The following is a 57,671-nucleotide window of genomic DNA, read 5'->3' on the forward strand; positions in this document are numbered from 1 at the left end:
CGGTCGCTGCCTGCGGTCTCGCCGGCCTGGCCGTCCGGTTCGCCCGCCGGCGCCGGCGCCGACGCCACCGTCGAGCGGGAGCGGTGACATGACGGCGAGGAGACGCCGCCGACGCGCGGTGCCCGACCCACCGCCCGCGCCACGGCGCTGGACACCCGCGCCGGCGGGCTTACGGCGCGCCCGGCCCGGGGTGCCGCGCGCCGGGTGCGGCTCGCGGTCCGGCTCGCGGTCCGCGCCGCCGGGCCGGACGCCCACCCGGCCGCCCGGCCCGCGGGGGCCGGTACGGCGCGGTGGCGCCCTCGTCGGGGTGCTGCTGGCGCTCCTGGCCACTCTGCTGGTGCCCGTCGAGCGGGCCCGCGCGGACGCCGGGCCGGTCGTGGAGGTGTCGGCGGACGAGGCGGGGGTGGGCGGGGCGGTGACCGTCCGGGGGACGGGCTGGCGGCCGGGTGCGCTGCTCACGCTGCTGATCTGCGGCCAGAACATGATCGGCGGCACCAACACCTGCGCCAACGCCGAGGGCCGCGCGGTCACCGTGGGCGCCGACGGCTCCTTCTCGCGCCGGTTGCCGGTGGCCGAGCCGCCCGCACCCTGCCCCTGTGTCGTCCACGCGGCGACCGTCACCGGGAAACAGGCCGGTGCCCAGGTGGCGTTCACGGTTGCCGGACATCCGGTGAAGCCGCTGCCCCAGGAGGCCGGGCGGGCCCGGCTGCGGGTGCTGGACGTGCGGCTCGACGGGTCGAGTGGGCTGCTGACCTGGTTCGGCGCCCCGGCCCGGCGCACCCTCGTGGTCACCGTCGGCAACCTCGGCACCGCGGCCGCCCGCGACCCGGTGTTCCAACTCGGCACCTCGCACGGCGTCTTCGCGCCCGAGTGGGAGGAGCGGCGTTGGCGCGGCACCATCCCGGCGGGTCGGAAGGCGCAGGTCAGGCTGAGTGTGGAGCTTGCGGCGGGGGCGCACGGCGACTATCTGGTGTCGCTGCGGTACGGGCGGCGGGTGCTGGCCGAACAGCCCTGGACGGTGGGCCGCCCCTGGGGCGTGACGCTCTTCTGGATCCTGTTGGGCTGCGTCGTCCCGGTCGCCGTCTTCCGCGCCGGGATGGCCGTCGTGGACCGCCTCCGGCCGCCGGCCGTCGCCCGCGCTTCCCGAACGGCCGCCGGGGGCACCCCCCGTACCACCGCCGGGGCCGGCGCGCCGGGGCGATCCGCGTTGTCGTGGCGCTCGGCGTGGTCGTGGCGCCGGGCCGCCACGCGCACCGCCGCCACCGACGAGGGAGTCGAGGGCGGCGCGGCGGCCCTGCCCTGGTTCGTCCAGGAACCGGCCCCGCACGCCGAGTCGGGGGACGACGAGCCTCGGAGCGTCGAGGCTCGGGCCACCGAGCCGCCTCGGGCCACCAGACCTCGGGCCGCCGGGTCCGGGCACACATCCGCACCGTCCGACGACCGACCGACCCCGAAGGGAACCACGTGAGTCACGTGAGCAGGGAACGGAGTGTGCGTACGGAACGGAGGACGGGCGCGGCGGCCGTCGCGCTGCTCCTGGGCGGCGCGAGCGTGCTGCTGGGCACGGCCCCCGCACGGGCGGCGCAGGTGTCGTACCAGACCGAGTGCCTCCCGCCGCCGATCTCCGGGCTGCCCCCGGTCCAGGGCACCACGACGGCCGACGTCCAGGCCCCGGCCACCGCCAAGGTCGGCGACGAGGTGGAGGTGGTGTGGAAGACGGTGACGGCCGCCTCGAAGAACCCCGACATCCTCGATCTGGACAAGGACACCGTGCTGCCGACCGGCAAGATCACGGTGGGTGGCGCGCAGAGCGGCGAACTGGCCGTGGAGGGGACCCGGCAGAACCCGCCGATCCCCAAGAACAGCGCGATGGTCCTCTCCGACATGAAGGCCAGGCTGAAGCTGACGGCGGCGGGCGAGGTGACGCTCACGCCGGGCTTCTACAACATCAACGTCAACAAGCCGATCTCCACGGACACCAGGTGCTCGGCGAAGGAGACGGTGCGGCCGGCCGCCACGATCAGGGTGACGGACGGGGGAGGGGGCACCGGCGGTAGCTCGGGCGGCTCCTCGGGCGGTTCCTCCGGGGGCTCGTCGGGCGGTAGCTCGGGTGGCTCGTCCGGTGGCTCGTCCGGTGGCTCCTCGGGCGGCTCGTCCGGCGGCAGCTCCGGTGGGTCCACGAGTGGAGGCGGCGACTCCGGCGGCTCGACGAGCGGCGGCTCCAGCGGCGGGTCGACCGGTGGCTCCTCCGGCGGCTCCACGGGCGGCGGCCAGGACCCCGGCGGCTCCCAGACCGGCAAGGTGATCCAGGTCGACTACGCCTGCAGGACCCCGATCGGCGACAAGCGGGCGATCTCCCCGGTCCGCATCGACGCCAAGAAGAACGGCGGCGCCTTCGACCTCACCGTGAACTTCGCCAAGTCCGTCATGGACAGCCCGGCGGACATCCCGGCCGGCGCCGTGAAGCCCTCGATGGCCGTCGCGGTCGGCGGCGCGGACAAGGGCACGGTCGCGGTGGCGGGCCCGCCGAACAAGGACCCGATCAAGGCCGGGGAGCCGATCGCGATCCCCGATCTGACCGGACCGTACAAGCCCGGTGCCAGCGGCAAGGCGACGCTGACCCCCGGCGTGCTGACGATCAAGGCGCTCGGCACCACCACGACCTGCACCCCGGCCAAGCCGCCGGGCGTCTCGCTGGAGCTGGACACCACGGCCCAGCCGGGCGGCACCACCGGCGGCGGCAGCTCCGGCGGGACCAGCGGCGGGACCGCGGGCGGCGGGACCAGCGGCGGCACCGGCGGTGGCACGGCCGGAGGCACGGCCGGCTCGGCATCCGGGAGCGGCGCCGCCGGCGGGCTCGCCGACACCGGCGCCGGCGACCACGGCGGCCTCAAGGCGCTCGGCCTGATCGCCGGCACCACCATCCTGCTCGGCGCCGCCGTGTTCACCTTCACGCCCTGGCGCCGGCTGCGCGGCCGAGGCTGACCCGTAGCCCCAGCCGTACTCGTAGCCCCAGAAATCCGTATCGACGGACACAGGTGACGAACACAGGCGAGGGAAACGCGAAGGGCCCAGCGCGATCGCTCGCGCCGGGCCCTTCGACTCGGGGTCACATCACTTGACGTCGCCCATGAGCTCGATGATCTTCCTGCGGTACATCCACACCGCGAAGCCGGCCAGTACCGCCAGCGCCGCCTCCGTCGCGACGACGCCCGTGCTGCTCAGGTCGACGTGCGCGATGCCGAGCAGGCCCGTGGTGCAGTCACCCGCGGTGACGGCGAGGAACCAGACACCCATCATCTGGCTGGAGTACTTCTGCGGCGCCATCTTGGTGGTCACCGAGAGGCCGACCGGGGAGAGGCACAGCTCACCCATGGTCTGGATCATGTAGATCGAGATCAGCCACAGCGGGCTCACCTTGTCGCCGTCCGACGCCATCAGCATGGGGATGACGAAGACGAAGAACGAGGCGCCGATGGCGAGCAGGGCCATGGCGAACTTGACCGTGGTGTTGGGCTCGCGGTTGCGGCGGGCCAGCGCCAGCCACATCCAGGCGAAGACCGGGGCCAGCGCCATCACCCAGAGCGGGTTGACCGACTGGAACCACGTCGACGGGAAGTGGATGCCGAAGACGTTGTCGACGGTCTTGGTGTCGGCGAAGGCGGCCATGGTCGAGCCACCCTGGTCGTAGATCATCCAGAAGATGGCCGCCGCCACGAAGAACCAGATGTAGCCGCTGACCTTGCTCTGCTCGACGTCGGTCAGCTCGCGGTCCCGCTTGATGCGGAACAGCACCGCGGCCGGGATGATCAGACCCGCGACGGTGATCGGGATCAGCGCCCAGTTCAGGTGCCAGTTGCCGGTGACACCGACCGTGGTGTAGACCACAGCGGCGATGCCCAGCCAGATCAGGCCCTTGCGCAGCCACGTCGCGCGCTCCTCGGCCGGCAGCGGGTTGGCGACCAGGCTGCTCTTGGGGTCGAGGTGGCGCGATCCGATCAGGAACTGGGCCAGACCCAGCGCCATGCCGAGCGCGGCGAGCGCGAAGCCCAGGTGCCAGTTGACCTTCTGGCCGACGGTGCCGATCACCAGCGGGGCGGCGAAGGCACCGATGTTGATGCCCATGTAGAAGATCGTGAAGCCGCCGTCACGGCGCGGGTCCTGCGGACCCTCGTAGAGCTGGCCGACCATCGTGGAGATGTTGGCCTTCAGCAGACCGGAGCCGATGGCGACCAGCGCCAGGCCGGCGAAGAACGACGCCTCGCCGGGGAGGGCGAGGGTCAGGTGGCCCACCATGATCACGGAGGCCGCGATGGCGACCGTCTTGCGCGGGCCCCAGACCCGGTCGCCGAACCAGCCGCCGGGCATGGCGAGCAGGTACACCATGGCCACGTAGACCGAGTAGATGGCGATGGCGTTGCCCTCGGGCATCGCCAACCCGCCGCCCTGGCTGCCTTCCTTGGCGTCCGGGCCGCCGGCCAGCAGATAGAGCACGAGCAGGGCGCGCATGCCGTAGTAGGAGAAGCGCTCCCACATCTCGGTCATGAACAGAGTGGCCAGTCCGCGGGGGTGGCCGAAGAAGGTCTTGGTGCCGGACGGCGGATTGCCCCGTCCCGCGCCGTCCTTCGTCAGGCTGGACGCCATCGTGATTCCTTTGGTCGTATCCCTCTGCTCGGGGCTGGTTGAGCGTGGGCCAGCCCGGGCATAAAGAGACCCTCGGCGCGTCGCGCGAGCCAAGGGCCGTGGGTGGTGCTACAGACGTCCCGTCACGATACGCCACACACCGGGCATCGCGGCGGCGCTTGAGAGAAAGATCACGGGCCTCCGGCGCAACTATTCGGCCCCGATCCGGCAACGGCCCGGCCATCCCGTCGGCTCCAAGGGGCCTCCCCGGGGCAGCCCGCGACCGCACGTCAGCGGACTACCATCACCCCATGACCCGAGTACTGCTCGCCGAGGATGACGCGTCCATCTCGGAGCCGCTCGCGCGCGCCCTGCGCCGCGAGGGATACGAGGTCGAGGTGCGGGAGGACGGACCCACAGCGCTCGACGCCGGGCTGCAAGGGGGTGTCGATCTCCTCGTCCTCGACCTGGGTCTGCCGGGCATGGACGGCCTGGAGGTGTGCCGCCGGCTGCGCACCGAGGGCCACACTTTCCCCGTGCTGGTGCTCACGGCTCGCGCCGACGAGGTTGACACCGTTGTCGGCCTCGACGCGGGCGCCGACGACTACGTCACCAAGCCCTTCCGGCTGGCCGAGCTGCTGGCCCGGGTGCGGGCCCTGCTGCGGCGCGGCGCGGTCGAGAACCCGCACCAGCCGCCGGCCACCCACGGCGTGCGGATCGACGTGGAGTCGCACCGCGCCTGGATGGGCGACGAGGAGCTGCAGCTCACCGCCAAGGAGTTCGACCTGCTGCGGGTGCTGGTGCGGGACGCGGGCCGGGTGGTCACCCGCGACCAGCTGATGCGCGAGGTCTGGGACACCACCTGGTGGTCCTCGACCAAGACGCTCGACATGCACATCTCCTGGCTGCGTAAGAAGCTCGGCGACGACGCCGCCAACCCGCGCTACATCGCCACCGTGCGGGGCGTCGGCTTCCGGTTCGAGAAGAGTTGAGACTTCCGGTTCCAGAGGCCGTTCCGGAAGAGTCGAGACAAGCCCACCCGAGAAGAGCCCACCCCTCGTGCGTCGCCGCCTGATCAACTCCACGCTCGCCGTGGTGCTCGTCGTCATCGCCGTCTTCGGCGTGTCCCTGGTGCTGGTGGAGACCCGCACCATCGAGGAGAGCGCTCGGGAGAGCGTCGACTCCGACGCCGTACGCCTGGTCAGCATCGTCGACAGCCGGCTGGTCGGCGGCGAGGGGCTGAGCCAGCGGGCGCTGCGGGAGCAGATCGAGACCGGCCGGTACGCCCGGATCGAGATCCCCGGCCGCAAGCCGATCGAGGTCGGGGAGCGGCCGAGCGGCAGCGTCATCCGGGCCTCCCGGGTCGGCGCGCAGCGGGAGCGGGTGACCGTGGAGGCCTCCCGCTCGACCGTGAGCAAGGAGGTCGGCCGCACCCTGCTGATCATTCTCTCGGTCGCGCTGCTGGCCGTGCTGGCCGCCGTCTTCCTGGCCATCCGGCAGGCGCGCCGGCTCTCCGCGCCGCTGACCGACCTCGCCGAGACCGCCGAGCGACTGGGCTCGGGCGACCCGCGGCCGCGGCACCGGCGCTACGGGGTGCCGGAGCTGGACCGGGTGGCCGATGTGCTGGACTCCAGCGCCGAGCGGATCGCCCGGATGCTCACCGCCGAGCGCCGGCTGGCCGCCGACGCCTCGCACCAGCTCCGCACGCCGCTGACCGCGCTGTCCATGCGGCTGGAGGAGATCACGCTCACCGACGACCTGGATACGGTCAAGGAGGAGGCGATGATCGCGCTCGCGCAGGTGGAGCGGCTCACGGACGTGGTGCAGCGGCTGCTGACGAACTCGCGCGACCCGCGCACCGGCTCCGCCATCGCCTTCGACCTCGACGAGATCGTCAAGCAGCAGATCGAGGAGTGGCGCCCCGCCTCGCGCAGCGAGGGCCGCGCCATCGTCCGCTCCGGCAAGCAGGGGCTGCGCGCGGTCGGCACCCCGGGAGCGGTGGCCCAGGTCCTGGCAACGTTGATCGAGAACTCGCTGATGCACGGCGACGGCACGGTCGCGCTGCGCACCCGGGTGGCCGGGAACCAGGCCGTGGTGGAGGTCTCCGACGAGGGCCCGGGGGTGCCGCCGGACCTCGGCTCACGGGTGTTCGAGCGGGCCGTCAGCGGCCGGAACTCCACCGGCCTCGGCCTCGCCGTCGCCCGTGACCTCGCCGAGGCGGACGGCGGTCGACTGGAGCTGCTCCAGCCGCACCCGCCGATCTTCGCGCTGTTCCTGAGCCGGGAGATGACGGAGGAGCCGGGGGACTAGGAGACCGCGGCGGCCGGTCTCGGCCGAGCCGCGGTGGAGGCCCCCGCCCGGCTGCTTCCCGTGACTACTTCCTGGCGCCCTGCGGCCGGTCCTCGGGCCGGGAGTCGGCGAGGAAGGACTCGGCGGTCTCCACGGCCTCGCGGGCCGGCATGGTCCGGAACACCCACGTCCGGTACGACCAGAACCGGAAGAGGGTGGCGATGCCGATGCCGACGAACTTGAAGACGTTGCTCTGTAGTCGGCTGTCCCAGCCGAAGCCGTACGTCGCGGCGTAGAGCACACCGTTCTCGATCACCAGGCCGACCGCGCTGAACAGCAGGAAGAGCGAGAGCTCCTTGGTGCGACCGCTCTTGTCCCGGTCGCGGTAGGCGAAGTAGCGGAAGCCCACGTAGTTGAAGACGATCGCGACCACGGTCGCGATGATGCTGGCCCGCACCACCTGCAGCTCGGTGTGGTTACGGATCAGGTTGAACGCGCCGAGGTTGACGAGGACGCCGACACCGCCGACGGCGCCGAACTTGGCGACCTCGCGAGCGAGCTGCTCCACCTGCGTGCGCAGAGAGCGCCGTTCACTCATGGTGATGGATCAGCCCCGTCCGATCGGCGTTGACAACACAGTCATGCTAACCAGCCCTCCGGGGGGCCGCCCGCGGGTGTCGGCAATACGGGTGTCCTTCAGCGCTCCTCGGCGCGGCCCGGACCACTTCTGTGCTGTGCCCGCACCGCGAGGATCACGGCGGCCGCCTCCAGCCAGCGGGCCACGGACTCGTCGGCTTCCGGCCCTCGGGCCACCGCCGAGGCGGTCGTCAGCCACTCCTGGGCGATGGCGGCCGCCTCCCCCGGCAGGGGCTCCGGCAGCTCGGTCGCCCGCGGCAGCCCCCCGCGCCGCACCACCTCGGCGAGGAAGTTCAGCGCCCGCGGCCACACCCCCAGCTCCTCCACGACCAGCGCGGCCGCCACCGCGCCGTCCCCGAAGAGGGCGACGCGATGCGCGCCGCCGAGGGTGAGGCCGTAGCGGAGCATCAGCGGGATGTCGAGGGCGCGCAGCTCCTCGTCGGTCATGGGGGGCTCGTCGGTCATGGGTTCTCTCTTCCCGGGGGTGGGTCAGCGGACGGTGACGTGGAAGGTGAGGTTTTCGGCGCCGTCGCCCTCGGGCTCCGCCGACGGGGTCCCGCACCGCATGCAGTGCAGCAGTTTGATCTCCGTCGAGCCGGCGTCCCTCGCCTGGAACCGCAGGCGCAGGGTGCCGCCGGCTCCGACGCGGTCGGAGGCGTCCCCCTCATAGTCCTCGCCGAGCGCCTTGACGACCCCGCGGGCGGGCGCCGGCTGGTCGATGATCCACTTGAAGCCGGTGGTGGGGTTGGCGTCCACCTTGATGGTGAAGGTCTCACCGGGGGAGACCTCGACGGCGGTGTCGCGCGCGCCGTAGACGCGCTCGGCGCGCTCGGCGTCGGTGCCCCAGAGAGTCCGAGCTCCGAAGTACCCCGCCACGGCGACGGCGACGGCGAGGAGGACGAGGCCGGCGGCGCGCGCTGGTCGAAGGTTCACCACTTCCACCACGGCTTCGGCTTGGGGTCTCCCGCGTTCGGCAGCTGCACGGCTTCGGCGTTCGGCAGGGTGTCGTCCGAGGCGCCCTGCATGTGGTTGTTGATGAAGTCGTCCTCGCTCACCCACGTGGTGTGGCCCCAGGGGTTGTAGACCTGGAGCTTGTCTCCTTCGTGGCCGATGATCACCAACTCGTGACCGTACTTCGGTCCCCGGACGATGATCGGGACCGGCTTCCCCTCGTCCACCGCCGAATGGATCGCGGGAAGGATGTTGCGGCGGTCCTCGGCGTTCTCGAGGTCGCGCGTCTCGTACGACCCGCCGATGTGGGGGCTGACCTCCTCCTTGGCCACCTGTCGGCTCTCGCTGTCGGTCATGCCCTCGCCGTCCCCTTCGCGCTTGTCGTACACACGCTCCTGCTCGTCGTGCAGTCGCTCGATGAACGCGTTGGGGTTGTCGTACTTGGGATCACCGGGGTGCCCGCCCGAGGTGATCTCCAGGGCGTAGAGCGGGTCGACCATGGCGCGTGCCGTGACGGTCGAGGACGCCACGCAGGTCGGGCCCTTCTGCTCCCACTCCTTGGCCTGGCCGCCGCCCCAGTTGAAAGCCACCTTCTGGCTGTCGTCGCCGTACTTCTTCGTGTCGCCGGGGCGGTTCACGACAGGCGTCAGGTGCTGCTGGAGCCAGTTGGGATCGTCGCCGAAGGGGTGGATCTTCTTGCCGAACTCCTGGACCTCCTTCAGGCTGTAGCCGGCGGCCAGGCTCTTCATCAGATAGGCCCGCTCCTCCGGGGACTTGGCCTGGGAGAGCAGCGTGTTGAAGGCGCGCTCGTCCTCCTTGTTCATCCGCTCCATGCGGTCGGAGGCGCGGCGCAGGTCGTTCGCGCTGAGGATCTCGTTCAGCTCGGGGTCGCCGCCGGGGACCGAGGCGTCGGCGAGGACGAGGCGGTCGGCGTCGGTGAGGTCTCCGGTACCGGCCTTGACCGCGCGGGCGTCGGAGGCCAACTTGTCGAGCTCGCGGACGGCCCGCCGGCTGGCCTCCTCGGCCTGGCCGGCCGCTCTGATCAGCTGCCCGAGGCCGTCGTTGGTCGCGGTGTGCGCCTCGGTGAGGGTCTCCTCGTCGGGGGCTTTGCCGCTCTTGCTCGCCAGCAGCTTGTGGGCGTGGTGCAGCGCGGTGACGCCGAACTCGTGGGTGGACTGGGCCTCCCTGATGCCCTCGGAGAGCAGCAGCAACTCCTTGCTCGCCGCGAGGAACTTGGGGCCGATCCGGCCGGCGAGGCGGTGGGCGGCGCCGATGACGTCCTGGGCCGCCTCGCTCGCCTTGCCGACCCAGACCTCCGGCAGCGCGCCGACGTAGACCGCCTCCACGTCCGTGGAGACCGTCTCCACCTCGTCCGCCGCGGTCCGGTAGGCCTTGGCCTTGCCCGCGACGAAGTCGGGGTTGCCGGAGGGCCCGGGGACCTCCAACGCCTTGCAGATGGCGGCGTTCAGCTTCAGATAGCCGAAGATGCCGAACGGGAGGGAGGAGATGTCCTTCTGTATGTCCTCGAACCGCTTCTTCGCGCTCTTGTCCGTCATCGCCGCCCGTCCCCCGAGATGCCGTCCAGGTACGCGTTCCGGGTGCCCCGCAGGTCGTCCGCGACACCCTTGTTGTGCGTTCCGAAGGCGTTGGCGCTGGTCCCGATCTTCGCGTGGAGCTCGCGCAGCGCCCCGGCGAGAGTGGCGCACTCGCCGTTCCAGGCGCCGGCGAAGGAGGTGAAGGAGAGGCCCGCCCCGTACTCGCCGAACTGGGTGGCGGTGAAGAGGTCGGCGGCGATGCCACCGAGTGGATCCCAGCCCCCGCCGCTTCCGCCCCCGAGCGACTTCGTGACCGCGTCGAGGTCGCCCGCTGCTCTGGTCAACCGGTCGCTCGCACTGAGCGTCTCGCCCTTCTGGATGCCGAAATCGGAGCCGTTCAGCGACACCAGATCCTCCCCCTGAGCCTTGAGTGACGATTTTCCGCCAAGATCACGCGGGCCCGCAGCCTACCGTCTGGCTGACCGGACGCCGTCAAGACGGAGCGGCGAGCGCCCGGGTGTGCGGGGGCCAGGTCATCGGCGTGAATATGGATGATCGTCCAAAGGTGGGCGGGCGCCGGTGCCGCGGGCGTTTACCCTGGGGTGGTGACTTTCCCGGTAGTCGGCATGGTCGGCGGCGGCCAGCTCGCGCGCATGACCCACGAGGCGGGCATCCCCCTCGGCATCAAGTTCAAGCTGCTCAGCGACACTCCGCAGGACTCGGCGGCGCAGGTGGTCAGCGAGGTCGTCATCGGCGACTACCGCGACCTGGAGACACTTCGTGCTTTCGCACAAGGCTGCGATGTGATCACCTTCGATCACGAGCACGTCCCGGCCGAGCACCTGCGGGCCCTGGAGGCGGACGGCGTCGTCATCCGCCCCGGCGTCGAGGCGCTGCTGCACGCCCAGGACAAGGGCGTCATGCGGGACCGGCTCAGCGAGATCGGCATCTCCTGCCCCCGCTACCGCATCGTGGCGGACCCCGCGGACGTCGTCCGGTTCGCGGAGGAGGGCGACGGGTTCCCCGTCGTCCTCAAGACCGTGCGCGGCGGCTACGACGGCAAGGGCGTCTGGGTCGTCCGGAATGTGGATGAGGCCGCCGAGCCCTTCCGCGCCGGCGTGCCCGTCCTCGCCGAGGAGAAGGTCGACTTCGTCCGCGAGCTGGCGGCCAACGTGGTGCGGTCCCCGCACGGGCAGGCCGTCGCCTACCCCGTCGTGGAGTCGATCCAGGTCGACGGCGTCTGCGACACGGTGATCGCCCCCGCCCCCGGGCTCTCCGAGGCCCGCTCCGCCGAGGCCCAGCGGATGGCGCTGCGCATCGCCAAGGAGCTGGGCGTCGTGGGCCACCTGGCCGTCGAGCTGTTCGAGACCCGAGACGGCCGGATCCTCGTCAACGAGCTGGCCATGCGCCCGCACAACTCCGGACACTGGACCCAGGACGGGGCCGTGACCTCGCAGTTCGCCAACCATGTGCGCGCGGTGCTGGACCTGCCGCTCGGCGACCCGCGCCCCCGCGCCCGGTGGACCGTGATGGCCAACGTCCTCGGCGGCGACTACCCCGACATGTACGCGGCCTACCTGCACTGCATGGCCCGCGACCCGGGACTCAAAATCCACATGTATGGCAAGGATGTGAAGCCGGGTCGTAAGGTCGGCCACGTCAATACCCACGGCGACGACCTGGCCGAGGTGCGCGAGCGCGCCCGGCACGCCGCCGACTACCTCCGAGGGACCATCACCGAATGACTCACTCCGCCACCGGCCCCGTCGTCGGCATCGTCATGGGCTCCGACTCCGACTGGCCCGTCATGGAGGCCGCGGCCAAGGCCCTCGAGGAGTTCGAGGTGGCGTACGAGGTCGACGTGGTCTCCGCGCACCGCATGCCGCGCGAGATGGTCGCGTACGGGGAGAACGCCGCCTCCCGTGGCCTGAAGGTGATCATCGCGGGCGCGGGTGGCGCGGCGCACCTCCCCGGCATGCTGGCCTCGGTCACCCCGCTGCCGGTGATCGGCGTGCCGGTCCCGCTGAAGTACCTGGACGGCATGGACTCGCTGCTGTCCATCGTCCAGATGCCGGCCGGGGTCCCGGTCGCCACGGTCTCCGTCGGCGGCGCCCGCAACGCCGGGCTGCTGGCAGCCCGCATCCTGGCGACGCACGACGCCGAACTGATGGAGCGGATGCGGCACTTCCAGGAGGAGCTCAACGAGCAGGCCACCGAGAAGGGCAAGCGGCTGCGCGCGAAGGTGGACGGCGCGGGGAAGTTCGGCTTCGGCAAGTAGCCACGGGCCGGCGGGCATCCGGGGCCGCGCCCCGGGCCCCCTTACCGGGCCGGGGCCTCGTCCCCGGGCCCCGTACCGGCCTCCGCCGGCCCTCGCGCCGGCCCGGTACCCCCGGCCCTTCGAGGCGTGACTTCGGCGGGGGCGCGTACGAGGATGGGGCGATGACCACCTCCCTCGCACAGGCCCGCGAACTGCTGGCCGCCCACCCCGTCGTCGACGGCCACAACGACCTCCCCTGGGCGCTGCGCCAGCAGGTCCGCTACGACCTGGATCGTTGCGACATCGCCGCCGATCAGCGGGGCCGGCTGCACACCGACATCCCCCGGCTGCGGGCCGGCGGCGTCGGGGGACAGTTCTGGTCGGTGTACGTCCGCGCCGACATGAGCGGGGACACGGCGGTCAGCGCCACCCTCGAACAGATCGACGTGGTCCGGAGGCTGGCCGAGCGCCACCCTGACGATCTGCGACTCGCGTACACCGCCGACGACATGGAGGCGGCCCGCGCGGACGGCAGGATCGCCTCCCTCATGGGCGCTGAGGGCGGTCACAGCATCAACTGTTCGCTGGCCACCCTGCGCGCCCTGTACCGGCTGGGCGTCCGCTATATGACGCTCACTCACAACGACAACGTCCCGTGGGCCGACTCGGCGACCGACGAGCCGCGGGCGAACGGCCTCACCCGCTTCGGCGAGGAGGTGGTCCGGGAGATGAACCGGATCGGGATGCTCGTCGACCTCTCCCACGTCTCCGCCGACACCATGCGAAACGCGCTGCGGGTGACCGAGGCCCCGGTGGTCTTCTCGCACTCCTCCGCCCGCGCCGTCTGCGACCACGTGCGCAACATCCCGGACGACGTGCTGGAGCTGCTGCCGGGCAACGGCGGCCTGGCGATGGCCACCTTCGTGCCGAAGTTCATCCTCCCGGAGGCCGTGGCCTGGACGCGGAACGCGGAGGAGAACATGCGCGCGCACGGGCTGCACCCGCTGGACACCACCCCCGCCGCCATGAAGGTCCACAGCGCCTACGAGTCGGCCAATCCGCGCCCGGTGGCCACCGCCGCCACGGTCGCCGACCATCTGGACCACATGCGCGAGGTGGCGGGCGTCGACCACATCGGCATCGGCGGCGACTTCGACGGCACCGCCTTCACCCCGGCCGGCCTGGACGACGTCGCCGGCTACCCCAACCTGATCGCGGAGCTGCTGGACCGCAGGTGGTCCACGACCGACCTGGCCAAGCTCACCTGGCAGAACGCCGTCCGCACGCTAAGGGCCGCCGAGGACGTGGCACGGGAGCTCCAGACCCGCCGCGGTCCGTCGATCGCGACGATCGAGGACCTGGACGGCTGATCGCCCGCCGCGGGCGCCTGTGGCTTGGTCCGTCCGGCGTCGGGCCCGCGGCTTGGTCCGTCCGGCGTCGGGGTCGCGGCCGGCCTGGCACCGCGAACCCCCGCCGCGATGGTCGTTCGCCCTCGCGGCGGGATGAGGGCCGTTGGCGGTCAGGCCGTCGGGCGGCCCAGGGCGCGGAAGTCCCAGCCGGCCTCGCGCCAGCGGGACGGGTCGAGCGCGTTGCGCCCGTCCAGGATGCGGCGCTCGGCCACGACCGCCCCCAGCGCCTCCGGGTCCAGCTCGCGGAACTCGCCCCACTCGGTCAGGTGCAGCACTACCTGGGCCCCGCGCGCGGCCTCCAGCGCGCTGGGCGCGTAGGCGAGGGTGGGGAAGACGGCGCGGGCGTTGTCCATGCCCTTGGGGTCGTAGACGGTGACCTGTCCGCCCTGGAGGTGTATCTGTCCGGCGACGTTGAGCGCGGGGGAGTCCCGTACGTCGTCCGAGTCCGGCTTGAAGGTGGCGCCGAGCACGGCGACCGTCGTGCCGAGGAAGGAGCCGCCGACGGCCTCGCGGGCCAGCTCGACCATCTGCCCGCGCCGCCGCATGTTGATCGAGTCGACCTCGCGCAGGAAGGTGAGCGCCTGGTCCACGCCGAGCTCGCCGGCGCGCGCCATGAAGGCCCGGATGTCCTTGGGGAGGCAGCCGCCGCCGAAGCCGATGCCGGCCCGCAGGAACTTGCGGCCGATCCGGTCGTCGTGCCCGATGGCCTCGGCGAGCTTGACCACGTCGCCGTCGGCCGCCTCGCAGACCTCCGCCATGGCGTTGATGAAGGAGATCTTGGTGGCGAGGAAGGAGTTGGCGGCGGTCTTCACCAGCTCGGCGGTCGGGTAGTCGGTGACCACGAAGGGCGTGCCCTCGCCGAGCGGCGTCGCGTACACCTCGCGCAGCAGCTTCTCGGCCCGGTCGCTGCCGACGCCCGCGACGATGCGGTCCGGGCGCAGGGTGTCCTGGACGGCGAACCCCTCGCGCAGGAACTCCGGGTTCCAGGCCAGCTCGGCGTCGGCGCCCGCCGGCGCCCGCTCGGCGAGCAGGGCCGCCAGCCGGGTCGCGCTGCCCACCGGCACGGTGGACTTGCCGACCACCAGGCAGGGGCGGCGCAGCTGCGGGGCGAGCGAGGCGAAGGCGGCGTCGACGTAGGACATGTCGCAGGCGTACTCGCCGTGCTTCTGCGGGGTGTTCACGCAGACGAAGTGGACGTCGCCGAACTCGCCGACCTCCTCCCAGGAGGTGGTGAACCGCAGCCGCCCGGTGGACCCCGGGATGCCCGCCACGTGCCGCTGGAGCAGCTCCTCCAGACCGGGCTCGTACATCGGCACCCGGCCGGCCGCCAGCATCTCGATCTTCTCCGGCACCACGTCCAGTCCCAGCACCTCGAAGCCGAGCTCAGCCATGGCCGCGGCGTGGGTGGCGCCGAGGTAGCCGGTGCCGATCACGGTGATCTTGAGGGCCATGCAGAGCTCCAGGTACGTGCGGGGTGGGACGGGGCGAGCATAGTCGGCACCCGGGCCGGGCAGGGCTGCCCCAGGGCCGGTACGGGCGGTGGCTGTCGGCAAGCTCACGTATGCCGGCCCGGGACGCCGCCCTAGACTCCGGTTGGCCCATTCGGCTACTTAACGGTAGTTAGCTCACAGGGGAGTGAGAAGCCTTGGCGGGATCCACGGAGTTCGACCTGTACCGGCCGTTGGAGGAGCACGAGATGCTCCGGGAGACGGTGCGTGCGCTGGCTGAGGCGAAGATCGCGCCGTTTGCGGCGGAGGTCGACGAGGAGGGTCGGTTCCCGCAGGAGGCGCTGGACGCGTTGGTCGCCAGTGAGCTGCACGCGGTGCATGTGCCGGAGTCGTACGGGGGTGCGGGGGCGGATGCGCTGGCGACGGTGATCGTGATCGAGGAGGTCGCGCGGGTGTGCGCGTCGTCCTCGTTGATTCCGGCGGTGAACAAGCTGGGGTCGCTGCCGGTGATCCTGTCGGGTTCGGAGGAGCTGAAGAAGCGGTATCTGGGTCCGTTGGCCAAGGGCGATGCGATGTTCTCGTACTGCCTGTCGGAGCCGGAGGCGGGTTCGGACGCGGCGGGGATGAAGACGCGTGCGGTGCGTGACGGTGATCATTGGGTGCTCAACGGTGTGAAGCGGTGGATCACCAATGCCGGGGTGTCGGAGTACTACACGGTGATGGCGGTCACCGACCCGGAGAAGCGGTCGAAGGGGATCTCCGCCTTCGTGGTGGAGAAGTCGGACGAGGGTGTGTCGTTCGGGGCGCCGGAGAAGAAGCTCGGGATCAAGGGTTCTCCGACGCGTGAGGTGTATCTGGACAATGTGCGGATTCCGGCGGATCGGATGATCGGTGCGGAGGGCACGGGGTTCGCGACGGCGATGAAGACGCTGGACCACACGCGGGTCACGATCGCGGCGCAGGCGTTGGGGATCGCGCAGGGGGCGCTGGACTACGCGAAGGGGTATGTCCAGGAGCGGAAGCAGTTCGGGAAGGCGATCGCGGACTTCCAGGGGATTCAGTTCATGTTGGCGGACATGGCGATGAAGCTGGAGGCGGCCCGGCAGCTGACGTACGCGGCCGCGGCGCGGTCGGAGCGGGTGGATGGCGATCTGACGTTCTACGGTGCGGCGGCGAAGTGTTTCGCGTCGGATGTGGCGATGGAGGTCACCACGGACGCGGTGCAGTTGCTGGGTGGGTACGGCTACACGCGGGACTACCCGGTGGAGCGGATGATGCGGGACGCGAAGATCACGCAAATCTACGAGGGGACCAACCAGGTCCAGCGCATCGTCATGGCCCGCAACCTCCCGTAGCTCCTCCCGCAGTTCCACGGCGGTCACCAGGCCCCGGCCCCCGCGGCCGGGGCCTCGTCGCGTCGTACGGGGACAAAATCGCTGGCCGGACCGGGTGTCCGGGCGGCACGCTGGGCGCCATGGAACCGCCCGTGCGCCAGATCCGCGCCCTGCACACCCCGGACACCGTCACCGTCTACCAGGCGTACGCCCCGCACCTCGGGCTGCCCGCGGCCCGCGACGGCCGCTTCCCGGCGGCCTGGAAGCGGGACCGGATGACGTGGATCAAGCCGTCGTTCCTGTGGATGATGTACCGCTGCGGCTGGGGTGCCAAGGAGGGCCAGGAGACCGTCCTGGCGATCGAGATCACCCGCGCGGGCTTCGAGTGGGCGCTGCGCAACGCCTGCCTCTCGCACTACGACAGCGCCGTCCACGCCGACCAGGCCGCCTGGAAGCGGGAGCTCCGGGAGGCGCCCGCGCGGGTGCAGTGGGACCCGGAGCGTGACCTGAGCCTGCGGCCGCTGTCGCACCGGTCGCTCCAGCTCGGCCTCGCGGGGGAGGCGGCGCGGCGGTACGCCGACGAGTGGACCGTCGGCATCACCGACGTCACCCCGCTCGCCCACGAGATCCACGCCCTGGTGCGGGCGGGGGAGACGGAGCGGGCCGCCTCGCTGTTGCCAGCGGAGCGGCCCTACACCCTCGCGGACGGGCCGTCGGCCCGGCTGCGGATGGTCGACTGATCGGTCGGCCCGGTCGGCCCGGTCGCCTCAGTCGCCGGTGACGGTGACCTTCTCGTCGTTCTTCAGCTGCTCGACCAGCTGCTTGACCTTCGCCTTGTCCCAGACCAGGTTGCCCCCGGAGGTGCCGGAGATCGGGATGTTCATCGACGTGCCGTCGCCGCCGGTGACGCCCTTCATGGCCCAGAACATGTCGGCCAGGTCGAACAGGCCCATGTCCTTGTCGACGATCACGGTGTCCAGGCCCGCCCCCATGGTCGGGTAGAGCTTGAAGGGGTTCAGGACGGTGGACGGGGTGGCCGCCTGGTTGGCCAGGGCGGAGAGGAACTTCTGCTGGTTCTTGGTGCGGTCCAGGTCGCTGCGCGCGAAGGCGTAGCGGGTGCGGACGAAGGCCAGCGCCTCCTCGCCGTCCAGGGTCTGCTTGCCGGCCTCGAAGTCGGCGCCGGACTTCTTGTCCTTGAACGCCTTGGGGATGTCCATCTCCACGCCGCCGACGGCGTCGACCAGGTTGGCGAAGCCGGCGAAGCCGATCTCGACGTAGTGGTCGATGCGCAGCCCGGTGTTGTACTCCACCGTGCGCACCAGCAGCTCCGGGCCGTCGGTGGCGTAGGTGGCGTTGAGCTTGGTGCGCTTGCCCTGCGCCGGGAAGAGCTTGCCGGAGTCGGAGCCGCGGAAGGACGGGATCTCCACGTCCGAGTCACGCGGCAGCGAGATCAGCGTCGAGCCGTTGTCCCCGGTGTGCAGGATCATCATCGAGTCGGTGCGCTTGCCCTCGGCCGAGCCGGTGTGCAGCTTCTTCTTCTCGTCGTCGGACATGCCCTCGCGGCTGTCCGACCCCACGATCAGGTAGTTGGTGCCCTTGCCGCCCTCCGGCCGCTCGATGACCTTGGAGAGGTCGACCTCGCGGCGGAGCTTGGAGTCGGCCCAGAAGTAGGTGCCGATGGAGACCACGAGCAGGAACACGACAAAGCTCAAGAGCCCGACCGTGATCCGCTTCTTCCAGTTCACCGGGGTGGTGCGGGCCGGCCGGCGCCGCGGGGCGCCGTTGCCGGTGCCGTTGCCGCCGCCGGCGGCGCCCTGGACGCCGCGGCCGTAGACCTGGCCCGTGTTGTAGCCGTCGTCGTCCGCCGGGTCGTCCTGGCCGGGGCCGTACCCGTACCCCTGGGACTGCTGGTAGCCCTGCTGCGGCGGAACGGTGCGGCGCGGCGACATCTCCGGCGGCAGCGGCGGCTCCCCGGCGGGGCGCCGGGCGCCGGGCGCGGAGGGGGCGCCGGGCCGGCGCACGTGCGGCATGGCGCGCGCGGACTCCGGCTCGGCGCTGCCACTGCCGCGTCCGTACCGCTGCCTGCCGTCGTCGGACCGTCCCTGGGGCCAATCATTCATGGGAGGAGTGTGCCCGTTCCGCGCGGTCGCCCTGTAGCCGGGTACGGGATCGGGCCGGGGATGTTGCAGAGCTGATGCAATCGGGACCGGGCCGGGGGTGTGCACCGGTTTGCGGATCTCTCCCCGCATACAGTGGACATATGATCGAGCATCCCTTGCCGGAGGCCCCGCCCGGGAAGCCCACCTCCGCCTCCCGCACCACGCTCAGCCACATCATGACCGCGAACGACACCAACCTCCTCGGCACGGTGCACGGCGGCGTGATCATGAAGCTGGTGGACGACGTCGCCGGCGCGGTGGCGGGCCGCCACTCCGGAGGCCCCGCGGTCACCGCCTCCATGGACGAGATGGCCTTCCTGGATCCGGTGCGGGTGGGCGACCTCGTCCACGTCAAGGCCCAGGTGAACTGGACCGGGCGCAGCTCGATGGAGGTCGGGGTGCGGGTGCTGGCCGAGCGGTGGAACGAGTCCACGCCCGCCGTCCAGGTCGGCAGCGCCTACCTCGTCTTCGCCGCCGTCGACGCCGAGGGCAAGCCCCGCGCCGTACCGCCGGTGCTTCCGGAGACCGAGCGGGACAAGCGGCGCTACCAGGAGGCCCAGATCCGGCGCACCCACCGGCTGGCCCGCCGCCGCGCGATCAAGGAGCTGCGCGACAAGCGCGCCGCCGAGGGCATCGAGGACTGATCCCCGCCGGGACCGACCCGGGCCGGACTGATCCCCGCCGGGACTGACCCCTGCACGGGAACGGACAGCGGCACGCACGCCCCGGTGCCGGCTACGGGCAGGCGACCTCGTCGCCCCGCACCGCCCCGTACCCGCCCTTGGTGGGCGCCCCGTCGTCCGCCCGCACCCGCCGCACCTCCCGGTAGTCCGCGCCCACCGTCACCCGCAGCACCGGCCCCTGCCCCGGGGCCTCCCGCAGCTCGGCGCCGGGCAGCGCGGCGGCCAGTGCGCGGGCGGAGCCGTCCCAGCGCGGGTCGTACGTGATCAGGGTGTGGGCCACGCCCGTGTCGGGGGCGTCGTGCGGGGTGCCCGTGGTGGCGAAGCCGGTGGCCCGCAGGGCACGGTCGGCGCGGGCCGCCAGACCGGCGGTGCGGGTCCCGTTGAGGACCTCGACCTGGACCTTCCCCGGGGCCACCGCCACCGGCGTCGGCGGGGCCGGACGCACCCCCGGGGACGGCCGTCGGTCGGCGTGCTCGGCCAGCGGGCGGTCCTCGCGCAGCGCCCGGAAGAGCCGGTCCGCCCGCTTCCGGTCCCAGGTGACCGTCGAGCCGATCTTCGGCACCAGGTGCCCGGCGTCGCTGACCGGCACCGAGGCGAACTCCGAGGAGGCCAGCGTGAAGCCGTGCAGCGCCCGGCCCAGCGCCACCAGGTCGCCGGTGCCGAAGCCCTGGTCCGCGCGGACCGCGCCGAGCAGGGTGGAGGCCACCTCGTTGAAGCGCACCGGATTCAGCAGCACCCCGCTGTCGGTCGCCTTGTGCAGCAGCGCGGCGAGGAAGCGCTGCTGGCGGACCATCCGGGCCAGGTCGGAGCCGCCGTCCAGGTGCCGGGCGCGCACGTACTGGAGCGCCTCCCCGCCCCCCAGCACCTTGCTGCCGGCCGGCAGGTCCAGCCCGGTGTAGGCGTCCTTCAGCGGCCGCGCGGTGCACACCGGCACCCCGCCCAGCACATCGACCGTCTTCATGAAGCTGATGAAGTCCACTTCCAGGTAGTGGTCGATGTGGACGCCGGTCATGTGCTCCACGGTGCGCACGGTCAGCCGTGGGCCGCCCTCCGCGTAGGCGGCGTTGATCTTCTGCCGGTGGGCGGGGCGCCGCTTGTGGGTGACCGGGTCGGTGTACGCGGGGATCTCCGCGTACGAGTCGCGCGGCAGGCTCACCACGCTGGCCCGGCCGTGGTCCGCCGAGAGGTGCACCAGCATGATCGTGTCGGTGCAGTGGCAGGGGGCGCCGCCGAGCTTGAAGCGCTCCTTCTCCTGCGGGGTGATCCGGTCCCGCCCGTCGGTGCCCACCAGCAGCAGATTGGTGCCGTCGCTGGTCTTGGGGCGGTCGCTGAGCCCGCGGAAGACGTCGACCCGCTCGATCCCCGACTCCAGCCCGGTCACCATCGCGTGCCCGATCCCACCGACGGCCAGCACCAGGGCGGAGGCGGTGGTGGCCAGCCGCAGCCCCCACCGCGGCCGGGTCCGGCGCCGCGGCGCGGGCCGGGAACGGCGGCCGCCGGGGGCCGGCCGCCGCGGCCGGGCCGGGCGCCCGGCGCTGCGGCGCGCCGCGCGCGTCGCCGCCGCTCCGCGCGCGTCGCCGCGCGCGCGCGCGGCCCCCGCGCTCCGGGTCCGGACGGCGCTGCGGGCGCGGGGGGCGGGCCGGTGGGGTCACGGGGTCACGGTAGGCCCATACGATCACCGCCGGGCCGGTCCCACGCCGAGGGCGGGGCCCACTGCCACTCGCCCGGGGAGATCCGCTATCCCCCGTTAGCGGTAACGTGGCCTTGATACTGCAGTCACCCGGGGGCGCGCTGCCGTCACCGACGGCTGCCGCCACGGGGCCCGTACCCCCCGAGGAACGATGTCTGAGCAGCAGCCTCCGGCCGTATCCGTGATCATGCCGGTGCTCAATGAGGAACGCCATCTGCGCAACTCCGTGCGGCACATCCTGGCGCAGGAGTACGCCGGCGAGATGGAGGTGGTGATCGCTCTCGGCCCGTCGACCGACCGGACCGACGAGATCGCCGCCGAGCTCGTGCGGGAGGACCCGCGGGTGCACACGGTGCCCAACCCCACCGGCCGCACCCCCGCCGCACTCAATGCCGCGATCAAGGCATCCCGGCACCCGATCGTGGTGCGCGTGGACGGCCACGGCATGCTCTCCCCGAACTACATCGCCACCGCCGTGCGCCTGCTGGAGGAGACCGGCGCGCAGAACGTCGGCGGGATCATGCACGCCGAGGGCGAGAACGACTGGGAGCGGGCCGTCGCCGCCGCCATGACCTCCAAGATCGGCGTCGGTAACGCGGCCTTCCACACCGGTGGCGACGCTGCCCCGGCGGAGACCGTCTACCTGGGCGTCTTCCGGCGCGAGGCGCTGGAGCGGCAGGGCGGCTACAACGAGGAGTTCATCCGCGCCCAGGACTGGGAGCTGAACTTCCGCATCCGTGAGGCGGGCGGGCTGATCTGGTTCTCGCCCGAGCTGAGGGTCTCCTACCGGCCGCGGCCCAGCGTGCGCGCGCTGGCCAAGCAGTACAAGGACTACGGCCGCTGGCGGCACGTGGTGGCCCGCTACCACCAGGGCTCGATCAACATGCGCTACCTGGCGCCGCCGACCGCCGTGCTGGCCATCGCCGCGGGCGCGGTGGTGGGCGTCGCGCTCACCCCCTGGGGCCTGGTGGTCCCGGGCGGCTATCTGGCGGCGATCGCGGCCGGCTCCATCCCGGCCGGCAAGGGCCAGCCGCTCAAGGCCCGGCTGCAGATCCCGGTCGCGCTGGCCACCATGCACATGTCCTGGGGCTGGGGCTTCCTCACCAGCCCGCGCTCGCTGGCGAAGAAGGTCATCGCCAGTCGGCGCCCGGCGGTCGTCACCCGCTAGCGCGTCCGCACGGCCGAGGGCCGGACCCCCGTCGGGGTCCGGCCCTCGTGCGTCTTCCGGCGCGGGCTCAGAAGCGGTGGCTCGGGTCGATGGGCATGCAGCCCTTCTCGCCGCCGTTGAGCAGGTCCGCGGTGTCCGGCGCCTTGTCGTCTTCCGTCTTCTCCTGCCCCGCGGGCGGCTTGGGGTAGCCGGTGCCCTCGCGCCAGTCGGAGCCGATGACCAGCGTCACCTGGCTGACGGAGGACGAGATGCGCACCGACTTCGCCGGCACCCCCAGCGCCTTGGCGACCGCCTGCGCGTCGGCCTGCTGGTCCGCCTTGGGGTAGGTGATGGTGGTGTCCGCCTGCGACTTGGGCGTGGCGTCGGCGGTCGCCTTGGCGAAGCCGAGCCTGCCGAGCTCCTCGGCGATGACCTTCGCGCGGCCGCTGACCGGCGCCAGGGTGGTGGTGCTGGTGCCGTTCTGCACCATGACCGGGATCTGGTCCTTCGGCGCCGCCTTGTCCTTGGGCTTCTCGCCCTTGCCCGGCTTGAGCTTCTTCTTCGCGTCCTTGCCGTCCAGCGCGACGTCGGCGCGGACCATGGAGAAGAGCTGCTCGGCGTCGGTCGGGTTGGGGACGACGTGCGCCTTCGGCTGCTCCGGGTCGGGGAGCCAGGGCATGGTCGTCATGGTGATCCGGTCCGAGGGCACCCTCTTGAGCTCGTCGCCCAGGTCGTACAGCTTCTTCACGGTGCCCAGGCCCGGGTCGACGACGAGCGCCTTGGTGGCCGCCTCGGCCAGGTCCATCAGCTTGCCGGGGTCGGTCAGCTTGGTGCCGGACTTCAACTCCCGCACCATCGATCCCATGTACATGTGCTGGGCCTTGGACCGGGCGATGTCGCTGCCGCCCTGCCAGCCGTGCCGGGTGCGCAGCCACTGCAGGGCCTGCTCACCCTTGACCTTCTTCTCGCCCTTCTCCAGGCGCAGGCCGGAGGACTTGTCGTAGACGTTCTCCTGGACGCAGACCGGCACGCCGCCGACCGCGTCGGCCATGTCCACCACGCCGGAGAACTCGATCATCATGAAGTGGTCGATGGGGACGCCGGTGAGCTCCTCCCAGGTGGCCACCGTGCACCCCGGACCGCCGTGCTGCATGCTGGCGTTGATGATCAACCGATCGGTCTCCGGATAGACCACGCCGTCCTCGTCCACGCACTCGGGGATCTTCACCCGGGTGTCGCGCGGGATGCTGATCACCGACATGTTGCTGCGGTCGGCGGAGACGTGCAGCAGCATCTGCACGTCCGCGCGGGGCTTGTCGCCCCGGGTGTCCTTGGCCCCGCCCAGTTCCACGTTCTCGTCGGAGTTACGGCTGTCCGAGCCCAGCAGCAGGATGTTCAGTGGGGTCTGGCCGTCCGCGTTCGGCGCGGCCTTGTCGAGCTTGTTCTTGCCGAGGTTGAGGTTCTCCTTGCGGATGTTGCTGTTCAGGTGCTGGTAGTAGAGGTAACCGGCACCGGCCGCGGCCAGGATCACGACGGCGAGACCCAGCGCGGACCAGCGAAGTATTCGCACGCCCTTGCTGCGCTTCTTGCGGCCGCTACGGCCCTTGCGGCGGTCGGCCCGACGGCCTCCGGCACCCGGACCGGCCGCGGCGGTACGGCCCTCTTCCGCACCGGCGCCGCCCTCGTGGTGCTGTGTCTGGGGCTGCGGCGCGCCGCGGCGCCTTCTCGCCCCCCGTACCTCACTGTCCTGCGGCAACGGGCCCTCCCCTTTGCTCGATGGTGCGTCCGACGCGATGGGTGGGCATGCTCCGGACCGTGGTGTCACGTGTGGTGGACACGTGTGTCGTCACTTGGCGCAGATGTTCTTGTCATCCGCGCCGACGCGCTGGATGTCCTTGGGCGCCTTGGTGGGGGCGGCGATGGGCGTGCCCGCGCCCTCGAAGTCCGCGCCCAGCGTCAGGGTCATCTCGGCCATCGGCTCGGCCTCGGCCGTGCCCTCCCTGAGCGCGGCGGCGGGCAGCCCCATGCTCGCGGCCAGCCGGCGGGCCTGGTCGGCCTGGTTGGGCGCGTACTCCAGGATGGTCTTCTTCAGCTCCGCGGGGGCGTTGCCGCCGTTGCTGGAGCGGGTGATGCCCTCGCTGTTCTGCATCCACTCGACGGTGTCCTGGGCGGCGCCGAACTCACCGCTGCCGTTGAGCACCTTGACCCGGACGTCCGCCGGCGCGGCCTGCGGCCCCTTGAGCCTGGCGGCCTGCTTGGCCTTGGCGGCCTTGTCCCGCTTCTTCACCTCGGTCAGCGAGACGTCCTGCTTGACCATGGCGAAGAGCTGGGACGCCTTGGCCTCGTCGACGACCACCGTCTTGTGGTTGGGGCCCTCGGCGGGGTTGTCGATGACCGGGAGGGTGGTGAAGGTGATGTTCTTGACGTTGACCTGGCTGAGGTCCTTGCCCAGGTCCATCAGCTTGTCGACACTCCCTATGCCGGTGTCGACGGTGAGCGCCTTGGTGGCGGCGTTCGCCAGCTTCCACATCTTCTTGGGGTTGGTGAAGGTGCCGCCGGACTTCATCTCGCGGATCATCGAGCTGAGGAACTGCTGCTGCATCTTGATCCGGTCCAGGTCGCTGCCGAAGCCGACGGCGTGCCGGGTGCGGACGAAGGCCAGCGCGTCGTCGCCCTCGATGGTGTGCCGCCCCTTGGACAGCTTCAGGTGCGACTTGGGGTCGTCGATGTCCTTGGCCACGCACACCTCGACGCCGCCGACCGCCGAGGAGAGCGTCTTGACCGCGTTGAAGTCGGCCATCATGAAGTGGCTGATCTCCAGGCCGGTGAGCTGCTCCACGGTGCGCCAGGTGCAACCCGGGTCGCGCCCGCCCTGACCCAGGCTGGTGTTGAAGCGCACCTTCTGCTCGCCGGCGATGGTCTTGGTGGAGCCGTCCTCCTGCTTGGTGGGGCAGTCCGGGATGTCGGTGATCAGGTCGCGCGGGATGGAGATCGCGGTGGCGTTGGTCCGGTCCTCGGACACATGGAAGAGGATCGTGGTGTCGGCGTGGCCGACGCTGCCCTCGTCGCCGTATCCGGTGTTGCCCTTGCCCTCGCGCTTGTCGGTGCCGATGACCAGGATGTTGACCGGGCCGTCGATGACCGCGGCGTTCTTCTCGCCGACGTCCACCTTCTTGATGTTGCCGTTGAGGTGTTGGTAGACGAGGTACGCCGCGACCGAGCCGCCGACGAGCAGGAAGGCCAGCGTGCCGCTGCCCCAGTACAGCGCCTTCTTGGCCTTGGACTTCTTGGGCTTCGGCTTGCGGCGGCTGGGGGGACCGACCGGTCCGGCCTTGCCGCCCCGGCCGCCGGTGGCGTCGGCCCGCTCCGGGGCGCCCTTGGGCGCGGCCCGGCGTCGCCCGCCGCGCTGCTCGGGCACCGTCCCGCGGCCGCGACCGGCGGATCTACTGGGCGTCCGGGCCTCGGAGGCGGGCGCCGGGTCCCCTTGGGGGTCCAGCCGCAGCTCATAGCTGCCGGTGTTCGGGTCGAACACCCACTGATCGGCGGGGTCGATGTCGCCCGCTCGCCCATGGCCTTGCGCGTCCACGGTCGCCTGTGTCCTCCGTCGGTGCCACGCGGCGCCTCCCCCTCAAGGCGCTCGGTTGGTCATCGTCTGCATCACGTCTGCATCAGTGCGCGGCCGCTGGTCGAGCGCACCGGAGCGCTCACACTATCCGCCCAGTTCAGCGTCAAGCGACGCCGGTGACAAATTCCACTCCCCTACAACTGGGCAATCTTCCCAATCTTTTCGAGATCCCTTCGAGACCCATTCGGAACGAAGGGTGCGACCTTTGGGCCTCTCATCTACACTTGTCCCGTTTATTTGGCCGTTTACTTGCACATTCCGTGCGCGGCCATGGCCCCCGCGTAGGCCGACGGCTTGGCGGCCGGCGCTCCCTTCTTCTCCTCGACCTTCTCCTCGGCCTCCTCCGCCCGCCTCTCCTTGACCCTCTCCCTGACCTTCTTCTCGACCTTCTTCCGGTCGTGCCCGGCCGGCGCCGCGGCGTTGCCGTCGTCCCGGATGGTCTCCGCCCGGGCCACCGTCACCGGCTGGTCCAGGCGCAGCTGCCGGAAGAGCTGGTCGGCGTCCGGCTGCACCAGCTCGTCCCGGTTGGGGTTGTACGTGTACGGCTGGCGCGGCACGGTCAGGAAGCGGACCCGCTCGTCGGGGATGTCGCGCATCGCGCGGATCAGGTCGTAGAGCCTACGCAGCGAGCCCAGGCCCGGATCGGTCGTCAGCGACTTGGTCGCCGCGTCCAGCACCGGATACAGCCGCCGCGGATTGAACAGCACCCCGTTGCTGTGCACCTTCTTCACCAGCGCGGCGAGGAACTGCTGCTGGCGGGCGATGCGGCCGGTGTCGCTGCCGTTGCCGATGCTGTAGCGGGCGCGGACGAACCCCAGGGCCTCCTCGCCGCGCAGCACCTGCCGGCCGGCCGGCAGCTCCAGCTTCGCCTCGTCGTCGTCGATGGGCTCCTTGAGGCACACCTCGACGCCGCCCACCGCGTTCACCATCTTCTTGAAGCCGCGGAAGTCCACGATGACGTGGTGGTCGACCCGGATGCCGGTCAGCTTCTCCACCGTACGGATGGTGCAGGCCGCGCCGCCGCCCTCGAAGGCCCAGTTGAACTGGGCGAACTGCGGCTTGCTGCGCTTCTTCTTCGCCACCGTGCAGCGCGGGATGTCCACCATCAGGTCGCGCGGGATGGAGACGGCGGTCGCGCTCTCGCGGTCCGCGGCCAGGTGCAGCAGGATGGTGGTGTCCGAGCGCTGGGTGCCGAAGTTGCGGCCGTACTGCGCGTTGCCCTTGCCGGTGCGCGTGTCCGAGCCGATGAGCAGGACGTTCTGCGCCCCGCGCACGACTGAGACCGGCCGTTCGGCCTCGTACAGCTCCAGCTCGTTGGCCGTGTCCGGGTCGGTCGTGATGTTGTCGTCCAGCCGGTCGTAGAGCCACCAGCAGATGCCGACCCCCGCCAGCACCAGCACCGCCGTGCCCAGTGCCAGCCGGCGGAGCCAGCGGCGGTGCGGGGTCGGCGGGGTCGGGGCGGGCGGGTCAGTGGTCACTCTTGCGTCCATCCCTCGCGGAGCCGGCGGCGTCGAACCGTGCGGGGCCAACCATGCGGGGGCTGTCGATCGGACGTACCCGCCCCCGCACAGGGGTGTAGGTATCCACGATCATCGCGCGGAGGGTCCGGCGAAGCGCGTGGGCTCGGCCCGTGCGTCCGCCGGACGGCTCACAGCGGGGGGATGAGCGGCGGGTGGTCGCGCCCCCGCGGCGGCACGCCGTGGAGGCGGCGGCGCGGGGGGCGGTCCGCCGCGGAGGGGCGTACAGCGTTCGCGGATCAGCGGGCGACCGCGGTCACGCGCTCGTCCTCCCGGCGCTTGGCGAGGCCGTCCTCGTCGAGCCGGTCGAGGTGGCGGCACAGGACCACGGAGCCGCCCGCGGCGAGCGGGGCGAACAGGCCGGCGGAGAGCCCCTCCCAGCTGTCCCAGGCGAGCCCGGACAGCAGCCGGGAGCCGGGCCCCAGACCCCGCTCGGCGGCGTCCGCGCGGGCCCGCTCGACCACCTGTGCGGCCGTCAGCTCCAGACCGCCCACGGTCAGTGCCGGCGCGTCGGGGTCCACCGGGGCGTACGGCGCGAACCGGTCGCCCTGACTCGGCACCTCCACCGCGTAGTCGGCGAAGCCCGGCGGCGGCTGCGGGAAGCGGCCACCGAGCGGGCGCAGCGCGAGCGCCATGCGCTCCCCGGAGCAGCCGCGCGCCTCCTCCAGCCGGTCCGGCCCGCTGACCACGAGATCGGCCGCGGCCGGGTCGCCCCCGACCTCGGCGACGACGCCGGTGGAGGAGCAGGCCAACAGCCACACCGCGGCCTGCCAGTGGGCGGGCAGCAGCAGCGCCAGCCGGTCTCCCGGCCCGGCGGCGAGATCGCCCTGGAGCAGATTGGCGGTCTTCGCCACCCAATTGGCGAAGGTGGCCACGGACAGTTCGACGCGCTCGCCGGTTGCGTCGTCGTAGAAGGTGACAAGCGGCCGGGCCGGGTCCGCGGCGAGCGCGGATCGCAGCAGGTCGGCGGGGGTGCGATCGGTGGCGTTCATCGTCGTCAGATTACGCGGCGTCGGACGGGGGCGGGTCGGGAACGGGCGGGGAGGGCCACCGGGTCGGCGGAGCATCGGGCGGAAAATGCAGAAAATTACGAATCGACATATTTACTGGGCTCTGCCCAGGATTCCCTACATGCGTGCACTACTGGCTACTTCGATCGGCGTCGCCTGCGCGACCGCCTTCGCCATCCCGTTCTCGCTCATGGCCCCCGCCGGAGCCACCGGGGCTGACAGAGCCGCGGTGCGCGACCCCGCGGGGTCGCCGGGCAGGACCCAGTCACTACCCCTCACCCCACCCGGCGGGCTGAGCCGGGCTCTTGCCGCGCCCACCGTCCAGCGGAGCCTGGTGGCCCCCGAGGTGCGACCGTTCTCGCTGCTCGGCGTCGCCTGGAGCGATCCGCAGGCCCCACCGCCCGGCCGGGTGCAGGTGAGCACGCGCGCGGGCGACACCGGCCGGTGGTCCGCCTGGCAGGACCTGGAGACCCACGTCGAGGACGCGCCCGACGCCGACTCGCCCGAGGGGTGGACGGCGCGGACCCGTGGTTCCACGGCTCCGCTCTGGGTCGGCGAATCCGACGGCGTCCAGGTGCGGATCAGCCCCGACGGCCACCGCGCGAACGCCACCCTCCCCGAGGGGCTGAGCCTGGAACTGGTCGACCCCGGCGATGACCCCTACGAGGAGGAGCGGCCGCCCGCGGACGACGAGTCGTACGACGAGCGCGACGACGAGCGTTTTGACGAGCCGTACGACGAGCGCGACGACGAGCGTGACGACGAGCGGGATGACGAGGACTTCGAGGACGACCCGTTCGAGGACGACGGCCGCGACGACGGGCGTTATGACGAGCGCGACGACGAGCGCGACGACGAGCGCGACGACGGGCGCTACGACGAGCGGGATGACGAGGACTTCGAGGACGAGCCCGACGCGGGCGTCGACGGGGACTACGGCGACGACTCCGGCTCGGGCTCCGTGCACGACGACGAGGACGACGAGGAGGACGGTCCCGGCGAGGGCTCCGACGCCTCCGAGCAGGAGGACGAGGGCGCCGACTTCCCGGAGCTCGAACCCCCGTACGTGATCCCCGATGCGCCCGCCGAGGGCAGCGCGGCGCGCCCCCACCGGGCCCCGCGGCCGCGCATCATCACCCGCGCCGGCTGGGGCGCCGACGAGAAGCTCCGGGACCGCGGCTTCGCCTACACCAAGACGATCAAGGTGGCCTTCGTGCACCACAGCGCCACCGGCAACGGCTACCGCTGCAAGCAGGCCCCCTCCGTCTTGCGCAGTATCTACCGATACCACGTGAAGAGCAGCGGCTGGCGCGACTTCGGCTACAACTTCGCCGTCGACAAGTGCGGGAACATCTACGAGGGGCGCGCCGGGGGCCCGGCCAAGCCGGTCCTGGGCGCCCACACGCTCGGTTTCAACAAGGACAGCATGGGCATCGCGGTCCTCGGAAGCTACAGCACGTCGAATCCGTCCCAAGCCGCGGTCAAGGCCGTGGCGAGGGTCGCCGCCTGGAAGCTCGGACTCCACGGCAGGAATCCGAGCGGCACCATCCAGGTGGTGTCCGGCGGCAGCAACAAGTTCACAAAGGGAACGAAGGTCAGGCTGAAGGTGATCTCCGGTCACCGGGACGGCTACAGCACCGAATGCCCCGGCGCCCGGCTCTACGGCAAGCTCGGCTCCGCCCGTAGCGCCGCGTCCGAACTCCAGGGCCGCTGAACGATCGGCGACGCCGCAGGCCGGCGACGCCGCAGGCCGGCGACGCCGGGGCGGCCGGGCCGGGCGCGGGCCGGACCTTCGCGGCTGCATACACTGGCCGCCGACCCGGCGAGCCCCAGCAGGAAGCAGAGACGAAACCTTGGCAGACGCGTCGAATTCGCCCGAAGCGATCCTCCTGGTCGGCGGCAAGGGGACCCGGTTGCGCCCGCTCACGGTGCACACGCCCAAGCCGATGGTCCCGGCGGCCGGCGTCCCGTTCCTCACCCACCAGCTCGCGCGCGCCCGCGCCGCCGGAGTCGAACACATCGTCCTCGCCACCTCGTACCTCGCCGAGGTCTTCGAGCCGTACTTCGGCGACGGCTCGGCGTTCGGCCTGCACCTGGAGTACGTCACCGAGGAGGAGCCGCTGGGCACCGGCGGGGCGATCCGCAACGTCGCCTCCCGGCTGCACTCCGGCCCCGACGACCCGGTGCTGATCTTCAACGGGGACATCCTCACCGGCCTCGACATCCCGGCCCTGGTCCGCACCCACCGCGACAGCGGCGCCGATGTCTCGCTGCACCTGACGCGCGTCACCGACCCGCGCGCCTACGGCCTGGTGCCGACCGACCCCGACGGCCGCGTCACGGCGTTCCTGGAGAAGCCGCAGACGCCCGAGGAGATCGTCACCGACCAGATCAACGCGGGCTGCTACGTCTTCAACCGCTCGGTCATCGACACCATCCCGGCCGGCCGCCCCGTCTCCGTCGAACGCGAGACCTTCCCCGGCCTGCTGGCCGCCGGCGCCCACCTCCAGGGCATGGTCGACTCCACGTACTGGCTCGACCTCGGCACCCCCCAGGCGTTCGTCCGCGGCTCCGCCGACCTGGTGCTGGGCCGCGCCCCGTCCCCGGCCGTCCCCGGCCGCTGCGGCGAGCGACTGGTCCTGGACAGCGCCCGCGTCGCCCGCGACGCCAAGCTGACCGGCGGCACCGTCATCGGCGCCGGCGCCCATGTGGGCGCCGGGGCGCGCATCGACGGCAGCACGGTGCTGGACGGCGCCGTCGTCGAGGAGGGCGCCCAGGTCCACGACTCCCTCATCGGGGCCCACGCCCGGATCGGCGCGCGCACCGTCCTGCACGGGGCCGTGGTCGGGGACGGCGCCCTGGTCGGCTCCGACAACGAGCTGCGCGACGGGGTACGGGTGTGGTGCGGCGCCGACATCCCGGCCGGTGCGGTGCGTTTCTCCTCGGACCAGTAACGCGACCCCGGTGCGGTCCGTTTCTCTTCGGACCGGTAACGCGACTGGTACGGCCGGGGTGTGGTGTGGCGCCGAGGTTCCGGCCGGTGCGGTGCGGTTTTCCTCGGACCGGTAGCCCGACCGGTACGGCCGACGGCTACATCGCGCGGAAGTCGCGCACCGAGAAGCGCGGCGCGCGGCGCGGCGGCGTCCGCCCGGAGAGCAGGATCAGCCGGGTCGCGCGGTGCCGCTGCCCCGCGTACGGGGCCAGCAGCTCCAGCATCGTGGCGTCGTCCGCGCCCCGCTCGCCGGTGAGCGCGTAGCCGACGATGCGCGGCAGGTGCAGATCACCCACGGTCACGGCGTCCGGGCTGCCGTTGCTGCGCTGGAGCGTCTCGGCGGCGGTCCACGGCCCGATGCCGGGGATCGCCTGGAGCCGCGCGGCGGCCTCCTCCGGCGTCATGCCGGCCGCCTCCTCCAGCCGCGCCGCCACGCGCGCCGCCCGGACGACCGCCGCCGCCCGCTTGGCGTCGACGCCCGCCCGGTGCCACTCCCAGGACGGCACCATCGCCCAGCCGCGCGGATCCGGCATCACCCGCATCCGCTCCGCCTCGCCCGGCCCCGGCGCGGGCTCGCCGAACCGCCACAGCAGCAGCCGCCAACCGCGGTACGCCTCGTCGCTGGTGACCTTCTGCTCCAGGACCGAGGGGATCAGCGACTCCAGCACCAGTCCGGTGCGGCCCAGGCGCAGCCCCGGGTTGCGCCGGTGCGCCTCGTGCACCAGCCGGTGCCGCGGCACGAACGCGGACGGGTCGTCCTCCGCCCCCAGCAGCGCTGGCAGCCCGTCCAGCAGCCACTGCGCCCCGGGCCCCCACGCCTCGCCCAGCACCGCGTCACCGTCGCGGGCGATCCGGAGCGTGCCGGGCCCGTACGGGGTGCGGCTGGCCCGCCAGACCGCGCCGTCCGCCGCGACCCGGAACGCCGGGTCGCCGGGCCCGCGCCGCAGCGGCCCCAGCGTCACTCCCAGGTCCAGCGGGCCTGCCGGCGTCCACCGTCGCCGTGTCCCGGCGCCGACGACGGCGTGACCACGCGTCCCGGGCACGACGAGCTTGCCACCGCGCACGGTGGTCCGCGTCATCCGTTCGCCCGACATGGTCCCGTCTCCTCAGCCCTGCCCTATGAGCCTAGGCCCCTCCCCGGGCTGGCGGTTTCTAGGGGTCGTTGCAACACGTGGTCGTGTTGATCAGGCCGCGAGCAGTTTATGCAGGCGCTCGGCTGGGGTTTCCCAGCCGAGCGTTTTGCGTGGGCGGCCGTTGAGTTCGGCGGCGACGGCGTCGAGGTGCTCGCGGCTGTGGGTGGACAGGTCGGTGCCCTTGGGGAAGTACTGCCGCAGCAGGCCGTTCGTGTTCTCGTTCGAGCCGCGCTGCCAGGGACTGGCCGGGTCGCAGAAGTAGACCGGGATGTCGGTGGCGAGGGTGAACGCGCCGTGGGCGGCCATCTCCGAGCCCTGGTCCCAGGTCAGCGAGCGCACCAGGTGTGCAGGGAGGGTCTTCACGGTTGTCACGAGGGCGTCGCGGACGAGTTCCGCGCTGCGGCCCTCGGGCAGGTGCAGGAGCATCACGTAGCGGGTCGCGCGTTCGACCAGGGTGCCGATCGCGGAGCCGTTGTCCTTGCCGATGATCAGGTCGCCCTCCCAGTGGCCGGGCACCGCCCGGTCCTCTGCCTCGGCCGGACGCTCGCTGATCATGACCATCGGGGTGGAGAAACGAGGCTGCCGCTGCTGGGCCTGGCGGCGTGGCATGCGCCGGGCGCGTCCCGAACGCAGGGCTCGGGCCAGCTCGCGGCGTAGTTCGCCGCGGCCCTGGACGTAGAAGGCCTGGTAGATCGTTTCGTGGACCACGTGCATCTCCGGCCGGTCAGGGAACGTCCGGCGCAGACTCTCGCAGATCTGCTCCGGACTCCACTTCAGGTCCAGAGCGTCCTGGATGAAGTCCCGCAGTGCGGTGTTCCGGCCGATCTTCCCCGGCTTGGGGCGGGGCCGGCGGGCATCGGCCCGGGCCTGGGCCGCGTGCGGCCGGTACTGGCCGCCCACCGGGTGCCGGTTGCGGCGGATCTCCCGGCTGACCGTGGACGGGCTGCGGCCCAGCTCGGCCGCGATCGTGCGGACGGTGGCCTTCTCCCGCAACCGGTCGGCGATGTGGATCCGGTCGGCCTCCGAGAGGTACCGGGATGGCGCGGAGGCCGCCCGCACCAGATGCGCGGGCGGCCTCGGCCGCTTCTTGCGGCCCTCGGGCCGACCGTTACGCCATTCACGGCCGGTCCGAGGGTTGACGCCGACGCGTCGGCTCGCTTCTACGTTGCCAAATCCCAGCTGCACGAGCCGGAAGTATTCCTCCCGTTCCCGGTGCAGCTTCCGGGGCCCCTGTTCCTTGCGGCTCTCACGGATCTTGAAGTCCATCGCATCCCCTGAGCTGGGGTGTTGCGACGACCACTAGAACCCAAGGCTGCCCCGTCGACGAGGGGGGCTCTCGCCCCCTGCCGACCCCGGTCACGCGCCCGTGCTCCGCGTGCCCCTTGACCGGCGCTACCGCGCCGGGCCCCTTTCCCCGCCCACCCGCCCGTTCACCCCAACCCGCGGGGTGCGGCGGGGCCTGCAAGGCTTCCGTTCCACGGGGGTGGGCTTCGTGCCCGGGGGTTGGGGTGGTCCCGCCACGCGGCCGTGCCCCGCGTGCCCCCTTCACCGCCGCTACCGCGCCGGGGGTCCTTTTCCCCGCCCTTCCGCCCGTTCACCCCAACGCGTGGGGTGGAGGCGGGGCCTATGCGGCTTCGGGTGCCCGCGGGGCGGGGGCGGTGGGGTCTCCGGTCCACGGGGTGGCGCTTCGTTCTTGGGGGCGGGTGGGCCCGTCGCTTGGCTGTGCTCCGCGTTCCCGTCGGCCGGCGCTACCGTGCCGGGGTTGTTTTCGGGCGGTGGGAGGGGTCGGGGTCGCAGGGGTGGGGGGCTGGACGCTGTCGCATATTTGTGGCGTGAGGCGGGGGTGGTTGGGTGGGGGTGGGTTCTCGCCGTAAATATGCGGTCCAGGTCCCCGGCCCCGGAGACCCCATCCCCCGGCACCACCCACCCACCCCCGCCACCACGCACCCGCGCCACCACCACGCACCCGCGGCCGCGCCACGCGCGTCGTGCCTAGCGCACCTCGATGAACGACGAGGCCACCCGGGTCGGCCGAGTGGTCGGGGGCGCCGCCGGGCGGCCGACGGCCACCGCGCCCATCGGGTCCCAGTCGGCCGGCAGCTCCAGCACCTCGCGCACGACATCGCGGCAGAACATCGTCGACGAGACCCAGGCCGAGCCCAGCCCCTCACCGGCCAGCGCGACCAGCAGGTTCTGCACCCCCGCGCCCGCCGCCACGACGAACATCTCGCGCTCGGCCGCCGCCCGCCGGGCGTCGGGGTACGCGTGGGCCCCGTCAGCCACCAGACACGGCACCACCAGATACGGCGCCTTCCGCAGCACATCGCCGCGCCGCACCCGCCGGGCGATGCGCTCCTCGCTGAGGCCGTCGCGCCTCAGGTCCGCGATCCACGCCTCACGCATCGCGTCGAGCAGCCGCAGCCGCGACTCGGCCGACTCCAGCAGGACGAAGCGCCATGGGGTCGTGTGGTGCGGCGCGGGCGCGGTGATCGCGGCGGCCACCGCGCGCCGCACGGCGCCGCCGTCGACCGGTTCGTCCGTGAACTCCCGGACCGTGCGCCGCAGCGTGACCGCCTCGCGCACCGCCTCCGAAGTGCCCAGCCGGAACATGTCGTCGGCCGCGTCGCGCCCCAGCGCCCGGGCGCCCAGCGCGTCACCCAGCCCAGCGCCCACCGCGTCGCTCAGCGCGTCCCCCGGACCGTCACCCAGCCCAGCGCCCGCCGCGCCGCCCAGCGCGTCACCCGGACCGTCACCCACCGCGTCGCCGTCCGCCACCACATGCGGCAACCCGCGAACCACCGCCACCGGCAGCCCGGCAGCCTTGCCCTTCACCAGGTCGCCGGCGGCGGCCAGTTCGTCGGCGGTGGCGACGACGGTGGCGACCAGCGGATTGCCGTGCGCGTCGGTGCCACCGCGCAGGTCGTCCAGGACCCGCACGCCCGCCGCGCCGATGGCGACGTCGGTGACTCCCTTGCGCCAGGGCCGCCCGAAGGTGTCGGTGACGATCACGCCGACGTCGACGCCCAGGGACTCCCGCAGCCCCGCCCGGATGCGTCGGGCCGACGCGTCGGGGTCCTCGGGGAGCAACAGAACCGTTCCGGCGGCGGTGTTGGAGGCGTCGACGCCGGCGGCGGCCATGACGAAGCCGAGCCGGGACTCGACGACGCGGAGCGTCCCGCGCCGGGCGACGACGCGGACCGTCTCCGCGTCGATGGCGGCCTCGCGGTCGGCCGCCTCCAGCACCCGGCCCTCCGCCTTGCTGACGATCTTCGAGGTGACCAGCAGCACATCGCCGTGGGCGAGGCCCGGCAGCCCCTCCGCGGTGGCGGCGTCCGCGATGAGCTTGGCGAGGTCGTCGCCGGGGCGCACCTCGGGCACCCCCGGCAGCGCCCAGACCTGGTACGCGGGGATCTCCGGCGCTCCGCTCACGCCCGTACCTCCTCGGCCAGTGCCAGCGCCTGCGCGGCCATCTCCGCGGTGGCGGGCACGTCGGTCATCATCAACGGCACCGCGCGGCAGCGGATCCCGACGGCCTCGACGTCGGCCACCGCGTCGGCGTCGACGGTGTCCACGAGCCAGCCGTCAAGCAGCCCGGCGCCGTAGTGCCGGGCCACGGCCGCGGCGGTCGATTCCACGCCCACGGCGGCCAGCACCTTGTCGGCCATGCCGCGCACCGGCGCGTCGCCCACGATGGGGGAGAGGCCCACGACCGGGGCGGCCGACTCCGCGACGGCCTCCCGTACGCCCGGCACGGCCAGGATGGTGCCCACGCTGACGACCGGGTTGGACGGCGGGAAGAGCACGACGTCGGCTTCGGCGATGGCCTCGAGGACGCCCGGCGCGGGCTTGGCCTCCTCGGCGCCGACGGGGATGATCGCGTGCGCGGGGACGGAGGCGCGCAGCCGCACCCAGTACTCCTGGAAGTGCACAGCCTTGCGCCCGCCGCGTCCCTCGGCGGCCTCGCCGCGGGCGTCCGGGTCGTCGATGAGTACGTGGGTCTCGACGCGGTCGTCGGTCATCGGCAGCAGCCGTACGCCGGGCTGCCACCGCGCGCACAGCGCCTCGGTGACGGCGCTCAGCGGATAGCCCGCGCCGATCATCTGGGTCCGCACGATGTGCGTGGCGAAGTCCCGGTCGCCGAGGCCGAACCACTCGGGGCCCACGCCGTACGCGGCCAGCTCCTCCTTGACGGCGAAGGACTCGTCGGAGCGGCCCCAGCCCTGTTCCTCGTGGATGCCACCGCCGAGCGTGTACATCACGGTGTCGAGGTCGGGGCAGACCTTCAGACCGAAGAGATGGATGTCGTCGCCGGTGTTCCCGATGACGGTGATGTCGGCGTCGGGGGCTGCCGACTTGAGACCGCGGAGGAACCGGGCACCGCCGATGCCGCCCGCCAGAACCACAATGCGCATGGCCCACAGTGTGTCAGCCGCGGGCCCTCGCCTCGCGGGCAGTGGCGGGGCGACGGCCGTGTCCGGCCGACGGGCGACGGGCGACGGCCGTGTCCGGTGGCGCCGAGCGCGCCCACGATGCCCGACGGGCCCGCCCCACGATGCCCGACGGGCCCCGGCGCCGCGCGTGGCGCGTGGCTTCGGTCAGCCGTTGCCCGGGCCCCACGCCTCCACGGCCGCCGGCGTCGCCTCCGCCGCCGGCACGGCCTCCGTGGGCCGCGCGTGCTGCGTCGGGTGCATCGGCATGTCCGTCAGACCCGGGAAGTAGATGTGCAGGCTGACGGCCGGCTCAAAAGAGTCGTTGGCGATGTCGTGCACATAGCCGGGCGCGAAGACCCGCTGGTCCCCCTCGCTCAGCACGCGCTCGGCGTCGGCCGCGGTGCCACCGGTGCGCTCGGTCAGCCGGCCGCTGAGGACCGTGAGCAGGCCGGAGGAGGCGCCGTGGTCGTGGGCGCCGGTGCTCTGCCCGGGAACCCAGCTGAGGAGCCAGACCTCGTACCCGGGGCCGGTGCGCAGCCGGTGGTACCAGCGGGTGGTCGCGTCGTAGCGGACCAGCGGCTCCCAGCTGTCGCGGTCGGCCGCGATGGAGCGGGCCAGTCCGGCGAAGGCGGCGACGGTGGTGGGGTGGGCGGGCACGGGGGGCAGCAGGTGCGGGATGGCGAGCGGGTCGCCGGCGATCTGGACGTCGCTGTTCATGTGCGGAGGTTCCTCGGCAGGCGCAGGGCACCGTGGCGGTGCGAGAGCGAGAAGCGTGCTGGGGCACGGAGGGCTGGAGCTCAGGGGGCTTGGAGAGCCGGCGGGAGCATCAACAGCTGGAACAGCGACAGCGAGCCTGCACAGCGCAGCGGGACCCGTGGACACGGGTCGGCTGGAGCATGTGGGTCACTGGCATGGGTCCAAGGAGAGCGGGTAGGGGGAGCCGCTGTCAACCTGGCGCCCGCTATGTGGGCAATGTTTCACCTCATCCGGTTACTCAGACTGGAGAAAGGTTTGTGCACGGGGCGCAACGGACAGGCGCGCAGCAATCTGCTGAAACCTTCCGGCGACTGCAACGAGATCGACTTCTCTGGCGTCCTCCCACGTGAGGGGCGGTCGCCCCCGGTGCGGGAACGGTCCAGGGGAAGTCGAGGGAAGTGGACACTCGGCCCTGTCTGATTTAGGTCTATTTGAACACTTTCCGCACAACCTTGGTTCCGCAGAGTGAATAAGGGGCTCAATAGCAGATCCCGGCTTGACTGGCCCGGATCGGCGCACTTGTAATTTCACTCGTGTCGTTCACGCGCGTCACGGCGGCGATGGCGACACGGGACGCGAAAACAGACGAGGGGCGCACATGACCGAGCTGTTCCAGCAACTGCTGGTCGAAGGGGCGGACGAGGAGCTCGGTTGGCAGGAGCGCGCACTGTGCGCTCAAACCGATCCCGAGTCGTTCTTCCCGGAAAAGGGCGGTTCCACGCGCGAGGCCAAAAAGGTCTGCCTCGCCTGTGAAGTCCGTTCCGAGTGCCTTGAATACGCCCTCGCGAATGATGAACGCTTCGGAATCTGGGGCGGTCTGTCGGAGCGTGAGCGCCGCCGCCTGAAGAAGGCCGCGGTCTAGGACCCCGTCGAGTCCGCCGTCGCGCGGTCACCCGCTCGGGCCACCGTCTCGAATCGTCGTCCGAGCCGACCGGCCCGACATCCGGCCCGACATCCGGATCGACATCCGACCCGGTATCCGGACCGTCGTCCGGGCCGATATCCGGACCGTCGTCCGGGTCGACGCCTGAGCCGTCATCGGGGCCGTTCGTCCGGCCGTTTCGTCCGGGCCGTCATCAGAGCCGCCCATCGAGGCCCTCGGCTTCGGACCGCGTGAACCGTCACGGTCGTCCACCGCCCGCGCCGCCCCGGCGACCTCGCCGCCGGCGCCGCCCTGGGCGACTCCACCGCCGGCCACCGCTCCGGCCGCCGCTCCAGCCGTGGCCGACGACCGCCGCCGACCGCTCGTCGAGGGCCCGCCCCCGGGCGTCGCCACCCGACGGAGCCGGCTCGGGCTCCCTTCCGGACCGTCTTCGGCCCCGCAGCCGGACGCGCCGGACAGGCCGGACGCGTGGCCCGGCCCGGCGCAGGCGCCCAGCCCGCAGGCAGTCCCCACCGCCACCGGCAGCTAACCCGCAGCCCCACTGGCCGCAGCCGCCGCGCCGACCGCAGGCGCCCCTCCCGCCCCGGCAAGCTCACCCGCCGCCGCGCCGACCGCAGGCGCCCCTCCCGCCCCGGCAAGCTCACCCGCCGCCGCGCCGACCGCAGGCGCCCTTCCCGCCCCGCGCCCTTCCCCTCCGCGCCCTTCCCGCCCCACGGGCTTCCTCTCGTGACGCCCCGGCACCACCGCGCCGCCACCCCCACAATCCGCCCATAACACACGGCCTGCCGCCCGCGCCCACGCCGCCGGGAGGCGGACCGCTCGGTGCGCAGCCGTTAGTGTGGGGCCCGCCCCGAGGCCATCGCCCGGGTAGCCCGGAACCGCACCCGCCATACCCGCGCGGCACCAGCCGCTCAACACCCGTCAGATCCCACCCGCACCCCACCGCACCGCACCCGCACCGCTCCAGCACCGCAGACTCCGGGGGCGCCTCCCGTACCCCCGGCGGAGGGCCCGTACGTCGATGTCCGTGCACAGCCAACCGGCGGCCCCCTACCCGGCCGCGTCCCCCCTGGCGTCACCCCTGTCCGCGCCCGACCAGGCGCCCGCGTATCCACGACACGTCGTCACGGCGGTGCTCGTCGCCCACGACGGCGCCCGCTGGCTGCCCGACGCGCTCTCCGGCCTGCTCGGCCAGGAGCGCCCGGTGCAGAACGCCGTCGCCGCCGACACCGGGAGCGGGGACGAATCCGCCCGGCTGCTCGCCGAGGCGCTGGGCCCCGACCGGGTGCTGCACCTCGCGCGGCGCAGCGGCTTCGGCACGGCGGTCGAGGAGGCGGTCCGCGGCGTGCCGGTGCTGGGGCCCGAGGAACTGCCGTACCTCAAGCGCCCCAGCGGTTGGGACCCGGCCAGCCGCACCTGGCGCGACGACTCCTACGACCTGCCCGAACTCCCGCACGGCGAGCCCATCCAGTGGCTGTGGCTGCTGCACGACGACTGCGCCCCCGCCCCCGACGCGCTGGCCGAGCTGCTGCGCGTCGCCGAGGCAGAGCTGACGGCCAACCGCTCCGCCGCCATCATCGGCCCCAAGCTGCGCGGCTGGTACGACGACAGGCAGCTGCTCGAAGTCGGCGTCAGCATCGCCCGCAGCGGCCGCCGCTGGACCGGCCTGGAGCGGCGCGAGCAGGACCAGGGACAGCACGACCAGGTGCGCCCGGTGCTCGCCGTCTCCAGCGCCGGCATGCTGATCCGCCGTGACGTGTGGGACGAGCTCGGCGGCTTCGACCCGCGGCTGCCGCTGATGCGCGACGACGTCGACCTGTGCTGGCGCGCCCAGGCCGCGGGCCACCAGGTGCTGGTCGCCCCCGACGCGGTGCTGCGGCACGCCGAGGCGTCCGCGCGGGAACGCCGCCCCATCGACTGCGTCGGCCGCTCGGCCCGCCCGTCGCCCGACCACCCCGGATCGAAGCGCTTCTCGCTGCGCGGCTCCTCGCCGCACCGTGTGGACAAGTCCGGCGCCGTCTACACCCTGCTGGCCAACACCCGCGGCGCGCTGCTGCCGTACGTGCTGCTGCGGGTCGTGCTCGGCACCCTGGTGCGCACCGTCGCCTACCTGGTGGGCAAGGTGCCCGGCCAGGCGCTGGACGAGATCGCGGGCCTCTTCCGGGTGCTGCTGCGGCCCGAGCGGCTGCTGGCCGCGCGGCGCCGCCGCGGTCGCCCCGCCGTCGAGGCGAGCGAGCTGCGGCCGCTGTTCCCGCCGCCCGGCGCGACCGTGCGGGCCACCGTGGAGCAGATCGCCGGCAGCTTCGCCGGCCGGTCGGAGTCGGAGCTGGCCGCGGCCGGCCGGCACGGCGCGGTCGAGTCCGGGCCCGGCGGAGAGGACGCCGACTTCCTGGAGGTCGAGCAGTTCGCCCGGCTGAAGCGGATCGCCCGCAAGCCCGGACCGGTGCTCTTCGCCCTTCTGCTGCTCGTCTCCTTCGTCGCCTGCCGCGGGCTGATCGGCACCGGGGCGCTCTCCGGCGGCGCCCTGCTGCCGGCCCCCGGCGACGTCTCCGGGCTGTGGGCGCGTTACACGGACGGCTGGCATCCGGTCGGCCCCGGCACCACCGAGGGCGCCCCGCCCTATCTGGCCGTCCTGGCCACGCTCGGCACGCTCTTCCTCGGCAGCACCGGTTTCACCCTGACGCTGCTGCTGGTGTGCTCCGTGCCGCTGGCCGGCTTCACCGCCTACTTCGCCTCCCGCCCGCTGGTCGAGTCCCGACTGCTGCGGGCCTGGGGAAGCGTCGCGTACGCCTTCCTGCCCGCCGCCACCGGAGCGCTGGCCAGCGGCCGGCTGGGCACCGCCGTGCTCGCCGTGCTGCTGCCGCTGATGGCGCGCGCCGCCGTCGTCGCCAGCGGGCTGGCCGCGAGCGGACCGCTCGGAGCGGCGCGCCCGAGCTGGCGCGCCGCCTGGGCGTACGCGCTGCTGCTGACCGTCACCATGGCGTTCACGCCGGTGGTGTGGATGATGGCGGTGCTGCTCGGCCTCGGCCTGCTCGCCTTCCAGGTGCTGCGGAACCGCGCCCACCTCGTGCCGCACGCGCTGCGTCTCCTGGCCGTCGTCGGCACCCCGCTGCTCATGCTCGCGCCCTGGTCGCTGTCGCTGCTGACCCACCCGGGGCGCTTCCTGGACCAGGCCGGGCTCGACTACGCGGGCGGCACCGCCGGAGCCCTGGACCTGCTGGCGCTCAGCCCCGGCGGCCCCAAGGCGGGCGGCTCGCTGCTGCTGCTCGGCTTCGTGCTGGCCGCGCTCGGCGCCCTGCTGCGCGACGAGCGCCAGCTGGCCGTCCGCGCCGCCTGGGTGGTCGGGCTGACCGGGCTGCTGTTCGCCGCGCTCACCAACCGCTCCGGCTGGGCCGGGCCGGCGACCCTCGTCTACGGGATCGCCGTGCTCTCCGCCGCCATGGTCGGCTCCGAGGGCGTCCGCGAACGCGTCGCCGCGCGGAGCTTCGGCTGGCGCCAGCCCGCCGCGCTGCTGATCGCGGTGGCCTCGGTCGCGGCCCCGCTGCTGGCCGCCCTCGGCTGGATGGCCGGCGGTGCCGACGGGCCGGTGGGACGGCACAGTCCGGTACAGGTCCCGGAGTTCGTCGCGGCTGAGGCCAGCACCCGTGACCAGGCGCGCACCCTGGTGCTGGACGGCACCGCGGGCCGCGTCGACTACGTCCTGGTGCGCGGCTCCGGCGCGCGGCTCGGCGACGGCGAACTCGCCGTCGCGGGCGGCGCCGACCCGCGGCTGGACGATGTCGTCGCCAACCTCGTCGCCGGCTCCGGCGCCGACCAGACCAGCCAGCTCAGCGGCTACGCGGTGCGCTACGTGCTGGTGCGCGACAGCGCCCCGCGCCGGGTGGGGCGGGTGCTCGACGCCACCCCCGGGCTGGCCCGACTCAGCCAGCAGAACGGCAGCTCGCTGTGGCAGGTCGAGCAGCGCGTCGCGCGGGTCGCCATCGTCGGCGGTGAGGCCGCCACCGGCAGCTCTGGGGCGGCGGCGCCGGTGCCGGTGGCCGCCGGCCCGGTCGAGGCGCACACCGAGATCCCCGCCGGGGGCGAGGGCCGGCTGCTGCGCGTCGCCGACCGGGCCGCGCCCGGCTGGCGGGCCACCCTGGACGGCAAGCCGCTGAAGGCGAAGACCGTGGACGGCTGGGCGCAGGCATTCGAGCTCCCGGCGGCCGGCGGGCGACTGGACCTCAGCTACGAGACGCCGCTCACGCATACCGCGTGGGTGTGGACGCAGGGCGTGCTGGCGGTGGTGCTGGTGGTGCTCGCCCTGCCCGGACGGCGCCGCGAGATCGACGACGACCTGCCCACCGCCGGGGCCGTCGTCCGGCCCGGCGGCGCCCCGCGGGCGACGATCCCGGCCCAGACGGCGGCGGGGGAGGGCCGCCGGGCGCGGCGGCTCCGCGCGGCCGCGGACACGACCCAGGGCGACCAGCCCGCGGACCCGCACGGGGCCGGCCCGGACGGCGTCGCTCCGCGCGGCGCGGAGGCGGCGAACGCGGCCCCGCGCGGGGCGAGGGAGCGGCCGGCCGCGCCGGGCACCGTCCCCCCGCCGCCGGGCGCGCCGCCCACGGCCGGGCAGCCGTACGCGGAGCGGGCCGAGGCGGCCTATCCGGACCAGGCGGCCGCGGCGGCCGCCGACCCGTACGCGGCCGCGTCCCAGCAGTCGTACGGCGGGTGGGAGGCGCAGCCGCCGTACCCGGGCTACGACGCCTACCAGAGCGACGCCTATCAGGGCGACGGCTACGCCGACGGCGGCTACCCCCAGAACCCCCAGAACGGCTACCCCCAGGGCGGCTACGCCGACGGCGGCTACCCGTACCCGGGCGGCTCCTTCGGGGACGGCTCCGGATACGGCCAGGACGGGACGGCGTACTCGGACGGCGGCTACCCGGCGCCGCCCGCGGGACCCCCGCACACCGACATGACGTACGGCGGCGGGGCGGGCGAGCCGCGCCGTGACGGGAGCGAGCAGCAGCGATGAACCGCACCACCCTGTCCCTCATCGCCGGCGTCGTGGCGCTGGCCGCCGTCACCGGGGTCGCCTACGTCACCGAGCCCTCGGACGCGGCCGGGCGGTCGACCGCCGACGCCCCCGCCCGTCTGCCGGTGGAGCGGTCCACCCTGGTCTGCCCCGCGCCGACCTCCTCGGACGTGGGCGAGACCACCTACACCGCCTTCACCCCCCCGGCGGACGGTGCGGCGGCGAAGGACCGGGGGCAGAAGCCCGGCACCGCCCAGTTGCTGCCCGCCGCCGCGACCGACCCGGCCCAGGACGGCCAGGAGAAGGACGCCCAGAAGGGCGGGGGAGAGCCGGTGGTGCCCCTCAAGGAGCCCGGCCGCCCGGTCACCACGACCGCGGACGGCTCGGACGCGCCGGCCCTCACCGGCACCGCCGACGGCCGGCTGGCGCCCGGCTGGAGCGTGCAGCAGACCACCGTGGTGGACGCGGGTGTCGGGCGCGGCCTGCACGGCACCTCCTGCACGGCGCCGGACACCGAGTTCTGGTTCCCCGGCTCCAGCACCGCCACCGACCGGCAGGACTACGTCCACCTGACCAACCCGGATGACGCCACCGCCGTCGTCGACCTGGAGCTGTACGGCCAGGACGGCCGCCTGGAGGCCCCCTCCGGCGAGGCCGTCAACGTCCCGCCGCACTCCACCGTGCCGGTACTGCTGTCCACCCTGGCCGCCAAGCCGGAGATCAACGTGACGTTGCGGGTGGCGGTGCGCTCCGGCCGGGTGGGCGCCGCGGTGCAGGCGTCCGACACCAACATCGGCGGCGACTGGCTGCCGCCCGCCGCCGACCCGTCCACCTCGCTGGTGCTCCCCGGCATCCCGGAGGACGCCACGGCGGTGCGGCTGGTCGCCTACGCCCCCGGCGGAGAGGACGCCGACCTCAAGGTCCGGCTCGCCGGCCGGTCGGGCACCTTCACCCCGGCCGGGAGCCAGACGCTGCACGTCAAGAGCGGGATGACCGCGGCGCTGGACCTCGGAGACGTCACCAAGGGCGAGCCGGGTTCGCTGCTGCTGTCACCGGAGGGCGACGCGAGCGGGGCCGCGCCGGTGGTGGCGGCCCTGCGGATCACCCGCGGCAAGGGCGCCAAGCAGGAGACGGCGTTCATCCCCGCCGCGACCGCCATCGAGCGGCGCGCCAGCGCCGCCGACAACCGCGCCAAGGGCTCCACCCTCTCCCTGGTGGCGCCGGAGGAGGGCGCGCGGGTGCGGGTGACCTCCTCGGCGGGCAGCGAGGGCGGCACGCCGAGCACCAAGGAGATCACCCTCAAGGGCGGCACCACCATGGCCGTGGAGCCGCCCCGGCCGGCCGGCGGCAAGGGCGCGTACGCCGTCACCGTGGAGCGCCTCTCGGGCGGACCGGTCCACGCCGCCCGCACCCTCGCGCTGGCTCAGGACGGCGTGCCGATGTTCACGGTGCAGACACTCCCCGACGACCGGGGAACGGTGGAGGTGCCCGAGGCCGGGCAGGACATGTCGCTGCTGAACGACTGAGACGGCGGGAACGGCTCGGTACCCGGCCGGCCCACCGCGCGGTGGGCCGGTCCCGCGGGCGGTGTGCCGGCCGTGCGGTGTGCCGGCGCGCGCCCACGGCCTCCCCCGGGGCCCGCGCGCGGCGCGCGGACGGCCGCGGGCCCGCGGCCGGGTGTCGTCAGTCCTGGCCGTACTTGGGGTCCACCGACTCCGGGGTGAGCCCGAGGAACTCGGCGACCTGCTCCACGACCACCTCGTGGACGAGCATCGCCCGTTCGTCCCGGTTCTTGGTGCGGATCTCCACCGGACGGCGGTAGATCACGATCCGGTGGGGGACGTTGCCGTGGGCGGCGATGAAGCGACCCAGCGGCACGGTCTCGCCGTCCCAGACCGGGTCGCCGCCGTGCCCGTCCGGGCTGAGGCCGTCGAAGCCGGGGACCGGCACGTCCAGCACCGTGAAGTCGACCTCGGCCAGCCGTGGCCAGCGGCGCTCCAGCCGCTCCGCGGAGTCCTGCACCAGATCGAGGAAGGACTCGGCACGGCTGATCGACAGCGGCACCTGTGGCGGTGCGATCGGTCCGCGCATACCTCTGCCGTGCCGGTCGCGGCGGCGCGGGCGCGGTTCGGATGGGTGAGGAGGTACGGGCCTGGTCATCACTCATGAGGGTAGCCCTCGGGGGCCTTTCGGCACGCGCTTACCGAGCAGCGGCCGCCCCCTCCTCGGCGTGTCGGAGGGTGAGCATTTCAGCCACACTTGGGTGCGAAAACAGACGTCTCCTGATCGCTCGATGGTCTGCGTTGTGGCCCGAACGGGACCGGGTGCTGACCGTCGGTCCCCTCCGCCCCAGACGCCGCACCGGAGACTCCGCGCAGGTCACCCGTGATGTTCGCGTATCGGACGGGAAGGGCGAACCAGGACGACACGGCGGAGTGAGCTGGTGGAGAGTCGTCGCGGCCCGCTCAAGAGTGCGGTACCGTCCAACGTCGTGAGCCCTGTACGTCGCTGTTCGCGCACCGCGTGCGGCCGCCCCGCCGTCGCGACGCTGACGTACGTCTACGCGGATTCGACCGCGGTCCTCGGGCCGCTCGCCACCTACGCCGAGCCCCACTGCTACGACCTGTGCTCGGAGCACTCCGAGCGGCTGACCGCCCCGCGCGGCTGGGAGGTCGTGCGCCTTGCCCTGGACAGCGGTCCGGCCCGGCCCAGCGGAGACGACCTGGAAGCCCTCGCCAACGCCGTGCGCGAGGCCGCCCGGCCGCACGAGCGCGCCGCCGGCGGCGGCCCCGGCGGCCCCCGGAGCGGCGGCGGTCGCGGCGACTCGGTCGAGGTCGCCCGACGCGGCCACCTGCGGGTGCTGCGCTCGCCCGACTCCTGACCGCGCGGCCCGCCGGTCCTGGCGGCACGGCCCGCCAGTCCTGACGGCGCGGCAGCCGGACTCCCGGCCTGCCCGCACGCCCTCGTCGGCGGTCGCCGGCGGCCCAGGCCCTTTCGGCCGCGCCCCCAGGGGCGGCCGCGCCCTTCGCCCCCCTCCCGTGCGGGTAGGTTGGGGGCCCGTAGAGAACTCCAGAAGGGTCTGGCCGTGCCCGACTTGTCGCAGATCGTGAAGGCGTACGACGTACGCGGAGTGGTCCCGGACCAGTGGGACGAGTCGCTCGCCGAACTCTTCGGTGCCGCCTTCGCCCGGGTGACCGAGGCACGCGCCATCGTGGTCGGCCACGACATGCGCCCCTCCTCGCCCGGCCTGTCGCGCGCCTTCGCGCGGGGCGCGGCCGCGGCCGGCGCCGACGTCACCGAGATCGGCCTCTGCTCCACCGACCAGCTCTACTTCGCCAGCGGACAGCTCGACCTGCCCGGCGCGATGTTCACCGCGAGCCACAACCCGGCCCAGTACAACGGCATCAAGATGTGCCGCGCGGGCGCGGCGCCGGTCGGCCAGGACACCGGGCTGACCGAGATCCGGGAGCTCGTGGAGGGCTGGGCGGAGAGCGGGGCGCCCGAGCCCGCCGCCACCCCCGGCACCCTCACCCAGCGGGACGTGCTCGCCGACTACGCCGCCCATCTGCGCACCCTGGTCGACCTGAGCGCCATCCGGCCGCTCAAGGTCGTCGTGGACGCCGGCAACGGCATGGGCGGGCACACCGTCCCGACCGTCTTCGAGGGGCTGCCGCTGGAGCTGGACGCGCTCTACTTCGAGCTCGACGGCACCTTCCCCAACCACGAGGCCAACCCGCTCGACCCGAAGAACCTCGTCGACCTCCAGGCGCGGGTCCGCGAGACCGGCGCCGACATCGGCCTGGCCTTCGACGGCGACGCCGACCGCTGCTTCGTGGTGGACGAGCGCGGCGAGCCGGTCTCCCCGTCCGCGATCACGGCCCTGGTCGCCGCCCGCGAGCTGGCCAAGCACCCCGGCGGCACCGTGATCCACAACTGCATCACCTCGTGGTCGGTCCCCGAGGTCGTCCGGGAGCAGGGCGGCAGCCCGGTGCGCACCCGCGTCGGCCACTCCTTCATCAAGGCCGAGATGGCCCGCACCGGCGCGATCTTCGGCGGCGAGCACTCCGCGCACTACTACTTCCGCGACTTCTGGAACGCCGACACCGGCATGCTGGCCGCGCTGCACGTCCTCGCCGCACTCGGCGGACAGGACGGACCGCTGTCCGAGCTGGTCGACCAGTACGACCGCTATGCGGGCTCCGGCGAGATCAACAGCACCGTGGCCGACCAGGCCGACCGCATGGCCGCGGTCCGGGCCGACTACGCGGGCCGCGAAGGCGTCGAGACCGACGACCTGGACGGCCTGACCGTGGCCACCGCCGACTGGTGGTTCAACCTGCGCCCCTCCAACACCGAGCCCCTGCTGCGGCTCAACGTGGAGGCCCGCGACGCGGAGACGGTCGCCCGCATCCGCGACGAGGTGCTGGCCATCGTCCGAGCCTGACCGGCCCATGGCCTGACCGGCCCCGGAGGCTGATCCGCCCCCGGGGCCTGCCCCGCCCTGCGGGAGCCTCGGACCCGGGGGCTGTCCCGCCCTGTGGTGTGACCCGTCTCCGTTGCCTGACCCTTCCGTGGTCTGACGGGACCCCGGGAGTTTCCCTCCCCCCGCGCCCGACCGGCGCTCCGGCCCCCTGCTCTTCGATGGCCGGGCCGTCCCTCCCCCTGCGCCCCACCGCCGCTCCGCCCCTCCGCCCATCGACGGCTGGGCCGACCGTCCACACGCGCCTGCCCGGGCCTGCCCGGGCCCGCCCGGCTCCTCGGGCCCCCACCCAGGCCCGCCCGGACCCCACCCGGGTCCCACCCAGGCCCGCCCGGACCCCACCCGGGTCCCACCCAGGCCCGCCGGACCCCACCCAGGACCCACCCAGGCCCCACCCGGGCCCCGCCCGGGGTCGGCCCCGCGGCGGCCGTCGCTCGCGTCACGGTGGTGCCCCGCGCCCCCGGCACGGTGCGGCGGTAGGCTGACGACGCCGTATCCATTCCCGAAGGGACACCCCGCCCATGCCGCTCGAAGCCGGTCTGCTGGAGATCCTCGTCTGCCCGGCGTGCCACGCCCCGCTGCGTGAGGAGACGGGACCGGACCACCCCGAGCTGGTGTGCACCGGGTCCGGCTGCGGCCTGGCGTACCCGGTCAAGGACGGGATCCCCGTGCTGCTCGTCGACGAGGCGCGCCGACCGGCCTGACCCCGGGCCCGGCGCGGGACGCGCCGGAAGGGGGAAGCCGGGCCGGCCCCGGCGGGTTAGAGCTAAGTAGAGAAGCACATCAGCGCGCGGCGCCAGGCGGCACCGCGCGAGGCAGCAGCAAACGCCCGCCCACGGCGATCGGAGGCCGAAGCCCGATGCTCGACGAATCCCTCCTCGACGCCCCCGAAGCCCTGGCCCGCGCGGACACCCGCGGACTGCTGCGCGGGGCCGCCGAATCCGGCGCCAGGGTCCGCACCGCCGCTCGGCACGCCGCCGACGTCGGGATCGGGCAGCTCAAACCCGACGGGCGGCCGCGTGCCGTGCTGGTCGCCGGCCCCGGAGCCGCCGGCAGCTGCACCGCCGACGTGCTGGCCGCGCTCAGCGGCAGCCACTGCCCGATCAGCCTGATCGCGCCCACGGGCGTCGCGCCCGCCCCCGGCGCGCTGCGCTGGACCCTGCCCGGCTGGGCCGGCCCGCTCGACCTGGTGCTGCTGGTCTCCCCGGACGGCACCGAACCCGGGCTGCCGCTGCTGGTGGAGCAGGCGTACCGCAGGGGTTGCTCCCTCGTGGCCGTCGCGCCCGCCGGCTCCCCGCTCACCGAGGCCGTGAGTCAGGCGCGCGGGCTGACCGTCCCGCTGGCCACCGCGCCCTACGACACCGCCGCCTACGGCACCGCGCCCTACGACCCCGCCCACGGACCCGCCCCGGTCGGCGCCGCCGGCGCCTCCTCCGACAGCCTGTACGGGCCGTACGACACCGGCGCGCTCAGCTCCGGGGTCGGGGGCGCGCACAGCGCCGAGAACACCGCCCGGCACACCGAGCCCCTGGGCACCGCGCCCGGCGAGACCACCGGACCCGCCCTCCCCGGCACCCTGTGGGCCCTGCTCACCCCGCTGCTCGCCCTCGTCGACAGGATCGGCCTGATCGCCGCCCCGCCCGCGGTGCTGGAGCAGGTCGCCGACCGGCTGGACCGGGTCGCCGAGCGCTGCGGCCCCGCCATCGCCACCTACACCAACCCCGCCAAGACCCTCGCCGCCGAACTGGCCGGGGCACTGCCGCTGGTGTGGACCGAAGGGCCCGTCGCCGGCGCCGCCGGACGACGGTTCGCCGGGCTGCTCGCCGCGGTGGCCGGGCGCCCCGCCCTCACCGGCGAGCTGCCCGGGGCGATCGCCGCCCACGGCGCCCTGCTGACCTCGGCCTTCGCCGGCGGCGGCAACGCGGACGACTTCTTCCGCGACCGGGTCGAGGAGCCGGAGGCGCTGCGCGCCCGTATCGTGCTGCTCCGCGACGACCAGGAGACTCCGACCTCCGCCGCGCCGACCTGCCGCGAGTTCGCCCTCGCCCACGACGCCGCGATCAGCGAGCTCGAACCCGCCGATGGCAGCCCGCTGGAGAAGGCCGCCGAACTGCTCGCCATCACGGATTTCGCCGCCGTTTACCTGGCGCTCGCCTCCGCCGAGAGATCATGAGCCGGTGGCGGGCGGCCGCATCCGGTGCCGGGGCTCCACCCTCGGCAGCGGGCACTCGGCGCCGGTGACGCCGGTGACGGGCGTGCCGAACCGGGGGCGGACGTCCACCCGCCGCCGACGCCTCGCGCCCCGACCCGGACGCCTCGCGCCCCGACCCGGACGCCTCGCGCCCCGACGCCGACGCCTCGCTTCCCGCCGCCCGGGCCGGCCCCGCCCACCAGCACCGACACCCAGCAGCCAGGACAGTCAGGAACGCTCCATGGATCGCCTCACCAACACCGTGCGCCCCTACGCGTGGGGCTCGACCACCGCCATCCCCGAACTCCTCGGCCAGGAGCCGACCGGCGAACCGCAGGCCGAGCTGTGGATGGGCGCACACCCCGGGGCGCCGTCCCGCATCGACCGCGGGGCCGGCCTCACCGCGCTCTCCGACGTCATCGCCGCCGACCCGGAGGGCGAGCTGGGCGCCGCCGCGGCGCGACGCTTCGGCCCCCGGCTGCCCTTCCTGTTCAAGGTGCTCGCCGCCGGCTCCCCGCTCTCCCTCCAGGTCCACCCCGACCTCGACCAGGCCCGGGCCGGATTCGCCGACGAGGAGGAGCGCGGCGTTCCCCTCGACGCCCCGCACCGCAACTACAAGGACGTCAACCACAAGCCCGAACTCATCTGCGCGCTCACCCCGTTCGAGGGGCTGTGCGGCTTCCGGGCACCCGACGAGACCGCCGAGCTGGTCGCCGCCCTCCAGGTCGACTCCCTCAAGCCGTTCGTCGACATCCTGCACGCCCACCCCGAGTCCTCCGCGCTCCGCGAAGTCCTCACCGCCGTCCTCTCCGCCGAACACGACGCCATGGCCGAGACCGTGGAGGCGGCCGCCCACGCGGCCGAGCGGCTCGCCGCCCTCGGCGGACCCCACGCCGACGCCTACGCCGCGTACGCCTCCCTCGCCCGCCACTTCCCCGGCGACCCCGGCGTCATCGCCGCCATGCTCCTCAACCACGTGCGGCTGCAGCCCGGCGAGGCGCTCTACCTCGGCGCCGGCGTCCCCCACGCCTACCTCGACGGCCTCGGCGTCGAGATCATGGCCAACTCCGACAACGTGCTGCGCTGCGGGCTGACCCCCAAGCACGTCGACATCCCCGAACTGCTCCGCGTCGTCCGCTTCGAGCCCGGCGCCCCCGGCGTGCTGCGCCCCGAGGCCGACGCCGGCGAGGAGGAGGTGTACGCCACCCCGATCGACGAGTTCCGGCTCTCCCGCCTCGTCCTCGCCGAGGGCGCCGCCGCCCACCCGCTGCCGGCCGGCGGAGCGCAGATCCTGCTCTGCACGGCCGGCGAGGTCGTGCTGCGCGCCCTTGACGACAGCGCGCCCGAACTGCGCCTGACGCGTGGGCAGTCGGCGTACGCCGCCGCCGGCGAGCGCGTCGCCGCCGTGGCCGCCGGCCCCGGCGGCGGCACGCTGTTCCGGGCCACCGTCGCCGGCGCCGTCTCGGACTGATCCGGGGCGCTCCGGCGATGCTGCAACAATGTCCCGCCGTACAGCGGTAAAGCGACAGCAAAGATCCAAGGCTGGAAGGGACATCCGACACCCATGAGTGCATCAGGCGGAACCAAGGCGATCGTCGCCGCGCTGGGCGCCAACCTGGCCATCGCCGTAGCCAAGTTCGCGGCCTTCGCCTTCAGCGGCTCGTCGTCGATGCTCGCCGAAGGCGTGCACTCGGTCGCGGACTCCGGCAACCAGGCGCTGCTGCTGGTCGGCGGCAAGAAGGCGAAGAAGGCGGCGAGCGAGGAGCACCCCTTCGGCTACGGCCGGGAGCGCTACATCTACAGCTTCCTGGTCTCCATCGTGCTCTTCACCATCGGCGGCGTCTTCGCGCTGTACGAGGGTTACGAGAAGATCAAGCACCCGCACGAGATCGAGCACTGGTACTGGCCGGTCGGCGTGCTGGTCTTCGCGATCATCGCGGAGAGCTTCTCCTTCCGCACCGCCATCAAGGAGTCCAACGAGCTGCGCGGCGGCCTGACCTGGACCCAGTTCGTCCGCCGCGCCAAGGCTCCCGAGCTGCCGGTCGTCCTCCTGGAGGACCTCGGCGCCCTGGTCGGTCTCGTCCTCGCCCTCGGCGGCGTCGGCCTCGCGCTCCTCACCGGCGACGGCATCTGGGACGCCATCGGCACCCTCTGCATCGGCACCCTGCTGGTCCTGATCGCCCTCGTGCTGGCCGCCGAGACCAAGTCCCTGCTGCTGGGCGAGGCGGCCGACGCCGAGCAGGTCGCCAAGATCCGTGAGGCGGTCGTCGACGGGGAGAGCGTCACCCGCCTGATCCACATGCGCACGCTGCACCTGGGCCCGGAGGAGCTCCTCGTCGCCGCGAAGATCGCGGTCCCGCAGGAGGACACGGCCGCCGACGTCGCCCGCGCCATCGACGCCGCCGAGGCCCGCATCCGCGCCGCCGTCCCCATCGCCCGGGTGATCTACCTCGAACCCGACGTGTACAGCCCCGAGGCGGCCGCCGCCGGCGCCGACCCGGCCGCGACGCCGGGCGGCCCGAGCGCGGACCACTGACGCCGTAGGCCGAGCGAGCCAGGGAAGGGGGTACGGGGCGCAGCGCCCCGTACCCCCTTCTCGTCGCGTCGGCCCGCGCCGAGGCCGCCCACCAGCCGCTTCCCCCGGCCGACCATCGGCCGCCCTCACCGGCTGTCCCCCGGCCGCCCCCCCACCGGCCGGCCACAGGCCGACGGTCAGCCGATCTCGCCCAGCACCCGCAGGATCGCCGCCTCGTCGGCCGCCTCCAGCAGCCGCCCCCGGAACCCGGGATCCATCAACCCGCGCGACAGCAGCGCCAGGATCCGCAGGTGCTCATCGCCCGCGGCGGCCTCCGGCACCGCGATCATGAAGACCAGCCGGGCCCGGGTCCCGTCCAGCGACTCCCACTCGACGCCCTCCGCCGAGCGGGCGAACCCCACCACGGGCGCGGTGACCGCGTCCGTCTTGGCATGCGGGATGGCGATCTCCTCGCCGAGCCCGGTGGTGCCCTGCGCCTCCCGGGCGAACGCCACCCGGACCAGCTCGTCGACGTCCGCGACCCGGCCGGTCGCGGCCAGCAACTCCGCCATCTCCCGGATGGCCGCGTCCCTGGCGTTCGCCACCAGCTCCTTCTTCACGGTCCGCGCCGTGAGATATCCGGACAGCACCTCGGTCTCGGCCTCGGGCTCGGCCTCGGACTCGGACTGGGAGCCGCCCCCCGGCACCGTCGCCTCGGTCTCCGCGGCCGAGGGGCCGGGGTCCGCTTCGGCGCCGCTCCCGCTCCCGCCGCCGAGACCCACACCGCCACCGCCACCGTCACCGTCACCGTCACCGTCCCCGGCGGTCGCCCGGGGCGCGCCCACACCCGCGAGCGCGGGCTCGCGCACCGCCGTATCGCGGGCCGTGCCCGCCTCGGACCGCTGCCGCGGCCCTTCCCCCGCGCGACGCCCGCCACCGAGGGACAGCAGCGTCACCGTCGTCAGCGCGGTGACCCCCGTCCCCACCGCGACCGCGACGAAGAACATCGGCACCCCGCCGACCGCCCCGAGCAGCGCCACGATCGGCCCGCCGTGCGGAACACTGCCCTCCACCGCCGCCAGCCCCGCGACCGCCCCCGCGGCCGCGCCGCCGAGCATGTTCGCCGGGATGACCCGCGCGGGGTGCGCCGCCGCGAACGGGATGGCGCCCTCGGTGATGCCGAAGAAGCCCATGAAGAGGGCGGCCAGCCCGGTCTCCCGCTCCTGGTCGGAGTAGAGCCGGCGGCGGAGCAGCGTGGCCAGCCCCTGCCCCAGCGGGGGCACCGGGATCGCGGCCGCGCAGACCCCCATGACCTCGGGGTTCTTCGAGATCAGACCGGCACCGAAGAGGAACGCGGTCTTGTTGACCGGGCCGCCCATATCGAAGGCGATCATCAGTCCGAGGATGACGCCGAGCAGTGCCGCGCTGGTGCCGGTCAGACCCCCGAGCCAGTCGGTGAGGTGCTCGAAGACCCAGGAGACGGGCGAGCCCAGGACGTAGACGAAGAAGAGGCCCAGGGCGGAGGTCGACAGGATCGGGATCACGATGATCGGCATGATCGGCTGGACGAACCGGGGGACCCGGACCTTCTTGATCCACAACACCAGATAGCCGGCGAGAAAGCCGGTCACGATGGCGCCGATGAACCCGGCCCCCGCCTCGCTGTCGTACAGCTCGCCGTGGGCCGCGATCCAGCCGCCGACCATGCCGGGCACCAGCGCCGGCCGGTCCGCGATGGCGTAGGCGATGTAGCCGGAGAGGATCGGGACCATCAGCTGGAAGCCGATGACGCCGATGTCGTTGACCGACTTCCACACCGAGTCGTGCGGGATGACGATCCCCTCGGGCGTCGTATGGCCGCCCAGCGCGAGCGAGACCGCGATCAGCAGGCCGCCGACCACCACGAACGGGATCATGTACGAGACGCCGTTCATCAGCGCCTTGTAGGTGACGCCGCGCCCCGAGCCGCCGCGCCCCGACCCGCCGCCGTCCCGGCCGGCGCTCGCGACCGGGCCGGCGCCGGGTTCCGCCGCGCTCGACGTACCACCGTCGCCCCCGTGCACCGGAGCCGTCCGCGCCCGCTCGATCAGCTCCTCCGGATGGTGGACGCCCTCCGCCACACCGACCGTGAGCACCCGCTTGCCCACGAACCGACTGAGGTCGACGTCCTTGTCCGCGGCGATGATGATCGCGTCGGCGTCTCTGACATCGTTGTCAGACAGAACGTTCTCGGCCCCGATCGAGCCTTGTGTCTCCACCGTGATGCGATGGCCGAAAGCCTCCGCCGCCTGGGTCAGCTTCTCGGCGGCCATGTAGGTGTGCGCGATGCCGGTGGGACAGGCGGTCACCGCCAGCAGCCTGAGCCGTGGCCCGCTGGCCCCCACGCCCTCGGGGGGATCGGCTGGACTGGTCACGTCGTTCTCCTTACACATCAGCGAGCGTGGGGCGCCTGCGTACGCCCCGCGCTGGGCCGCATCCTGCAACACGCCCGGGGGACGACGGAAGCGTTCGGACAACCGTCTGTCCCGACCCCCTGGAGCCCGCCATTCCGGACGAAGTAGCCCCCCACGGGCTGGGGATCACTGGGCCGATCGGTGTAGATTCGTGACCGAGCCAGACGTCGCTGCTGATGGCGGTCGGGCGGTCCGCCCCGTGGATCGGCCGAGGGAGAGAGGGCCTCCGACGGACTGCGCTGCGAGCAGAGGGGCCGTACGCCTGCCGTACGGCCGGGCCGTGCGCGACGCGTACGGCGAGGCCGTGCGCCACGATGTGCGGCCGCGCCGTGTGTCACGCGTGCGGTGAGCCGTACCCCCGCCCGCCCCGGCCCATCGGGCCCGGGACCGGACGTTGCGTTCGGTGCGTCTCTGCCGCATGCCCAGCCGAACCACTCTCGCTCAGACGACGCCCCATGGAGGACACCCCATGACGACCACCGCCGCCACCGGCCAGGACTTCAAGGTCGCCGACCTGTCCCTGGCCGCCTTCGGCCGCAAGGAGATCACCCTCGCCGAGCACGAGATGCCCGGCCTGATGGCGATCCGCGCCGAGTACGCCGCCGCCCAGCCGCTCGCCGGCGCCCGCGTCACCGGCTCGCTGCACATGACGGTGCAGACCGCCGTCCTCATCGAGACCCTGGTCGCCCTCGGTGCCGAGGTGCGCTGGGCATCCTGCAACATCTTCTCCACCCAGGACCACGCGGCCGCCGCCATCGCCGTCGGCCCGAACGGCACCCCGGAGAACCCGCAGGGCGTTCCGGTCTTCGCCTGGAAGGGCGAGACCCTGGAGGAGTACTGGTGGTGCACCGAGCAGGCGCTGACCTGGCCGGGCACCGAGACCGGCGGCCCGAACATGATCCTGGACGACGGCGGTGACGCGACCCTCCTCGTCCACAAGGGCGTCGAGTACGAGAAGGCCGGTGCCGCCCCGGCGGTCGAGACCGCCGAGAACGACGAGCACCGGATCATCCTCGAGGTGCTCAACCGCACCCTCGCCGAGGACCCGCAGAAGTGGACCCGGCTCTCCTCCGAGATCCGCGGCGTGACCGAGGAGACCACCACCGGCGTCCACCGCCTCTACGAGATGCACCGCGACGGCACGCTGCTCTTCCCGGCGATCAACGTCAACGACTCCGTCACCAAGTCGAAGTTCGACAACAAGTACGGCTGCCGCCACTCCCTCATCGACGGCATCAACCGCGCCACCGACGTGCTGATCGGCGGCAAGGTCGCGGTCGTCTGCGGCTACGGCGACGTGGGCAAGGGCTGCGCCGAGTCGCTGCGCGGCCAGGGCGCCCGCGTGATCGTCACCGAGATCGACCCCATCTGCGCCCTCCAGGCCGCGATGGACGGCTACCAGGTCGCCACCCTGGACGACGTGGTCGAGATCGCCGACATCTTCGTCACCACCACCGGCAACAAGGACATCATCATGGCCGCCGACATGGCCAAGATGAAGCACCAGGCGATCGTCGGGAACATCGGCCACTTCGACAACGAGATCGACATGGCCGGCCTCGCCGCCATCCCCGGCATCGTGAAGGACGAGGTCAAGCCGCAGGTTCACACCTGGACCTTCCCCGACGGCAAGGCGATCATCGTGCTGTCCGAGGGCCGCCTGCTGAACCTGGGCAACGCCACCGGTCACCCGTCGTTCGTGATGTCCAACTCCTTCGCGAACCAGACCATCGCCCAGATCGAGCTCTTCACCAAGCCGGAGTCCTACCCGACCGACGTCTACGTGCTGCCCAAGCACCTGGACGAGAAGGTCGCCCGTCTCCACCTGGACGCGCTCGGCGTCAAGCTGACCACGCTCCGGCCGGAGCAGGCCGCCTACATCGGCGTGCCGGTCGAGGGCCCGTACAAGCCGGACCACTACCGCTACTGATCGCTTCTCGCCACACCGATCGCTCCTGATCCCCGTGGCTCGGTGACAGGCCCTCGCTCTCCGGCGGGGGCCTGTCCCGTCTTCACCGTCAAGGACCCCACGATGCCCCGCGGCCGCTACTCGCTCCACGACCCGCACGACCACACCCCGCTCGGCGAAGAGCACTTCCACTGCGCCACGGGCCCGTCCGGCTGGCGCTACGTCTCCCAGATCACCACCCCCGACGGCGAGCACGCCGGCTCGGTGGACCTCACTCTGGACGAGCTGGGCCGCCCGCTGCGGATGGAGCTGCACGCGGGGGGCTGGCAGGTCCGCGGCGCCGCGCTGGACGGGGTCACCTGGGTCCGCACCGACCCCGACGGCGCCCATGCCGCGGAGGGCAATGTGCCCGCCCACGCCTTCACCGGCGCCTCGCCCGCCTTCCTGGTCGCCACCGCCCGACTGCTGCGGCTCACCCCAGGGGCCCCCGCGACCCGGCTCCGGCTGGTCGCCCTCACCGCTCCGGTGCTGGCCCCGCGCACCCTCGACCAGTCCTGGGCGCTGCTCGGCAGGACGGCGCACGCCACCGACAGCGGCCCGCT

At 73.1% G+C, this 57,671-nt stretch carries 45 protein-coding genes (2 of these 45 running past the window's edge); 25 read left to right on the forward strand and 20 right to left on the reverse strand.

Going from position 1 to position 57,671, the window contains the following annotated elements:
* The 3 genes from LRS74_RS20300 to LRS74_RS20310 form a co-directional block, all read left to right on the forward strand.
* Positions 1–92: the 3' portion of a hypothetical protein gene (locus LRS74_RS20300; RefSeq protein ID WP_277742321.1), read on the forward strand. The gene continues 1,015 nt to the left of window position 1, outside the view; 92 of the gene's 1,107 nt are visible here — the last part of the coding sequence; its start codon lies beyond the left edge, outside the window; its stop codon occupies positions 90–92.
* 218 nt (positions 93–310) lie between these two features.
* Positions 311–1,468 (forward strand): hypothetical protein, encoded by a 1,158-nt coding sequence (locus LRS74_RS20305; protein WP_277744852.1) that lies wholly within the window; start codon positions 311–313, stop codon positions 1,466–1,468.
* A gap of 23 nt (positions 1,469–1,491) precedes the next feature.
* Entirely contained in the window at positions 1,492–2,985 is a 1,494-nt protein-coding gene (locus tag LRS74_RS20310) for a hypothetical protein (protein ID WP_277742322.1), read from the forward strand.
* 129 nt (positions 2,986–3,114) lie between these two features.
* Here LRS74_RS20310 and LRS74_RS20315 read toward each other — a convergent pair whose 3' ends face one another.
* Positions 3,115–4,644, reverse strand: a complete 1,530-nt coding sequence (locus LRS74_RS20315) for an oligopeptide:H+ symporter (protein ID WP_277742323.1) — start codon at positions 4,642–4,644, stop codon at positions 3,115–3,117.
* A gap of 290 nt (positions 4,645–4,934) precedes the next feature.
* Between LRS74_RS20315 and LRS74_RS20320 the strand changes: the two genes are divergently transcribed.
* The gene (locus LRS74_RS20320) at positions 4,935–5,615 is read left to right on the forward strand and encodes a response regulator transcription factor (protein ID WP_277742324.1); all 681 of its coding nucleotides are present in this window, start codon (positions 4,935–4,937) and stop codon (positions 5,613–5,615) included.
* 67 nt (positions 5,616–5,682) lie between these two features.
* A complete protein-coding gene (locus tag LRS74_RS20325; protein ID WP_277742325.1) occupies positions 5,683–6,933 on the forward strand; it encodes an ATP-binding protein in 1,251 nt (416 codons plus the stop codon).
* Positions 6,934–6,997: 64 nt separating this feature from the next.
* On the opposite strand, the gene LRS74_RS20330 is transcribed toward LRS74_RS20325, so the two are convergent.
* From LRS74_RS20330 to LRS74_RS20350, 5 genes are all read right to left on the reverse strand, one after another.
* Entirely contained in the window at positions 6,998–7,510 is a 513-nt protein-coding gene (locus tag LRS74_RS20330; protein WP_277742326.1) for a GtrA family protein, read from the reverse strand.
* Between the two features lie 98 nt (positions 7,511–7,608).
* Positions 7,609–8,013 (reverse strand): hypothetical protein, encoded by a 405-nt coding sequence (locus LRS74_RS20335; protein WP_277742327.1) that lies wholly within the window; start codon positions 8,011–8,013, stop codon positions 7,609–7,611.
* A gap of 24 nt (positions 8,014–8,037) precedes the next feature.
* On the reverse strand, positions 8,038–8,481 hold the full coding sequence (locus LRS74_RS20340; RefSeq protein ID WP_277742328.1) for a protease inhibitor I42 family protein: 444 nt from the start codon (positions 8,479–8,481) through the stop codon (positions 8,038–8,040).
* Positions 8,478–10,055 carry a peptidoglycan-binding protein gene (locus LRS74_RS20345; RefSeq protein ID WP_277742329.1) on the reverse strand — a complete coding sequence of 526 codons (1,578 nt, stop codon included), beginning with the start codon at positions 10,053–10,055 and terminating at the stop codon, positions 8,478–8,480. The genes LRS74_RS20340 and LRS74_RS20345 overlap by 4 nt, the downstream gene beginning before the upstream one ends.
* The gene (locus tag LRS74_RS20350; protein WP_277742330.1) at positions 10,052–10,441 is read right to left on the reverse strand and encodes a hypothetical protein; all 390 of its coding nucleotides are present in this window, start codon (positions 10,439–10,441) and stop codon (positions 10,052–10,054) included. Before LRS74_RS20350 ends, LRS74_RS20345 begins: the two co-directional genes overlap by 4 nt.
* 198 nt (positions 10,442–10,639) lie before the next feature.
* Here LRS74_RS20350 and LRS74_RS20355 point away from each other — a divergent pair, with 198 nt between their 5' ends.
* From LRS74_RS20355 to LRS74_RS20365, 3 genes are all read left to right on the forward strand, one after another.
* A complete protein-coding gene (locus LRS74_RS20355; RefSeq protein WP_277742331.1) occupies positions 10,640–11,779 on the forward strand; it encodes a 5-(carboxyamino)imidazole ribonucleotide synthase in 1,140 nt (379 codons plus the stop codon).
* Positions 11,776–12,312: a 5-(carboxyamino)imidazole ribonucleotide mutase gene (gene purE, locus LRS74_RS20360; RefSeq protein WP_277742332.1), complete on the forward strand. Its 537-nt coding sequence runs from the start codon at positions 11,776–11,778 to the stop codon at positions 12,310–12,312. Before LRS74_RS20355 ends, purE begins: the two co-directional genes overlap by 4 nt.
* A 161-nt stretch (positions 12,313–12,473) precedes the next feature.
* Positions 12,474–13,661: a dipeptidase gene (locus tag LRS74_RS20365; RefSeq protein WP_277742333.1), complete on the forward strand. Its 1,188-nt coding sequence runs from the start codon at positions 12,474–12,476 to the stop codon at positions 13,659–13,661.
* A gap of 149 nt (positions 13,662–13,810) precedes the next feature.
* Here the strand turns inward: LRS74_RS20365 and LRS74_RS20370 are convergent, their stop codons facing one another.
* Positions 13,811–15,151 (reverse strand): UDP-glucose/GDP-mannose dehydrogenase family protein, encoded by a 1,341-nt coding sequence (locus LRS74_RS20370; RefSeq protein ID WP_277742334.1) that lies wholly within the window; start codon positions 15,149–15,151, stop codon positions 13,811–13,813.
* 194 nt (positions 15,152–15,345) lie between these two features.
* Here LRS74_RS20370 and LRS74_RS20375 point away from each other — a divergent pair, with 194 nt between their 5' ends.
* Positions 15,346–16,503: an acyl-CoA dehydrogenase gene (locus LRS74_RS20375; RefSeq protein ID WP_277742335.1), complete on the forward strand. Its 1,158-nt coding sequence runs from the start codon at positions 15,346–15,348 to the stop codon at positions 16,501–16,503.
* A 119-nt stretch (positions 16,504–16,622) separates the two neighbouring features.
* Positions 16,623–17,222, forward strand: a complete 600-nt coding sequence (locus LRS74_RS20380; protein ID WP_277742336.1) for a DUF4291 domain-containing protein — start codon at positions 16,623–16,625, stop codon at positions 17,220–17,222.
* 27 nt (positions 17,223–17,249) lie between these two features.
* Here the strand turns inward: LRS74_RS20380 and LRS74_RS20385 are convergent, their stop codons facing one another.
* Positions 17,250–18,602, reverse strand: coding sequence for an LCP family protein (locus LRS74_RS20385; RefSeq protein WP_277742337.1), 1,353 nt, complete (start codon positions 18,600–18,602; stop codon positions 17,250–17,252).
* A 140-nt stretch (positions 18,603–18,742) separates the two neighbouring features.
* Between LRS74_RS20385 and LRS74_RS20390 the strand changes: the two genes are divergently transcribed.
* Positions 18,743–19,285, forward strand: a complete 543-nt coding sequence (locus tag LRS74_RS20390; RefSeq protein WP_277742338.1) for an acyl-CoA thioesterase — start codon at positions 18,743–18,745, stop codon at positions 19,283–19,285.
* A 91-nt stretch (positions 19,286–19,376) separates the two neighbouring features.
* Here the strand turns inward: LRS74_RS20390 and LRS74_RS20395 are convergent, their stop codons facing one another.
* Complete coding sequence (locus tag LRS74_RS20395) at positions 19,377–20,738, reverse strand: LCP family protein (RefSeq protein ID WP_347178146.1); 1,362 nt, start codon at positions 20,736–20,738, stop codon at positions 19,377–19,379.
* 427 nt (positions 20,739–21,165) lie between these two features.
* Between LRS74_RS20395 and LRS74_RS20400 the strand changes: the two genes are divergently transcribed.
* Positions 21,166–22,182 carry a glycosyltransferase family 2 protein gene (locus LRS74_RS20400; RefSeq protein ID WP_277742339.1) on the forward strand — a complete coding sequence of 339 codons (1,017 nt, stop codon included), beginning with the start codon at positions 21,166–21,168 and terminating at the stop codon, positions 22,180–22,182.
* A gap of 67 nt (positions 22,183–22,249) precedes the next feature.
* On the opposite strand, the gene LRS74_RS20405 is transcribed toward LRS74_RS20400, so the two are convergent.
* The 4 genes from LRS74_RS20405 to LRS74_RS20420 form a co-directional block, all read right to left on the reverse strand.
* On the reverse strand, positions 22,250–23,917 hold the full coding sequence (locus LRS74_RS20405) for an LCP family protein (protein WP_347178147.1): 1,668 nt from the start codon (positions 23,915–23,917) through the stop codon (positions 22,250–22,252).
* Positions 23,918–24,007: 90 nt separating this feature from the next.
* Positions 24,008–25,747 (reverse strand): LCP family protein, encoded by a 1,740-nt coding sequence (locus tag LRS74_RS20410; RefSeq protein ID WP_277742340.1) that lies wholly within the window; start codon positions 25,745–25,747, stop codon positions 24,008–24,010.
* A gap of 284 nt (positions 25,748–26,031) precedes the next feature.
* On the reverse strand, positions 26,032–27,264 hold the full coding sequence (locus LRS74_RS20415) for an LCP family protein (RefSeq protein WP_277742341.1): 1,233 nt from the start codon (positions 27,262–27,264) through the stop codon (positions 26,032–26,034).
* 278 nt (positions 27,265–27,542) lie between these two features.
* Positions 27,543–28,295 (reverse strand): TIGR03089 family protein, encoded by a 753-nt coding sequence (locus LRS74_RS20420; protein ID WP_277742342.1) that lies wholly within the window; start codon positions 28,293–28,295, stop codon positions 27,543–27,545.
* A gap of 139 nt (positions 28,296–28,434) precedes the next feature.
* Between LRS74_RS20420 and LRS74_RS20425 the strand changes: the two genes are divergently transcribed.
* Both LRS74_RS20425 and LRS74_RS20430 read left to right on the forward strand, forming a co-directional pair.
* Positions 28,435–30,027, forward strand: a complete 1,593-nt coding sequence (locus tag LRS74_RS20425; RefSeq protein ID WP_277742343.1) for a peptidoglycan recognition protein — start codon at positions 28,435–28,437, stop codon at positions 30,025–30,027.
* 139 nt (positions 30,028–30,166) lie between these two features.
* A complete protein-coding gene (locus tag LRS74_RS20430; protein ID WP_277742344.1) occupies positions 30,167–31,267 on the forward strand; it encodes an NDP-sugar synthase in 1,101 nt (366 codons plus the stop codon).
* 136 nt (positions 31,268–31,403) lie between these two features.
* Here LRS74_RS20430 and LRS74_RS20435 read toward each other — a convergent pair whose 3' ends face one another.
* The 5 genes from LRS74_RS20435 to LRS74_RS20455 all read right to left on the reverse strand — a co-directional run bounded on the left by LRS74_RS20435 (position 31,404) and on the right by LRS74_RS20455 (position 37,585).
* Positions 31,404–32,399 (reverse strand): DNA-3-methyladenine glycosylase 2 family protein, encoded by a 996-nt coding sequence (locus LRS74_RS20435; RefSeq protein ID WP_277742345.1) that lies wholly within the window; start codon positions 32,397–32,399, stop codon positions 31,404–31,406.
* A 90-nt stretch (positions 32,400–32,489) separates the two neighbouring features.
* A complete protein-coding gene (locus LRS74_RS20440; protein ID WP_277742346.1) occupies positions 32,490–33,704 on the reverse strand; it encodes an IS30 family transposase in 1,215 nt (404 codons plus the stop codon).
* 726 nt (positions 33,705–34,430) lie between these two features.
* Entirely contained in the window at positions 34,431–35,867 is a 1,437-nt protein-coding gene (locus tag LRS74_RS20445; RefSeq protein WP_277742347.1) for a coenzyme F420-0:L-glutamate ligase, read from the reverse strand.
* The gene (gene cofD / locus LRS74_RS20450; RefSeq protein WP_277742348.1) at positions 35,864–36,850 is read right to left on the reverse strand and encodes a 2-phospho-L-lactate transferase; all 987 of its coding nucleotides are present in this window, start codon (positions 36,848–36,850) and stop codon (positions 35,864–35,866) included. The genes LRS74_RS20445 and cofD overlap by 4 nt, the downstream gene beginning before the upstream one ends.
* A 183-nt stretch (positions 36,851–37,033) precedes the next feature.
* Positions 37,034–37,585 carry a cysteine dioxygenase family protein gene (locus tag LRS74_RS20455; RefSeq protein ID WP_277742349.1) on the reverse strand — a complete coding sequence of 184 codons (552 nt, stop codon included), beginning with the start codon at positions 37,583–37,585 and terminating at the stop codon, positions 37,034–37,036.
* A 637-nt stretch (positions 37,586–38,222) separates the two neighbouring features.
* Between LRS74_RS20455 and LRS74_RS20460 the strand changes: the two genes are divergently transcribed.
* The 3 genes from LRS74_RS20460 (at position 38,223) to LRS74_RS20470 (ending at position 45,047) form a co-directional block, all read left to right on the forward strand.
* Positions 38,223–38,486, forward strand: a complete 264-nt coding sequence (locus tag LRS74_RS20460) for a WhiB family transcriptional regulator (RefSeq protein WP_144386882.1) — start codon at positions 38,223–38,225, stop codon at positions 38,484–38,486.
* A gap of 1,042 nt (positions 38,487–39,528) precedes the next feature.
* Positions 39,529–43,521 carry a glycosyltransferase gene (locus tag LRS74_RS20465; protein WP_277742350.1) on the forward strand — a complete coding sequence of 1,331 codons (3,993 nt, stop codon included), beginning with the start codon at positions 39,529–39,531 and terminating at the stop codon, positions 43,519–43,521.
* Positions 43,518–45,047, forward strand: a complete 1,530-nt coding sequence (locus tag LRS74_RS20470) for a DUF5719 family protein (protein WP_277742351.1) — start codon at positions 43,518–43,520, stop codon at positions 45,045–45,047. Before LRS74_RS20465 ends, LRS74_RS20470 begins: the two co-directional genes overlap by 4 nt.
* A gap of 157 nt (positions 45,048–45,204) precedes the next feature.
* On the opposite strand, the gene LRS74_RS20475 is transcribed toward LRS74_RS20470, so the two are convergent.
* A complete protein-coding gene (locus LRS74_RS20475; RefSeq protein WP_277742352.1) occupies positions 45,205–45,681 on the reverse strand; it encodes a metallopeptidase family protein in 477 nt (158 codons plus the stop codon).
* 283 nt (positions 45,682–45,964) lie between these two features.
* Here LRS74_RS20475 and LRS74_RS20480 point away from each other — a divergent pair, with 283 nt between their 5' ends.
* From LRS74_RS20480 to LRS74_RS20505, 6 genes are all read left to right on the forward strand, one after another.
* Positions 45,965–46,402, forward strand: a complete 438-nt coding sequence (locus LRS74_RS20480; RefSeq protein WP_277742353.1) for a DUF3499 domain-containing protein — start codon at positions 45,965–45,967, stop codon at positions 46,400–46,402.
* 204 nt (positions 46,403–46,606) lie between these two features.
* Positions 46,607–47,965 (forward strand): phosphomannomutase/phosphoglucomutase, encoded by a 1,359-nt coding sequence (locus LRS74_RS20485; protein WP_277742354.1) that lies wholly within the window; start codon positions 46,607–46,609, stop codon positions 47,963–47,965.
* A gap of 557 nt (positions 47,966–48,522) precedes the next feature.
* Entirely contained in the window at positions 48,523–48,705 is a 183-nt protein-coding gene (locus tag LRS74_RS20490; protein ID WP_277742355.1) for a Trm112 family protein, read from the forward strand.
* 155 nt (positions 48,706–48,860) lie between these two features.
* The gene (locus LRS74_RS20495) at positions 48,861–50,174 is read left to right on the forward strand and encodes an SIS domain-containing protein (RefSeq protein ID WP_277742356.1); all 1,314 of its coding nucleotides are present in this window, start codon (positions 48,861–48,863) and stop codon (positions 50,172–50,174) included.
* Positions 50,175–50,433: 259 nt separating this feature from the next.
* Positions 50,434–51,663: a mannose-6-phosphate isomerase, class I gene (gene manA / locus LRS74_RS20500; protein ID WP_277742357.1), complete on the forward strand. Its 1,230-nt coding sequence runs from the start codon at positions 50,434–50,436 to the stop codon at positions 51,661–51,663.
* A 93-nt stretch (positions 51,664–51,756) separates the two neighbouring features.
* Positions 51,757–52,728 carry a cation diffusion facilitator family transporter gene (locus tag LRS74_RS20505; protein WP_277742358.1) on the forward strand — a complete coding sequence of 324 codons (972 nt, stop codon included), beginning with the start codon at positions 51,757–51,759 and terminating at the stop codon, positions 52,726–52,728.
* Between the two features lie 176 nt (positions 52,729–52,904).
* Here the strand turns inward: LRS74_RS20505 and LRS74_RS20510 are convergent, their stop codons facing one another.
* Positions 52,905–55,121, reverse strand: a complete 2,217-nt coding sequence (locus tag LRS74_RS20510) for a fructose-specific PTS transporter subunit EIIC (RefSeq protein ID WP_277742359.1) — start codon at positions 55,119–55,121, stop codon at positions 52,905–52,907.
* 508 nt (positions 55,122–55,629) lie between these two features.
* Here LRS74_RS20510 and ahcY point away from each other — a divergent pair.
* Both ahcY and LRS74_RS20520 read left to right on the forward strand, forming a co-directional pair.
* The gene (gene ahcY, locus LRS74_RS20515; protein WP_277742360.1) at positions 55,630–57,090 is read left to right on the forward strand and encodes an adenosylhomocysteinase; all 1,461 of its coding nucleotides are present in this window, start codon (positions 55,630–55,632) and stop codon (positions 57,088–57,090) included.
* A 102-nt stretch (positions 57,091–57,192) separates the two neighbouring features.
* Positions 57,193–57,671, forward strand: partial view of a hypothetical protein gene (locus LRS74_RS20520; RefSeq protein ID WP_277742361.1) — the 5' portion only. 136 nt of this gene lie beyond the right edge of the window; the window shows 479 of its 615 coding nt (coding positions 1–479); it begins with the start codon at positions 57,193–57,195; the stop codon falls past the right edge of the window.

The sequence above is a fragment of the Streptomyces sp. LX-29 genome (assembly GCF_029541745.1).
In the GTDB taxonomy this organism is placed as follows: Bacteria; Actinomycetota; Actinomycetes; order Streptomycetales; family Streptomycetaceae; genus Streptomyces.

Coding starts and splice junctions, on each gene's coding strand:
- LRS74_RS20315 (WP_277742323.1), bottom strand. CDS start 4,644: ATGGCGTCCAGCCTGACGAAGGACGGCGCGGGACGGGGCAATCCGCCG.
- LRS74_RS20320 (WP_277742324.1), top strand. CDS start 4,935: ATGACCCGAGTACTGCTCGCCGAGGATGACGCGTCCATCTCGGAGCCG.
- LRS74_RS20330 (WP_277742326.1), bottom strand. CDS start 7,510: ATGAGTGAACGGCGCTCTCTGCGCACGCAGGTGGAGCAGCTCGCTCGC.
- LRS74_RS20335 (WP_277742327.1), bottom strand. CDS start 8,013: ATGACCGACGAGCCCCCCATGACCGACGAGGAGCTGCGCGCCCTCGAC.
- LRS74_RS20345 (WP_277742329.1), bottom strand. CDS start 10,055: ATGACGGACAAGAGCGCGAAGAAGCGGTTCGAGGACATACAGAAGGAC.
- purE (WP_277742332.1), top strand. CDS start 11,776: ATGACTCACTCCGCCACCGGCCCCGTCGTCGGCATCGTCATGGGCTCC.
- LRS74_RS20365 (WP_277742333.1), top strand. CDS start 12,474: ATGACCACCTCCCTCGCACAGGCCCGCGAACTGCTGGCCGCCCACCCC.
- LRS74_RS20370 (WP_277742334.1), bottom strand. CDS start 15,151: ATGGCCCTCAAGATCACCGTGATCGGCACCGGCTACCTCGGCGCCACC.
- LRS74_RS20380 (WP_277742336.1), top strand. CDS start 16,623: ATGGAACCGCCCGTGCGCCAGATCCGCGCCCTGCACACCCCGGACACC.
- LRS74_RS20385 (WP_277742337.1), bottom strand. CDS start 18,602: ATGAATGATTGGCCCCAGGGACGGTCCGACGACGGCAGGCAGCGGTAC.
- LRS74_RS20390 (WP_277742338.1), top strand. CDS start 18,743: ATGATCGAGCATCCCTTGCCGGAGGCCCCGCCCGGGAAGCCCACCTCC.
- LRS74_RS20400 (WP_277742339.1), top strand. CDS start 21,166: ATGTCTGAGCAGCAGCCTCCGGCCGTATCCGTGATCATGCCGGTGCTC.
- LRS74_RS20420 (WP_277742342.1), bottom strand. CDS start 28,295: ATGAACGCCACCGATCGCACCCCCGCCGACCTGCTGCGATCCGCGCTC.
- LRS74_RS20425 (WP_277742343.1), top strand. CDS start 28,435: ATGCGTGCACTACTGGCTACTTCGATCGGCGTCGCCTGCGCGACCGCC.
- LRS74_RS20435 (WP_277742345.1), bottom strand. CDS start 32,399: ATGTCGGGCGAACGGATGACGCGGACCACCGTGCGCGGTGGCAAGCTC.
- LRS74_RS20440 (WP_277742346.1), bottom strand. CDS start 33,704: ATGGACTTCAAGATCCGTGAGAGCCGCAAGGAACAGGGGCCCCGGAAG.
- cofD (WP_277742348.1), bottom strand. CDS start 36,850: ATGCGCATTGTGGTTCTGGCGGGCGGCATCGGCGGTGCCCGGTTCCTC.
- LRS74_RS20455 (WP_277742349.1), bottom strand. CDS start 37,585: ATGAACAGCGACGTCCAGATCGCCGGCGACCCGCTCGCCATCCCGCAC.
- LRS74_RS20460 (WP_144386882.1), top strand. CDS start 38,223: ATGACCGAGCTGTTCCAGCAACTGCTGGTCGAAGGGGCGGACGAGGAG.
- LRS74_RS20465 (WP_277742350.1), top strand. CDS start 39,529: ATGTCCGTGCACAGCCAACCGGCGGCCCCCTACCCGGCCGCGTCCCCC.
- LRS74_RS20470 (WP_277742351.1), top strand. CDS start 43,518: ATGAACCGCACCACCCTGTCCCTCATCGCCGGCGTCGTGGCGCTGGCC.
- LRS74_RS20475 (WP_277742352.1), bottom strand. CDS start 45,681: ATGACCAGGCCCGTACCTCCTCACCCATCCGAACCGCGCCCGCGCCGC.
- LRS74_RS20490 (WP_277742355.1), top strand. CDS start 48,523: ATGCCGCTCGAAGCCGGTCTGCTGGAGATCCTCGTCTGCCCGGCGTGC.
- LRS74_RS20495 (WP_277742356.1), top strand. CDS start 48,861: ATGCTCGACGAATCCCTCCTCGACGCCCCCGAAGCCCTGGCCCGCGCG.
- manA (WP_277742357.1), top strand. CDS start 50,434: ATGGATCGCCTCACCAACACCGTGCGCCCCTACGCGTGGGGCTCGACC.
- LRS74_RS20505 (WP_277742358.1), top strand. CDS start 51,757: ATGAGTGCATCAGGCGGAACCAAGGCGATCGTCGCCGCGCTGGGCGCC.
- ahcY (WP_277742360.1), top strand. CDS start 55,630: ATGACGACCACCGCCGCCACCGGCCAGGACTTCAAGGTCGCCGACCTG.